Origin of the sequence: Streptomyces sp. NPDC058086 (assembly GCF_042885015.1) — a bacterium.
Classification (GTDB): domain Bacteria; phylum Actinomycetota; class Actinomycetes; order Streptomycetales; family Streptomycetaceae; genus Streptomyces.
In genome coordinates, this window is record NZ_JBHVST010000029.1 from 54,885 (window position 1) to 110,271 (window position 55,387).

At 70.0% G+C, this 55,387-nt stretch carries 51 protein-coding genes and 2 pseudogenes (2 of these 53 only partly in view); 29 read left to right on the forward strand and 24 right to left on the reverse strand.

Annotated features, from left to right (window positions below; translation table 11 throughout):
- Positions 1–324, forward strand: partial view of an alpha/beta hydrolase gene (locus ACFVWD_RS23380; protein WP_389598636.1) — the final stretch only. It extends 588 nt beyond the left edge of the window; only the last 324 of its 912 coding nucleotides appear in the window; the start codon falls outside the window, past its left edge; the stop codon is at positions 322–324.
- Between the two features lie 146 nt (positions 325–470).
- Here the strand turns inward: ACFVWD_RS23380 and ACFVWD_RS23385 are convergent, their stop codons facing one another.
- Positions 471–923, reverse strand: a complete 453-nt coding sequence (locus tag ACFVWD_RS23385) for an Lrp/AsnC family transcriptional regulator (RefSeq protein WP_101403125.1) — start codon at positions 921–923, stop codon at positions 471–473.
- 112 nt (positions 924–1,035) lie between these two features.
- Between ACFVWD_RS23385 and ACFVWD_RS23390 the strand changes: the two genes are divergently transcribed.
- From ACFVWD_RS23390 to ACFVWD_RS23400, 3 genes are read left to right on the forward strand one after another with little or no spacing between them, the layout of a single operon-like run.
- Positions 1,036–1,653 (forward strand): LysE family translocator, encoded by a 618-nt coding sequence (locus ACFVWD_RS23390; RefSeq protein ID WP_389598638.1) that lies wholly within the window; start codon positions 1,036–1,038, stop codon positions 1,651–1,653.
- Positions 1,654–1,704: 51 nt separating this feature from the next.
- Positions 1,705–2,160 carry a PaaI family thioesterase gene (locus tag ACFVWD_RS23395; protein ID WP_389598639.1) on the forward strand — a complete coding sequence of 152 codons (456 nt, stop codon included), beginning with the start codon at positions 1,705–1,707 and terminating at the stop codon, positions 2,158–2,160.
- Positions 2,157–3,131 carry an MBL fold metallo-hydrolase gene (locus ACFVWD_RS23400; RefSeq protein WP_389598641.1) on the forward strand — a complete coding sequence of 325 codons (975 nt, stop codon included), beginning with the start codon at positions 2,157–2,159 and terminating at the stop codon, positions 3,129–3,131. The genes ACFVWD_RS23395 and ACFVWD_RS23400 overlap by 4 nt, the downstream gene beginning before the upstream one ends.
- 62 nt (positions 3,132–3,193) lie before the next feature.
- Here the strand turns inward: ACFVWD_RS23400 and ACFVWD_RS23405 are convergent.
- From ACFVWD_RS23405 to ACFVWD_RS23415, 3 genes and pseudogenes are all read right to left on the reverse strand, one after another.
- Positions 3,194–3,247: pseudogene (locus tag ACFVWD_RS23405) on the reverse strand (hypothetical protein); the annotation flags it as partial.
- 89 nt (positions 3,248–3,336) lie between these two features.
- Positions 3,337–4,233 (reverse strand): polysaccharide deacetylase family protein, encoded by an 897-nt coding sequence (locus ACFVWD_RS23410; protein WP_389598643.1) that lies wholly within the window; start codon positions 4,231–4,233, stop codon positions 3,337–3,339.
- Positions 4,234–4,852: 619 nt separating this feature from the next.
- Positions 4,853–5,773, reverse strand: a pseudogene (locus tag ACFVWD_RS23415) (ADP-ribosylglycohydrolase family protein); the annotation flags it as partial.
- Between the two features lie 313 nt (positions 5,774–6,086).
- Here ACFVWD_RS23415 and ACFVWD_RS23420 point away from each other — a divergent pair.
- A complete protein-coding gene (locus ACFVWD_RS23420) occupies positions 6,087–6,551 on the forward strand; it encodes a DUF5709 domain-containing protein (protein ID WP_389598644.1) in 465 nt (154 codons plus the stop codon).
- Between the two features lie 242 nt (positions 6,552–6,793).
- On the opposite strand, the gene ACFVWD_RS23425 is transcribed toward ACFVWD_RS23420, so the two are convergent.
- Positions 6,794–8,176, reverse strand: a complete 1,383-nt coding sequence (locus ACFVWD_RS23425) for a hypothetical protein (protein ID WP_389598646.1) — start codon at positions 8,174–8,176, stop codon at positions 6,794–6,796.
- A gap of 349 nt (positions 8,177–8,525) precedes the next feature.
- Between ACFVWD_RS23425 and ACFVWD_RS23430 the strand changes: the two genes are divergently transcribed.
- Positions 8,526–10,235 carry a hypothetical protein gene (locus ACFVWD_RS23430; protein WP_389598647.1) on the forward strand — a complete coding sequence of 570 codons (1,710 nt, stop codon included), beginning with the start codon at positions 8,526–8,528 and terminating at the stop codon, positions 10,233–10,235.
- Positions 10,236–10,305: 70 nt separating this feature from the next.
- Here the strand turns inward: ACFVWD_RS23430 and ACFVWD_RS23435 are convergent, their stop codons facing one another.
- A complete protein-coding gene (locus ACFVWD_RS23435; RefSeq protein ID WP_389598649.1) occupies positions 10,306–10,917 on the reverse strand; it encodes a LysR family substrate-binding domain-containing protein in 612 nt (203 codons plus the stop codon).
- On the opposite strand from ACFVWD_RS23435, the gene ACFVWD_RS23440 reads away from it, so the two are divergent.
- From ACFVWD_RS23440 to ACFVWD_RS23450, 3 genes are all read left to right on the forward strand, one after another.
- The gene (locus ACFVWD_RS23440; RefSeq protein ID WP_389598651.1) at positions 10,887–11,285 is read left to right on the forward strand and encodes a maleylpyruvate isomerase N-terminal domain-containing protein; all 399 of its coding nucleotides are present in this window, start codon (positions 10,887–10,889) and stop codon (positions 11,283–11,285) included. The two genes, ACFVWD_RS23435 and ACFVWD_RS23440, sit on opposite strands and share 31 nt — an antisense overlap.
- Positions 11,286–11,321: 36 nt before the next feature.
- Positions 11,322–11,669, forward strand: a complete 348-nt coding sequence (locus ACFVWD_RS23445; RefSeq protein WP_389598653.1) for a hypothetical protein — start codon at positions 11,322–11,324, stop codon at positions 11,667–11,669.
- 156 nt (positions 11,670–11,825) lie between these two features.
- Positions 11,826–13,286, forward strand: a complete 1,461-nt coding sequence (locus ACFVWD_RS23450; protein WP_389598655.1) for a dihydrolipoyl dehydrogenase family protein — start codon at positions 11,826–11,828, stop codon at positions 13,284–13,286.
- 42 nt (positions 13,287–13,328) lie between these two features.
- Here ACFVWD_RS23450 and ACFVWD_RS23455 read toward each other — a convergent pair whose 3' ends face one another.
- A complete protein-coding gene (locus ACFVWD_RS23455) occupies positions 13,329–13,871 on the reverse strand; it encodes a hypothetical protein (RefSeq protein ID WP_389598657.1) in 543 nt (180 codons plus the stop codon).
- A 558-nt stretch (positions 13,872–14,429) separates the two neighbouring features.
- Between ACFVWD_RS23455 and ACFVWD_RS23460 the strand changes: the two genes are divergently transcribed.
- The 5 genes from ACFVWD_RS23460 to ACFVWD_RS23480 all read left to right on the forward strand — a co-directional run bounded on the left by ACFVWD_RS23460 (position 14,430) and on the right by ACFVWD_RS23480 (position 21,249).
- On the forward strand, positions 14,430–15,731 hold the full coding sequence (locus tag ACFVWD_RS23460; RefSeq protein WP_389598659.1) for an extracellular solute-binding protein: 1,302 nt from the start codon (positions 14,430–14,432) through the stop codon (positions 15,729–15,731).
- Between the two features lie 83 nt (positions 15,732–15,814).
- On the forward strand, positions 15,815–16,666 hold the full coding sequence (locus ACFVWD_RS23465; protein ID WP_389598717.1) for a carbohydrate ABC transporter permease: 852 nt from the start codon (positions 15,815–15,817) through the stop codon (positions 16,664–16,666).
- Positions 16,663–17,592, forward strand: coding sequence for a carbohydrate ABC transporter permease (locus tag ACFVWD_RS23470; RefSeq protein ID WP_389598661.1), 930 nt, complete (start codon positions 16,663–16,665; stop codon positions 17,590–17,592). Before ACFVWD_RS23465 ends, ACFVWD_RS23470 begins: the two co-directional genes overlap by 4 nt.
- Before the next feature lie 114 nt (positions 17,593–17,706).
- The gene (locus tag ACFVWD_RS23475; protein ID WP_389598663.1) at positions 17,707–20,073 is read left to right on the forward strand and encodes a glycoside hydrolase family 3 N-terminal domain-containing protein; all 2,367 of its coding nucleotides are present in this window, start codon (positions 17,707–17,709) and stop codon (positions 20,071–20,073) included.
- Positions 20,074–20,205: 132 nt separating this feature from the next.
- Positions 20,206–21,249, forward strand: a complete 1,044-nt coding sequence (locus ACFVWD_RS23480; RefSeq protein WP_385372699.1) for a LacI family DNA-binding transcriptional regulator — start codon at positions 20,206–20,208, stop codon at positions 21,247–21,249.
- 44 nt (positions 21,250–21,293) lie between these two features.
- Here ACFVWD_RS23480 and ACFVWD_RS23485 read toward each other — a convergent pair whose 3' ends face one another.
- From ACFVWD_RS23485 to ACFVWD_RS23495, 3 genes are all read right to left on the reverse strand, one after another.
- Positions 21,294–23,471, reverse strand: a complete 2,178-nt coding sequence (locus ACFVWD_RS23485) for an RICIN domain-containing protein (RefSeq protein ID WP_389598719.1) — start codon at positions 23,469–23,471, stop codon at positions 21,294–21,296.
- Between the two features lie 296 nt (positions 23,472–23,767).
- Entirely contained in the window at positions 23,768–24,484 is a 717-nt protein-coding gene (locus tag ACFVWD_RS23490; RefSeq protein WP_389598721.1) for an SDR family NAD(P)-dependent oxidoreductase, read from the reverse strand.
- A gap of 61 nt (positions 24,485–24,545) precedes the next feature.
- Positions 24,546–25,532, reverse strand: a complete 987-nt coding sequence (locus ACFVWD_RS23495; RefSeq protein WP_389598665.1) for an alpha/beta fold hydrolase — start codon at positions 25,530–25,532, stop codon at positions 24,546–24,548.
- A 385-nt stretch (positions 25,533–25,917) separates the two neighbouring features.
- Between ACFVWD_RS23495 and ACFVWD_RS23500 the strand changes: the two genes are divergently transcribed.
- The 4 genes from ACFVWD_RS23500 (at position 25,918) to ACFVWD_RS23515 (ending at position 32,871) form a co-directional block, all read left to right on the forward strand.
- Positions 25,918–28,755 (forward strand): SpoIIE family protein phosphatase, encoded by a 2,838-nt coding sequence (locus tag ACFVWD_RS23500; RefSeq protein WP_389598722.1) that lies wholly within the window; start codon positions 25,918–25,920, stop codon positions 28,753–28,755.
- Between the two features lie 192 nt (positions 28,756–28,947).
- The gene (locus tag ACFVWD_RS23505) at positions 28,948–30,501 is read left to right on the forward strand and encodes a sugar ABC transporter ATP-binding protein (protein ID WP_389598666.1); all 1,554 of its coding nucleotides are present in this window, start codon (positions 28,948–28,950) and stop codon (positions 30,499–30,501) included.
- Positions 30,498–31,637 carry an ABC transporter permease gene (locus ACFVWD_RS23510; protein WP_389598667.1) on the forward strand — a complete coding sequence of 380 codons (1,140 nt, stop codon included), beginning with the start codon at positions 30,498–30,500 and terminating at the stop codon, positions 31,635–31,637. Before ACFVWD_RS23505 ends, ACFVWD_RS23510 begins: the two co-directional genes overlap by 4 nt.
- Before the next feature lie 103 nt (positions 31,638–31,740).
- Positions 31,741–32,871: a substrate-binding domain-containing protein gene (locus ACFVWD_RS23515; protein ID WP_389598724.1), complete on the forward strand. Its 1,131-nt coding sequence runs from the start codon at positions 31,741–31,743 to the stop codon at positions 32,869–32,871.
- A 13-nt stretch (positions 32,872–32,884) separates the two neighbouring features.
- Here the strand turns inward: ACFVWD_RS23515 and ACFVWD_RS23520 are convergent, their stop codons facing one another.
- A complete protein-coding gene (locus ACFVWD_RS23520; protein ID WP_389598669.1) occupies positions 32,885–34,975 on the reverse strand; it encodes a SpoIIE family protein phosphatase in 2,091 nt (696 codons plus the stop codon).
- Positions 34,976–35,150: 175 nt separating this feature from the next.
- Positions 35,151–36,197, reverse strand: a complete 1,047-nt coding sequence (locus ACFVWD_RS23525) for an NAD(P)-dependent alcohol dehydrogenase (protein WP_389598670.1) — start codon at positions 36,195–36,197, stop codon at positions 35,151–35,153.
- Positions 36,198–36,293: 96 nt separating this feature from the next.
- On the opposite strand from ACFVWD_RS23525, the gene ACFVWD_RS23530 reads away from it, so the two are divergent.
- Positions 36,294–36,893 carry a TetR family transcriptional regulator gene (locus ACFVWD_RS23530; protein WP_389598672.1) on the forward strand — a complete coding sequence of 200 codons (600 nt, stop codon included), beginning with the start codon at positions 36,294–36,296 and terminating at the stop codon, positions 36,891–36,893.
- Positions 36,894–37,056: 163 nt separating this feature from the next.
- A complete protein-coding gene (locus ACFVWD_RS23535) occupies positions 37,057–38,262 on the forward strand; it encodes an FAD-dependent oxidoreductase (RefSeq protein WP_389598673.1) in 1,206 nt (401 codons plus the stop codon).
- Positions 38,263–38,350: 88 nt separating this feature from the next.
- On the opposite strand, the gene pgm is transcribed toward ACFVWD_RS23535, so the two are convergent.
- Positions 38,351–39,991, reverse strand: coding sequence for a phosphoglucomutase (alpha-D-glucose-1,6-bisphosphate-dependent) (pgm, locus tag ACFVWD_RS23540; protein ID WP_389598675.1), 1,641 nt, complete (start codon positions 39,989–39,991; stop codon positions 38,351–38,353).
- Positions 39,992–40,223: 232 nt separating this feature from the next.
- Here pgm and ACFVWD_RS23545 point away from each other — a divergent pair, with 232 nt between their 5' ends.
- Entirely contained in the window at positions 40,224–41,042 is an 819-nt protein-coding gene (locus tag ACFVWD_RS23545; protein ID WP_389598676.1) for an SAM-dependent methyltransferase, read from the forward strand.
- Between the two features lie 66 nt (positions 41,043–41,108).
- Here ACFVWD_RS23545 and ACFVWD_RS23550 read toward each other — a convergent pair whose 3' ends face one another.
- The gene (locus ACFVWD_RS23550; RefSeq protein WP_389598677.1) at positions 41,109–42,029 is read right to left on the reverse strand and encodes a helix-turn-helix domain-containing protein; all 921 of its coding nucleotides are present in this window, start codon (positions 42,027–42,029) and stop codon (positions 41,109–41,111) included.
- Between the two features lie 98 nt (positions 42,030–42,127).
- Complete coding sequence (locus tag ACFVWD_RS23555) at positions 42,128–42,337, reverse strand: DUF397 domain-containing protein (protein ID WP_054233872.1); 210 nt, start codon at positions 42,335–42,337, stop codon at positions 42,128–42,130.
- Between the two features lie 309 nt (positions 42,338–42,646).
- Here ACFVWD_RS23555 and ACFVWD_RS23560 point away from each other — a divergent pair, with 309 nt between their 5' ends.
- The 5 genes from ACFVWD_RS23560 (at position 42,647) to ACFVWD_RS23580 (ending at position 45,195) form a co-directional block, all read left to right on the forward strand.
- Complete coding sequence (locus ACFVWD_RS23560) at positions 42,647–43,150, forward strand: ATP-binding protein (RefSeq protein WP_389598679.1); 504 nt, start codon at positions 42,647–42,649, stop codon at positions 43,148–43,150.
- Complete coding sequence (locus ACFVWD_RS23565) at positions 43,147–43,689, forward strand: hypothetical protein (protein ID WP_389598681.1); 543 nt, start codon at positions 43,147–43,149, stop codon at positions 43,687–43,689. Before ACFVWD_RS23560 ends, ACFVWD_RS23565 begins: the two co-directional genes overlap by 4 nt.
- Positions 43,690–43,809: 120 nt before the next feature.
- Positions 43,810–44,445, forward strand: coding sequence for an AAA family ATPase (locus tag ACFVWD_RS23570; protein ID WP_389598682.1), 636 nt, complete (start codon positions 43,810–43,812; stop codon positions 44,443–44,445).
- Positions 44,442–44,666 (forward strand): hypothetical protein, encoded by a 225-nt coding sequence (locus ACFVWD_RS23575; protein WP_389598684.1) that lies wholly within the window; start codon positions 44,442–44,444, stop codon positions 44,664–44,666. Before ACFVWD_RS23570 ends, ACFVWD_RS23575 begins: the two co-directional genes overlap by 4 nt.
- An 88-nt stretch (positions 44,667–44,754) precedes the next feature.
- Positions 44,755–45,195, forward strand: a complete 441-nt coding sequence (locus ACFVWD_RS23580; RefSeq protein ID WP_389598686.1) for an OsmC family protein — start codon at positions 44,755–44,757, stop codon at positions 45,193–45,195.
- Positions 45,196–45,225: 30 nt separating this feature from the next.
- Here ACFVWD_RS23580 and ACFVWD_RS23585 read toward each other — a convergent pair whose 3' ends face one another.
- From ACFVWD_RS23585 to ACFVWD_RS23610, 6 genes are all read right to left on the reverse strand, one after another.
- A complete protein-coding gene (locus ACFVWD_RS23585; RefSeq protein ID WP_389598688.1) occupies positions 45,226–45,714 on the reverse strand; it encodes a (2Fe-2S)-binding protein in 489 nt (162 codons plus the stop codon).
- Positions 45,715–45,735: 21 nt separating this feature from the next.
- Complete coding sequence (locus ACFVWD_RS23590; RefSeq protein WP_389598725.1) at positions 45,736–47,859, reverse strand: molybdopterin cofactor-binding domain-containing protein; 2,124 nt, start codon at positions 47,857–47,859, stop codon at positions 45,736–45,738.
- A gap of 116 nt (positions 47,860–47,975) precedes the next feature.
- Entirely contained in the window at positions 47,976–48,953 is a 978-nt protein-coding gene (locus tag ACFVWD_RS23595) for a LysR family transcriptional regulator (RefSeq protein WP_389598690.1), read from the reverse strand.
- Complete coding sequence (locus ACFVWD_RS23600) at positions 48,946–49,875, reverse strand: DMT family transporter (protein ID WP_389598692.1); 930 nt, start codon at positions 49,873–49,875, stop codon at positions 48,946–48,948. The genes ACFVWD_RS23595 and ACFVWD_RS23600 overlap by 8 nt, the downstream gene beginning before the upstream one ends.
- Before the next feature lie 122 nt (positions 49,876–49,997).
- Positions 49,998–50,486, reverse strand: coding sequence for a hypothetical protein (locus tag ACFVWD_RS23605; protein ID WP_389598693.1), 489 nt, complete (start codon positions 50,484–50,486; stop codon positions 49,998–50,000).
- Between the two features lie 117 nt (positions 50,487–50,603).
- The gene (locus ACFVWD_RS23610; protein ID WP_389598694.1) at positions 50,604–51,392 is read right to left on the reverse strand and encodes an ArsR/SmtB family transcription factor; all 789 of its coding nucleotides are present in this window, start codon (positions 51,390–51,392) and stop codon (positions 50,604–50,606) included.
- 269 nt (positions 51,393–51,661) lie between these two features.
- Here ACFVWD_RS23610 and ACFVWD_RS23615 point away from each other — a divergent pair, with 269 nt between their 5' ends.
- The 3 genes from ACFVWD_RS23615 (at position 51,662) to ACFVWD_RS23625 (ending at position 52,775) form a co-directional block, all read left to right on the forward strand.
- Positions 51,662–52,147: a VOC family protein gene (locus ACFVWD_RS23615; protein ID WP_389598695.1), complete on the forward strand. Its 486-nt coding sequence runs from the start codon at positions 51,662–51,664 to the stop codon at positions 52,145–52,147.
- Between the two features lie 25 nt (positions 52,148–52,172).
- Positions 52,173–52,361 (forward strand): bleomycin resistance protein, encoded by a 189-nt coding sequence (locus tag ACFVWD_RS23620; protein ID WP_385372643.1) that lies wholly within the window; start codon positions 52,173–52,175, stop codon positions 52,359–52,361.
- Positions 52,362–52,427: 66 nt separating this feature from the next.
- Positions 52,428–52,775, forward strand: coding sequence for a VOC family protein (locus ACFVWD_RS23625; RefSeq protein WP_389598697.1), 348 nt, complete (start codon positions 52,428–52,430; stop codon positions 52,773–52,775).
- Between the two features lie 11 nt (positions 52,776–52,786).
- Here ACFVWD_RS23625 and ACFVWD_RS23630 read toward each other — a convergent pair whose 3' ends face one another.
- The 3 genes in view from ACFVWD_RS23630 to ACFVWD_RS23640 are tightly spaced (each overlapping or abutting the next) and all read right to left on the reverse strand, a layout consistent with a single transcriptional unit that may run on beyond the window.
- Positions 52,787–53,305 carry a hypothetical protein gene (locus ACFVWD_RS23630; protein WP_389598699.1) on the reverse strand — a complete coding sequence of 173 codons (519 nt, stop codon included), beginning with the start codon at positions 53,303–53,305 and terminating at the stop codon, positions 52,787–52,789.
- Positions 53,302–54,843, reverse strand: a complete 1,542-nt coding sequence (locus tag ACFVWD_RS23635) for a sensor histidine kinase (protein WP_389598700.1) — start codon at positions 54,841–54,843, stop codon at positions 53,302–53,304. The genes ACFVWD_RS23630 and ACFVWD_RS23635 overlap by 4 nt, the downstream gene beginning before the upstream one ends.
- A protein-coding gene (locus ACFVWD_RS23640) for a response regulator (protein ID WP_389598701.1) crosses the window boundary here: on the reverse strand, positions 54,840–55,387 show its 3' portion. 151 nt of this gene lie beyond the right edge of the window; the window shows 548 of its 699 coding nt (coding positions 152–699); its start codon lies beyond the right edge, outside the window; it ends in the stop codon at positions 54,840–54,842. Before ACFVWD_RS23640 ends, ACFVWD_RS23635 begins: the two co-directional genes overlap by 4 nt.

Here is a 55,387-nt window from a genome sequence, read left to right on the forward strand (position 1 = left end):
CAGTCGCTGCAGCGTCTGGGCGCCCACTACCTGGCGGGCCAGGACCCGCGGCAGCCGCTGCTGAGCCCCGCGGTGCACGCCGACCTCGCCGGGCTGCCGCCACTGCTGCTGCAGGCCGGGTCGAACGAGGTGCTGCTCGACGACTCGACCCGACTGGCGACGCGGGCGGCCGCAGCCGGTGTCGATGTGATCCTCGACGTCACCGCCGACGTGCCACACGTCTTCCAGTCGTTCACCGGATCGCTCGACGAAGCGGACGCGGCACTGGACCGGGCCGGCCGCTTCATACTCGACCGGCTGGCGACCACCCCAGCCGCGCTCTGACGGCCGCACTCCCGGACACCGGGCCGAGTCGGGTCGAATCGGGTGGGGTCGGGTCGGGTGGGGTCGGGTCGGGTCGGACAGCACGGCGGCGGCGATGGGCCGCCACAGCCGGTCGACCTCAAAGAAATGGCCTACGAAGAAATGGCCTACTCGGGCAGTGGGCGGTCGTCAACGACGTGCTTCATGACAAGGGTGGAGGTCAGTCGTTGGACGCCCGGCAGGGTGGCCAGTCGCTGGTCGTACAGCTGCTGGAAGGCCGCCAGGTCGGCGGTTGCGACGCGCAGAAGGTAGTCGGGCTCACCGAACAGGCGCTGTGCCTGGATTACGTGCGGGACGGCGGCCACGGCCTCCTCGAACGCGGAGACGGTGTCACGGTCCTCCCAGCGCAGGGTGGCGAAGACCAGGGCTTCGAAGTGGAGACCGACGGCGGCCGGGTCGACGACCGCGCGGTAGCCGCGAATCGCGCCCTCCCGTTCGAGGTCACGCAGGCGGCGGTGGCAGGGCGAGACGCTCAGCTTCACACGGGCGGCCAGCTCGGTCACCGTCAGACGGCCATCGAGCTGTAGCTCGGTAAGAATCTTCCGGTCCAGGGCATCCATGAGACAGATTCTCCCCCATCTGGTGCGATCAAGGAGAAAAGACGGAAACTCCTTCGGGCAAATCGCGCCTAATCTTCCCTCTCAGGACAAGGAACGTGAGAGGGAACGATCGATGGACACGATGACGGTGGCGGCTTTCCTGGCAGTGGATCTGCTGCTGGTGTTCACCCCGGGCGCGGACTGGGCCTACGCGATCACGGCGGGGCTGCGAGACCGGTCGGTCGTGCCGGCGGTCGCCGGCCTGATAGCCGGATACGCGGGATACACGGTGCTCGCCGTAGCCGGCCTGGTGGTGATCGTGGCGAACTCAGCCACCGTTCTCACCGCGCTGACCGTCGCAGGGGCCGTCTACCTGATGTGGCTCGGCTGGGGTGTCCTGTCGCGGCCGACGGTCCTGGGTGTGTCCACGGAGGCCATGCCCTCCTCGCGCCGGCAGATCATGCTCAAGGGAGCCGGGATCAGCGGCCTGAACCCGAAGGCGCTGCTTCTGTACTTCTCGCTGTTCCCCCAGTTCATCGACCCCGGGGCGGGCTGGCCGGTCGCCGCGCAGACCGGGCTGCTCGGCACGCTCCACATGACCGCCTGTGCCGTGGTCTACGTTGCCGTCGGCGTGCTGGCCCGCACCGTGCTGAGGACCCGGCCTTCGGCGGCCCGGGCAGTCACCCGCGCCTCCGGTGCCATGATGATCGGCATCGGCGGGTTCCTGCTGGTGGAACGCCTGGCCGGCTGACGGATCCGCCCGACCCCGTTCAACACCGTGATGTCCGCCGAAGGAGAGCACATGGATGAGCAGGCGCAGCAGGAACAGGCGAGCCCCGAGGTGCAGGCGCGCATCCGGACGAGTTTCGACCGTCAGGGGCTGATGGGCCTCCTCGGTGCACGGATCACGCAGATCGCGCCGGGCCGGGTGCACATCGTCCTCCCGAGCCGGCCCGAAGTGACGCAGCAGCACGGCTACTTCCATGCCGGCGCCACCAGCGCGATCGCGGACACCTCAGGCGGCTACGCGGCGTTCACGCTGTTCCCGGAGAACACCGACGTGCTCACGGTCGAGTACAAGATCAATCTCCTGGCGCCCGCCGTCGGCGACCACATCGAGGCAGTCGGAACGGTCTTGAAGTCCGGGCGCACCCTGACCGTCTGCCAGTTGGAGGTGTTCGGCGTCCAGAACGGCCGGCGGTCGCTCGTCGCCAACGGCCAGCAGACACTGATCCGCGTGAACGGGCCCGAGCGGTGAGCCCGCAGCCGCTGCCGTCCTGGGTGACCTGGCGGCAAAGGCCGTTTCCCGACGCCAACCTGCTCCTGCTCCACGGACGCCAACCGGCCCTGGTCGACAGCGGATTCGTGGGCCACGCCGAGGACACGGCCGCCTGGGCCCGCGCCCACGCCGGTGACGTCGACCTGGTCGTGAACACCCATTGGCACTCCGATCATGTCGGTGGCAACGCCCTCCTGCAGGCGGGTGGCACCGGCATCGCCGCAGGCGCCCCGGAGGCGGACGCCGTCGCCCGCAGGGACCCGGGCTGCTGCGCTGCGGAATACCTCGACCAGCCCGTAGGCCCGTACACCGTCGACATGGCGCTCGACGACGGTCAGGTCCTCCGTCTCGGTGATGCCGACTGGGAAGTGGTCCGCACCCCCGGGCACACGCCCGGACACCTCGCGCTGTGGCAGCCGGAGGAGCGGCTCCTCGTGGTCGGGGACGCGCTGTCGGACTACGACGTCGGCTGGGTGAACCTCGCCCTCGACGGGCTCGACGCGACCGCCACCGCTCTCGCCTCTCTGAAGCGGATGGCCGACCTCGCCCCGCGCGTGCTGCTCCCCTCACACGGGCCGATCCCCGCCGACCCCGGTGCGGCCTTCGTCACCGCGCTGCGTCGCGCACGGCGTCTCGTCGACGACCCCGACGGCGCCATCTGGTACGGCGCCCGGCGGATCTTCGCCTTCGCCCTCATGATCCGCGGCGGGATCCGCACCGACGAGGTCGAGCCGTACCTGCACGCGCGGGCCTGGCTGACCGACGCCGCGCGCCTTCTGGGCCTCACGCCCGAGGCACTCGCCGCCGAGCTCATCGCCATGATGTTCCGCAGCGGCGCCGTCGTCCTTCGCGACGGGCGCCTGTACGCCGCCGCCGAGCACACCCCTGTCGAGGCGGAGACGCTGCGCGTGCCGTACCCGCGTGCGTGGCCGAAGACGGCGCCGCGCTGACTCGCGGCGGCGATCTCGCCGGGCACCATCTCGATCAGCACGGCGAACGCGCCTGCCGCCTCAGGTGCCCTCGCGGCGGAGACCAACCGCTGCGCGTCCTCACCGCGCCCCTGCACCCGGTAGCCACCGAGATCGGTGCTCCGCCTGCGGGGTGAATGCGATGTGCGCCAACACCCGGATTCGCCGCCCCAGCCCGCACGCGCCGTCAGCGGAGAGCGTCCGAAAGGCGGGTGAAGCTGTGGCCGGTGGCCAGGAGCTGGGGGACGGCGGCGGTGATGCCTCGGGCAGTGCCGCCCCGGGGGTGGTTCATGTGGCAGATGACGATGGATCCGCCGGGGGCGGCGGCGACGGTGGTGCGGACCTGCTCGGGGGTGAAGGTGGCGCCGCCGTCACCGTTGACCGAGAAGCTGACGAAGCGTTCTCCCAGGGCGGTGACGATCCGTGCCGCGACGTCGTCGCAGTAGGCGGTGCCGGAGCGGAAGAAACGTGGTGGCGTGCCCAGCAGCCGGGTGAGCTTGGTCTGGTTGCCGGAGATCTCGTCGTACACCTCGGCGGCGCTGCGGGTGCCGGGGATGCCGTAGGCGGAGCGGCCCGTGACCGAAAGCGGGCGGTGGCGGGTGCCGTGGTTGGCGATCTCGAACAGCGGCTCGGCGGCGAGCCGGCGGAAGACGGCGGGGTTGGCGTCGATCCAGCGGGAGTTGATGAACAAGGTCGCCGGTATCTCCCGTCTACGCAGGAAGTCGATCAACGCACGGTCGTAGCCGCTGCCGCCCGGGCCGCCGCAGGCGTCGAAGGTCAGCGCGATCACGCGTTCGGCGGTGGGCAGCGCGTGGACCACGGAGGGTGCGTCGAAGCCCCAGGTATGCGGCACCGCGTGCCCGTAGCGGGCCACGATGTCGGCGCGGGTGACGGCGCGTGACGCGCTGGGCGCGCCGGCCGACGGGCTGGGGCCCGGGGTGCTCGTGCTGGTTGCGATCGCCGCGGATGTGGAGGGCGAACCGGTGACGGAAGCGCTGCGGTCGACCGTGCTCCGGGGGCCCGCGCAGCCGGCGACCGCGCCGCCCGCCATGGCAGCCAGCACTGCCCGGCGACTGGGTGTCATCCGTTCCCCTTGTTCGAAGATCCTTGACGGGACACCCCGCTACGGGAACCGTACGCGGCGAAAGAGACATGATCAGTAAGAGGGCGGCAAGGGTTCGCCAACAATCCCTTGTGGATCATTTGCCGCCGTGCTGGTCCTTCTCCTTGGCCGCTGCGCGGGTCTCCTTGGCCGCTGCGCGGGTCTCCTCGGCCGCTGCCTCCTCGGCGCGGCGCAACTCCTGGTATCGATCCCACAGTTCGGGCCGGGAATCGTCCATGTACCAGGCACGCAGGAAGAGTTCGAGGAAGGCGCTCTCCGACTCGTCACCGCCGCGGCGGTACAGTTCCGGGTCCGACTCGACCAGCGCGGCCACCGGCCGCCAGCCGTCCGGGTTCTCGGCCACGGTCACCCGGAAGATGCCACGACCGGTCCAACTGCGATGCAGCGTCAGCTGGTCGCCCTCCACGTACGCGTCCCACTTCTCGTCCATGCTCAGCGCCCGCACACCGTGCCGGACACGCTGCCACTGCCCCGGGGTCCACACCAGCTCCGGCACCGGGACCGGCTCGGGGCGGCGCAGCGGCGTCACGTCGCGGCCCAGCCCGGCGCGGCTGAGGTCCTCACCCGGTTCGCCCTCGCGCACCCACTCCGGCAGCGCCTCCGACGCAGCCCGCCACGTGGCAGGTATCCCCGCCGTGCCCACCCGAGCGGCGACAATTCCGCCGACGATCGCACAGGTGGTGTCGACGTCCCCGCCCACCGACGCGCACGCCCACAACGCCTCCTCGAAGTCCTCCAGGTGCCGGGCCGCGCACCACAGGGCGAAGGGCACCGTGTCCGCCGCGCTCACCCGCCGCCCGTTGCCCAACCGGTGCGCCGCGTACTCGGCGTGCGGCTGGCCCAGCAGCTCCCGCGCCTCGGCCACCCCCGAACGGACCCGCCCCTCCGGTGTCAGCTCCTCCACCGCCGCCAGCAACTGTGCTCCGGTCACCGGCCGAGCGCGCCCGCGGGCGGCGCACGCGGCTCCCACCGCCACGGCGACCGCCCCGGCCACCGCCTCCGCATGGGTGTGCGTCACCCGCGCCGACCGCCCGGCCTGCGCGGCTGCCTCGGCCAGATCCACGGCGAACCAAGCGCCCAGAGGCGCCACCCGCATCGCGGCCCCATTGCCCCACGACCCCTGGCCGTCGAAGAGTTCCGCGGCCAGCTCCTGCCACCTGCCGCCCTCGCGTACCAGGCGCAGCAGCCGGTTCATCGCCGGACCGTAGCCGCGGTCGAAGTCGTGCCTGCGGGCGAAACCGTGCGCCAGTTCAGGCTGGTCCACGCTGCCGCGCCGGCGCAGCACGTCGAAGACCGAGCAGGCCATTTCCGTGTCGTCCGTCCATGGCCACTCCGCGGCAGGCAATCGCCGCTCCCGCAGGCCGGGGAGATTGTCCGGTACGAAGAACTGGGCGCCGAAGGCGTCACCCACCGCCAAGCCGCGCAGGGCGTCGCGGGCGGCACAGCGGTGATCGAAGGAAGGGTTGACGGAAGGATCGAGGAAGGGGAACTCAGCAGGCATCTCCCACATCCTGCCAAGCCCGCCTGCCGCGGCGCCACGACAATTGCCGGGCGGTGACTGCCTCGCGGGCCTGAGCAACTGCCGACCGGGCGCCCTCCCGGCGAGCGGCCGGGAGCGTGACGGATGGGAGTTCTGGGCATGGTGCGTTGGGGGAACAGACCCGGTGCGCGGAGAGTCAGACTTGCCTCGGCCTCTGGTCCTAAGGTGGCTTTCCCACTCCGCCCAGGAGAGTTCCCTCCGGTCCGGACAACCGGTCCGGACAACCGTGTTCCCGTCAGATCCCTGACAGGGAGCGCCGAACAACGGAGCGCGCATGGCCTACGAGGCAATGGGAGATGACGTCTACCAGCCGGACGGTTCGGAGGTACAGGACGACGCCGGATTGCTGGACGTCTCGGACACCCTCGACGACCGCGGCATCGACGAGGCTCTCGACGAGGGCTACTCACCCCCGGAGAAGCCTTGGGGCGTGGAGCACACCGGCGTCACGGCGGCGGAGCGGCAACGAGGGGAGAGCTTGGACGAGCGGCTTGCCGAGGAGGTGCCGGATATCGCCGGCCAGATCGGCGACGGCATCGGTGACCTTTGGGAGGGTGACGGGGAACTCATCGACGACGAGGTCGGAGACCTGCGGGCCGGCCGCCTCATCGCCCCGGACGAGGGCGCTCACGAGGACACCGAGAAGGACCTGATTGCTTACGACGTCGGCGTCGACGGGGCGGGCGCATCGGCTGAGGAAGCCGCGATGCACGTGATCCCCGACTCCGAGTCTTTCTAGCTTGCCTGGTTCGCCCCCACCGGCGCGAAGAGACTGGTCAACCAGGCCCGGTCCCCCGGCCGGACGATCTCACCGACGCGCCGAGCCTGTTGGTGGACGCGAAGCTACTCCGGCCTGTGGTCCGCTACACGCGGGCGGCGCCCGGACCGTCCCTCTGTATCGGCCGGCAGGGAGCCTGCCCGAGAACGGGCAGGTTCCCTGCCGGGGTGAACCCTCTGCATTCCGCCGACGCGCAGCGGCCCTCAGCGGTGGAAGGCGCCGCCGAAGCGTGCGCCGGAGACGGGCGCGGCCAGGGTGCGCGGTCCGAAGCTCAGCGACCTGGTCGCGGTGACACCGGATGCGGTGCCGGGGAAGACCCATACGGCTCCCGAGCCGCTGTTCTCCTCCGGTGCCGAGACGGCGACGTGCCCTCCGACGACGGCGGTGCGGCTGCCGAACCGGTCACCGTTCTCGGCCGTACCGGGCACCCCGGCCGTGTTCTGGCTGAAGACCTGGACCCTGGTGCCGGAAAGACCCGTCGCGCTGCCCCTGAGGACGGCGAAGGTGCCCGCGTCGGTCCGGCCGGCCAGGTCCTCGCCGGGGACACCGGTGACAACGTCGGCGTAACCGTCGCCGGTGATGTCGCCGACGGAGACGTCGGTGCCGAAGCGGTCGCCGCTCTCCCCCGCCCCGGGGACTCCTGGGGTGTTCTGGCCGATCAGTGTGGCCCGCGCCGCGAACCCGTTCGCCGTGCCGCGCACCACGCCCACGAGACCGCCCCCTGCCGCCGTGCTGCGGCCGAAGACGACGTCTGACCGGCCGTCGGCGTCGATGTCACCGATGGCGATGCTGTCCGCGGACACGGAGTCGGGGTAGGCGATGAACGGCCCTGCCACCAGACCGTTCTCAGTCCCCTTCAGCAGTTGCAGACGGGGCGGCGGGATCGTCCCCCCGTCGTCCGAGTCCCACGAACCGCTGCTGACCACCAGGTCGGTGGTGCCGTCGCCGTCCACATCGCCCGCTTCCATGGCGTAGACACGGACGTCCAGGTCGACGAGGGGGCCGGTGCGGGCCGCCACACCGCTCCGGCTGATGGGCCCGTACCGCATCTGATAGGCCGTCGCCAGGTCCAGGTGCCCGTCCCCGTCGAAGTCACCGGCCCGGGTCTCCGCCCGACCCTGTCCGACCGTGGTGGCGGTGGCGAGCCCGCCTGCCCCTCCCCACACGACGGTCTGCAGCCCGACGTCACGCGCGCTGCCTATGTCCTCGCCCGGGGCTCCGACCACCAGGTCGGTGAATCCGTCACCGTCCAGGTCGGCCGCCGTGAGCTGGCCGCCGAAGTGGTCACCCGCCTCCGCCGTGCCGGGTATGCCGTAGCGGTCCTGGCTGATCACCTGGCGCTTGACACCGTTGGGGCCCTCGGCCATGCCGTAGACGACTGCGAAATATCCGGCGCCCGCCCTGCCGTTGACAGTGCCGCCGGGGGCGGCGATCGCGACATCGGTGTATCCGTCACCGTCGAAGTCGGCACGCACGGACGCGGCGGCATCTGTGGTGAGGGCACCCGCAGAAGCGTCTTCGGCAGAGGACACCGCAGGGGCCGCCCCCGTCACGGCCATGACGGCGGCGACAGCGACGGCGGACACGTGGAATCTCCGGGAGGACATGGCAAACCCCTAGGATGGAGGGCAGTTGGCCGCGCTGCTCACGCGCACGGCAACCACCAAGACCCGCGTAGGGCGCCAACGGTTGTACGCCGTCCCTTCACCTGGGGTTCACCCCGAACAGTCCGCGAATATCCCGGGCCCCACCGCCTCCAGGGTCTCCATCGGATGCGTCAGGCTCCGCGGTGCCTACCAGGCAGGACACAGCGAGGCCACATGGGGTACTGAGGCGGCAAGGAGCGCAGAAATAGACTGCAGGTGACTGTCTGCGCCCGCTGTACGCAGCAAGAAGCCGGTGTCGTCGAGCCGTATCCCTCTGCAGGAGATCCTCATGGACTACTTCGACCTCGGGACCTTGACCCGGCCCGTGTCGACCCGCTCGCCCGAAGCACAGTGCTGGTTCGACCGCGGGCTGGTGTGGAGTTACTCGTTCAACCACGAAGAGGCGGTCACCTGCTTCGAATCGGCGGCGGCCGCGGATCCCGACTGCGCCATGGCGTACTGGGGTGTCGCATACGCCCTGGGCCCCAACTACAACAAGCCTTGGGAGTTCTTCGACGACGTCGATCTGCGGCACACGGTGGAACGGACGCACGCCGCCGTCGAACGGGCTCACGCGCTGTGCGGCAGGGCCACGCCGATCGAGCGCGCGCTCATCGAGGCCCTGCGCGAGCGCTATCCCGCCTCGCGCGCCGTCAAGGACTGCTCCGTCTGGAACGAGCCGTACGCCGAGGCCATGCGTGGCGTGTACGAACTCGCGCCCGACGACCCAGATGTCGCCACGCTCTACGCGGACGCGCTGATGAACCTCACCCCGTGGCAGCTGTGGGACCTGCGCACGGGCGAGCCCGCCCCCGGTGCGCGCACGCTGGAGGCGAAGGCCGTCCTCGACCGCGCGTTGCTGACCGAGACCGGCGCCGGTCACCCGGGCATCCTGCACATGTACATCCATCTGATGGAGATGTCGCCGACGCCGGAGGAAGCCCTCACCGTGGCCGACCGGCTGCCGGGGCTGGTACCGGACGCGGGGCACCTGGAGCACATGCCCTCCCACCTCGACGTGCTGTGCGGGGACTACCGGCGGGTCGTGTCGGCCAACAGTGCCGCGATCAAGGCCGACGAGAAGTACCTGCGACGGGCCGGCGCGATGAACTTCTACACGCTGTACCGCTCGCACAACTATCACTTCAGGATCTACGGCGCGATGTTCCTCGGCCAGTCCAGGACGGCGCTGGAGACTGCCGCGCAGCTCGAGGCGTCCATCCCCGAGGATCTACGTGTGGAGAGCCCGCCCATGGCCGACTGGCTGGAGGGGTTCCTCGCCATGCGGGTGCACGTACTGATCCGGTTCGGCCGGTGGGAGGAGATCCTCACACTGCCGATGCCCTCCGACCCGCAGTTGTACTGCGTCACCACGGCGATGCTGCACTACGCGCGCGGCGTGGCGTACTCCGCGACCGGGGCGACCACCGAGGCCGAGACCGAACGAGAGCTGTTCCGCCGCGCGGTCGCACGGGTTCCCGAGACGCGGACGCTGTTCAACAACACCTGCCGGGACGTCCTGGTCATCGCCGCCGCCATGCTCGACGGCGAACTCGAGTACCGCAGGGGCGAGTACGACCTCGCGTTCGCCTCCCTGCAGCGCTCCATCGAACTCGACGACCATCTGCCCTATGACGAACCGTGGGGCTGGATGCAGCCGACCCGTCACGCCTACGGGGCGCTCCTGCTCGAACAGGGCCGAGTCGAGGAGGCCGAGGCCGTCTACCGGGCCGACCTCGGACTCGACGACACCCTGCCCAGGTCCTCACAACATCCCGGAAACGTCTGGGCACTCCACGGCTTCCACGAATGCCTCGTACGGCTCGGCAAGACGGGGGAAGCCCGCATCATCGCCCAGCAACTCACCATGACCACCGCGCTCGCGGACGTTCCCATCGAGGCGTCGTGCTTCTGCCGACTCGACACCGCGGGCCCGACGAGCCGCTGCTGCTCCGAACGTCAAGGTGGCAATGGCTCGGCGACAAGCCTCTTTCGGTGAGAGAGGGCCACGCTCCGACCGACCCGATGCGCGCCCGTCGGGCGGCAGTGTCACCGGACGCGGCAGCCCGTCAGTCGCCCGTGTCGTTCCCCAGCGCCACCACGAAATGCCCGAGGTCCTGACGGTGCGAACTGGCCTGCCACACCGCCCAGGTCCGACGCACCAGAGGGCTGCCTGCCAGGGGCTGCCACACGACGTTCTCGGGCAAGGGGTGGAACCAGTGCGGCGGGGCCAGGGCGAAGGCTGTCCCGTCGCTCACCGCCGCCAGCTTCACTTCGGCGAGCAGCGTCTGCCCTCCCACGGCGGAGGCCTCGATGTCGATGCCGTGTCCGCGCAGTACGGCGGTGACCTCGTCGTACCAGACGGGGCTTCCCAAGCGGGGGAAGCCGACCCAGTGGAGCCCGGCGAGGGATTCGAGCCGTACACCTTCCGGGCCGGACAGTTCGGCGGCCCGCTCGGCAGCGAGCAGCACGCCCAGCCGCTCCTCCATGACCCTGATCGCGTCCAGGTCACCCCCGGACGGGCGCTCGCGCAGCAGGCCGATGTCGAGTTCCCCGGTGCGCAGGGCCACCACCTGGTCCGCGGTGGACTGGGCATGGCGCTCGAGGGCCTCACCGCGGCCGACCTCGCGTACGGAAGCGGGGACGGGGCGTGACCGCCGCCGACCGCTGGATCGGTGCACTGCGCGATTCGTCCAAGCGGCTGGGGCACGCTGTCGCGGACCTGCCGCCCGACCGTCTCGGCGAGGCCTCGTTCGCCGAGGGCTGGACCATCGGCCAGGTGCTGTCCCACCTGGGCAGCGGCGCGGAGATCTCCACCGCGCTCGTGCGACGGGGCCTCAAGGGCGACGAACGGGGCCCAATCCGCGAGGAGCTGCTGCCGGTGTGGGAGCGCTGGGACGCGATGTCCCCCGTCGAACAGCGCGCCGCGTGGCGGGAGGCCGACGAACGCCATCTGGCGCTTCTGGACTCGGTCGACCCCGGGCAGCACACATCCCTGCGCGTCCCGTACTTCGCCGGCCTGCTCGATCTGGCGTCATACGCCGGCTAACGGCTGTCCGAGCAGGCCGTACATGCCTGGGACGTCATGGTCGCGCTGGACGAGCGGGCGGTGCTCGCCACAGCCGACGTGGCGCTGCTCTGGGAGCGGATCGATCTGGTGGCCACCCGCTTCCGCAACGCCGACGCCCTGGCCCGCCTCGCACCGCAGCGCGTCCAGGTGCAGCTCACCGACCCCCGGCAAACGCTGCTCCTCGGCATCGACACCGAAGTCCACCTCTACCCGACCCCTCCCACCGACCCCACCGCCCTCCTGACCGGCCCCGCGGAGTCGGCACTGCGGCTCGTCCACGGCCGCAACCGCCCTCAGGACCCCCTGACCGCCACCGGCTCGATCACCCGCGGCGACCTGCGGACGCTCTTCCCCGGTTTCTGACCGGCCTCCGACGCCTCCGATCTGCCGCAGCCGTCACCGCCCACAGCGGAGCTTGCGATCCGCCACGCCCCGCCGGCCGTGAGCCGAGCGGATCGTCACGTCCCGAGGAACGATGGCATCATGAACACTTCACCCGAAATCACCCCAGAAGCCACCGTGAGAGACACCGCAGAAGACACCGCGGAAGACACCTACGACGTGATCGTGCTCGGGGCCGGCCCGGTCGGCCAGAACGCCGCCGACCATGCCCGCGCGGCCGGGCTGACCGTCGCCGTGGTCGAGCGTGAACTGGTCGGCGGGGAATGCTCGTACTGGGCCTGCGTGCCCAGCAAGGCACTGCTGCGGCCGGTCATCGCCGTCTCGGACGCGCGCCGGGTCGACGGTGCCCGCCAGGCGGTCACCGGACGGCTCGACACGGCCAGGGTCTTCGCCCGACGCGATCACTACGTCACCGACTGGGACGATTCCGGGCAGGCCGACTGGGTCAAGTCCATCGGCGCCGACCTGTTCCGCGGGCAGGGCCGGATCGACGGACCGCGCCGGGTGACCGTCACCTCCTCCGACGGCGGGCGCCGCACCCTCGACGCCCGGCACGCGGTCGCCATCGCCACCGGCAGCCGCCCCGTACTTCCCGACGTACCAGGCATCGAGGAAGCCCGCCCCTGGACCAACCGCGAGGGCACCGACTCCAGCCATGTGCCCGGCCGGCTCGCCATCGTCGGCGGCGGCGGAGTGGGCGTGGAAATGGCCACCCTGTGGCAGGGCCTCGGCGCCCAGGTCACCCTGCTGGCCCGCCGCGCGCTGCTGCCCCGGATGGAGCCCTTCGTCGGCGACGTGGTCACCCAGGGGCTCACCGAGGCAGGCGCGGACGTGCGCATCGGCGTCTCGGTGACCGGGCTGAGCCGCCCCGACCCGGCGGGCCCCGTCACTCTGAGCCTCGACGACGGGAGCCGGATGGACGCCGATGAGGTCATGTTCGCCACCGGTCGGGCGCCGCGCACCGACGACATCGGCCTGGAGACCGTGGGCCTGACCCCCGGATCCTGGCTCGATGTCGACGAGACCTGTCTGGTCCGAGGAATGGAGGGCACCTGGCTCTACGCCCTCGGTGACGTCAACCACCGCGCTCTGCTCACCCACCAGGGCAAGTACCAGGCGCGGACGGCGGGCGACGCGATCGGCGCCCGCGCCAAGGGGCTGCCGCTCGACAACGGACCCTGGGGCGACCACGCCACCACCGCCGACCAGCACGCCGTGCCACAGGTCTTCTTCTCCGACCCCGAGGCCGCTGCCGTGGGCCTGTCCGCCGAACAGGCCACCAGGGCCGGCCACCGCATCTCCGTGGTCGACGTGGACTTCGCCCAGGTCCAGGGGGCGAACCTGTACGCCGACGGCTACCAGGGCCAGGCCCGCATGGTCGTCGACCTCGACCGCCAGATCCTCCTCGGGGTGACCTTCGCCGGCCCCGGCGTCAGCGAACTGCTGCACTCCGCGACCGTGGCCGTCGCGGGCGAGATCCCCCTCAAGCGACTGCGGCACGCCGTCGCCTGCTTCCCCACCGTCAGCGAAATCTGGTTGTTCATGCTCAAGGCGTACAAGAGCCGGCCAGGGCGCTGACCGGGATCGTTCGAAGGGCAGGCGACGTGCTCAGCCGGTGACTCATGGAGTGTCCAGGGATCGGGCGAAGTCGGCGAGCGTGCGGAAGTCGTCCTCGCGCAGACCGATTCGCGGGTTGACGTGGTACAGAAGTCCAGGCCCGCGGTGGTGGGCGGTCACGTATGCCTGGTCCAGATCGCTCTGTTCGTCGTCCACCCAGGCGAAGGGACGGCCGTCGGCGTAGTCCACCAGGGGACCGGTCTTCCAGTGGACCCCGTCGGGCCGGTACTGGAACAGTGCGTCGCCGAAGTCGACGAAGGGGAGTTCGGGAAGGCCGAGCACCGGAGCGATCCACCGGTTGGCGTCGTCCATCCATGTGGTGGCCCAGCACAGCTCGTAGCCGAGTTGGAGCAGGGATCGCCCGTGCTCTGGGTTGAGCCAGACCCGCAGGGATCGCCGCCGGGCCGAGAGTCCTCTGTGTTCGTCAGGAGTTCCGCTGTCCAGGGGAACTCTGAGTGTGGTGTAGCCGTCGGGGCGCTTCTGCGCCTTGGCCGCATAGGGGTTGAGCGGCCCGTCCACGTCGAGGAACAGCAGTGGTCGGTTCACGATCTCCCCCGTCTTGCTCGACGTCGGCTGTGCCGTGGAAGCGTAGCCGCAGCGATCGTCTCGGCGTCGGGCTGGTCCGATGTGATGATCAGGGCGTGGTGGGCAGGTGCTGCTGGTCACGGCGTACTGGCGCATGAACCTGACGCTGCGCCGGCTTGCCCCGCTGAGCATGCCGCAGACACGGGGCTCGGCGCGGACGGTCACGGCCCCGTCGGGCTCGGTCCGGATCGGCCGGCGCCAACGGCCTGTCGTCGATGTCGACCCCGCTGCGCTCGATCCCGGGTGGTGGCTCGGGGTGAACGGCAGCCCGCCACCGCAGCATCTCTCCCCCGCTCGCTCGCCATGCGAATGCCGAAGGCCGCTCGTGTCCACGGGCGGGGTCCGGGTCACGAAAGTCTTTCGTAACCGAGGCATTTCCCCTCCTTGTCCCGGGCGTGAAGGACATGTCAGTGTCCCGATCCAGCAGGCAGGCCGCCCAGGCGGGAAACCCGAAAGCCTTTCGTAATGCTTTCCGATCTGCCTGACGCACCCACGGCGTGCAGAGAGATGAGGCAGAACATGCGCGGATTCCGGAACATCAGAGCCAGGCGCGTCGTCGCGACCGCCGTCACCGTCGCGGTGGCCATAGGCCTCGCCGCGTGCGGGACTTCGGGGCCGTCCACGACGACGTCGGCGAAGGGTCTGACGATGTGGGCGCTGAACGACCAGACGATCCTGAAGGAGTCCGTCGACGCCTACAACAAGGACCATCCCGACGAGAAGATCACGCTGCGGCTGTACGCGAACGACGACTACAAGCAGAAGCTGCGGGTGGCCTTCGGCGCGAACCAGGCGCCGGACCTCTTCTTCAACTGGGGCGGCGGCGCGCTGGACGACTACGTCAAGGCGGGCAAGGTCGACGCGCTGACGGCGGCGCAGGTGAAGACGGACCGGTTCACGCCGAGCGTGATGCAGAGCGCCACGTTCGACGGCAAGGTCTACGGCGTACCCGCCAACGGCCTCGCCCCGGTCGTCCTCTACTACAACAAGAAGGTGCTCAAAAGCGCGGGCGTGGAGCCGCCGAAGACGTACGACGAGCTGATGACGGCCGTGGGGAAGCTGAAGGTCGACGGAGTGATTCCACTGTCCCTCGCGGCGAACTCCAAGTGGCCCACGCTGATGTACCTGGAGTACCTGCTCGACCGCACGGGCGGGGCCCGGGCGTTCTCGAAGATCGCTTCCGGTGACGCCACGGCGTGGACGGATCCGACGGTCACCAAGGCCAATCAGTACCTCCAGGACCTGGCCAAGGCCGGCGCGTTCGGGAACAACGCCTCCTCCGTGAACTACGACCAGGGCGCCTCCACGGCCCTGCTCTACACCGGCAAGGCCGGCATGGAGGTGATGGGCACCTGGGAGTACGCCAACCTCGTCAAGGCCGCACCTGACTTCGTCAAGAAGGACCTGGGCTATGTCGCCTTCCCGGCGCTGACCGGCGGCGCGGGCAACGCGAAGAGCATCGTCGGCAACCCCTCGAACTTCCTGTCGCTGAACGCGTCGAGCGGGCACAAGTCCGCGGCCATCACGTACCTGAAGAAGTACGTCCTCGACGACTCCCAGGTCGACGCCTACCTCGCGGCGGGCAGCGTGCCGCCGGTCAACGGCCTGGAGTCGAAGCTGGCGGCGACGAAGTCGCCCGACAAGGCGTGGCTGACGTTCGTCTACGACCTGGTGCAGAACGCCCCGAGCTTCCAGCTCTCCTGGGACCAGGCCCTGCCCTCGGACCAGGCCGACCCGCTCCTGACCAACGTCGACAAATCGTTCCTGCGGCAGATCGAGCCCGAGCAGTTCGGCGCGAACATGAGCAAGGCGGGCTCGTAGTGGCCACCACGCTCCGCACCCCTCGTACGACCCGTACGACCCGTACGACCGGCCGTGACGGGCGCCGCTTCAGTGGCGCTCTGATGGCGGCCCCCGCCCTGCTCCTCTTCGGTCTGTTCGGTCTGGTCCCCCTCGTGGGCGTGGTGGCGCTCGGCTTCGCCCGCTGGGACGGCCTGGGCTCCATCGGCTGGGCCGGCGCCGCCAACTGGAGTTCCGTCCTGACCGACGGCGCAACCTGGCAGGCTCTGTGGCTCACCGTCAAGGTGATGGTGATCAGCTGGCTGGTCCAGACGCCCCTCGCGCTCGCGCTCGGTGTCTTCCAGTCCCCGAACGGACGCCTGCGCTCGCTGTTCGCGGTGCTCTGGTTCCTGCCCCTGCTGCTGTCGGCAGTGGCGATCGGACTGACCTGGCAGGCCCTGCTCGACCCGTCGTTCGGCATCGGTGCCACGCCCGGGCTGCACTGGCTGGCGAGGCCGCTGCTCGGCTCGCCGGACCTCGCGCTGTATACGGTGATCTTCGTGATCGCCTGGCAGTTCGTGCCGTTCCACGCACTGCTCTACCAGGCCGGGACACGCCAGATCCCGACCGCGCTGTACGAGGCCGCCGCGATCGACGGCGCCGGTCCCGCGACCCGGTTCCTGCGCATCACGCTGCCGCAGCTGAAGTACACGATGGTCACCTCCAGCACGCTGATGCTGGTGGGCTCGCTGACGTACTTCGACCTGATCTTCGTGCTGTCCGGCGGCACCGGCGGTCCCGGCACCGCTACCCGCGTGCTGCCGCTGGCCATGTACATCACGGGTTTCCAGGCGCACGACATGGGCCGGGCCAGCGCGGTCGCCACCCTCCTGGTGGCGTTCGGCCTCGGTCTGTCGCTGCTGACCACACGCCTGTCCGGGTTCACCCGGATGGACAGCCAACAGGAGGGCCTGTGAGCACCACCCTGACACCGACCGAGACAGGTGTCGGCAAGGACAACAGGGCAGACACCGCCGGGCGTTCGGCCCCGGCGCGACGGGCTCCTCGGCCGCACCTGGTGGCCAAGACCCTGCGCCGTGCGCTGACCGGCGGCGCCGCGCTGCTGTGGACGGCGCTGGTCGTCGTGCCGATCTACTGGCTCGTCGTGACCAGTCTGCGCAGCGGTACGGACTTCACCACCGCGAGTCCGCTGGCCCCACCCGGCCACCCCACCCTGGCGAACTACCGAACCGTCCTGCACGGCGACTTCGCGACCTATCTGCTCAACAGCGCCGTCGTCACCGTGGCGACGGTCGTGTTCACCGTGGTCGCCGCCCTGATGGCCGCGTTCGCGATCGTCCGCAACTCCGGCAGCCGCTGGTCGCGTATGACGTTCCGGCTGTTTCTGCTGGGCCTGGCGATCCCGTTGCAGGCGGTCATCATCCCGGTGTACCTGCTGATCATCCGGATGCAGCTGTACGACAGCCTGGCGGCGATCGTGCTGCCGTCGGTGGCGTTCGCGCTGCCCATCACCGTGATGATCCTGGTGAGCTTCCTGCGGGACGTGCCCCGTTCTCTGTTCGAGGCGATGGTCGTCGACGGCGCGGGCGACTGGCGGATGCTGGTGTCGCTCGCGGCACCGCTGGCCCGCCCGGCGCTGGTGACGGTCGCCGTGTACGACGGCCTCCAGGTCTGGAACGGTTTCCTCTTCCCGCTGATCCTCACCCAGAGCGGCGACAAGGCGGTGCTGCCGCTCGCCCTGACGCTCTACCGGGGCCAGTTCGGCATCGACGTTCCGGCGACCATGGCCGCGGTGGTGCTCTCCACGCTGCCCATGCTGGTGGTGTTCGTGCTCGCCCGGCGCCGGCTCGTCGCCGGCCTCACCGCCGGATTCTCCAAGTAGCGGGCCCTCGCCCGCCTCCCCACCATCGTCTCAGCAACGCGTCCCGCGACGGCGGCCGGGTTGGCATGCCCGGCCGCCGCGACGCGTTCCCCGTACCACCCCGAGGAGTCGTGAATGACGACCACCATGCCGGACCACGGCGGCCTCCCGCACCCGGGAGACAGCAGCGGGCCCGACCGCCCCTGGACCGACCCCGCACTGCCGGTCGACGAGCGCGTCGAGACCCTGCTCACCCGGCTCACCCTGCCCGAGAAGGTCGCGCAGCTGAGCAGCACCTGGGAGGACATCGAGGCGGACGGTCCCGAAGTCGCTCCGGGCAGCAACCACTTCGGTCGGGTCGGCGACCTCGACGAGACCGCCCGGCACGGCCTGGGCCAGCTCACTCGCCCCTACGGCACACTCCCCCGGCCCGCCCTGGAACACGCCCGACTGCTGGCCGGGCGCCAGCGGCAGGTCATGGCGCAGAGCCGGTTCGGTATCCCGGCCATGGCCCACGACGAGTGCCTGACCGGCTTCACCGCCTACGGCGCCACGATCTACCCCACCTCTCTGGGCATGGCGGCCACCTTCGCCCCCGCGCTGATCCGCCGGGTCGGCGAGGCCATCGGCTCCGACATGGCGGAGGCCGGTGTCCACCAGGGGTTGGCCCCCGTCGTCGACGTGATCCGCGACTACCGCTGGGGCCGCTGCGAGGAGACCTTCGGCGAAGACCCGTATCTCGTCGGCGAGTTGGCCGAGGCGTATGTCCTGGGCGTGCAGAGCGCGGGGGTGGTCGCCACCCTCAAACACTTCGCCGGGTACTCGGCCTCCATGGGCGGCCGCAACCACGCGCCCGCGCAGCTCGGCCGCCGGGAGCTGTTCGACGTCATCCTGCCGCCCTTCGAACGGCTCGTCGCCGCGGGTGTGGGGTCGGTCATGAACTCGTACGCCGAGATCGACGGCGAGGCCCCCGCCGCGAGCGAGTGGCTGCTGACGTCCGTGCTCCGTGACCAGTGGGGTTTCGAGGGCACCGTCGTCTCCGACTACTGGTCGCTGCCGTTCCTGGTGAACGCGCACCGGGTGGCGGCCGACCTGCCCGCGGCCGGGGCGCTCGCCCTGCGGGCCGGGATGGACGTCGAACTGCCCGACCAGCGCGGCTTCGGCGAGGCACTGGTGAGCGCCGTGGAGAAGGGGCAGGTGGCCGAGAGCGCGGTCGACCGTGCGGTACGCCGGGTGCTGCGGCAGAAGATCGAGCTGGGGCTGCTCGACCCCGGCTGGGACCCGCGCCCGCCCGCCCTGCGCTACGGCGCACTCGACCTGGACAAGCCGGGACACCGTCAACTCGCCCACACGGTCGCCCAGTCGAGCGCCGTGCTGCTGACGAACGACGGAATCCTGCCTCTCCCCTCGGCCGGCCGGATCGCCCTGATCGGCCCGTGCGCCGACGACGTCCGCACCATGTTCGGCTGCTACAGCTTCCCCAACCACGTCCTCGCCGACCGCGACGATCTCGGCAACGGGGTGGAGGCGGTGTCCCTGCGGACCGCGCTGACCGCCGAACTACCGGATGTGGAATGGCAGTTCATCCAGGGCTGCCCGGTCCGTGACGAGGACCGGACCGGCATCCCGGCCGCCGTGGAGGCCTGCTCCAGCGCCGACGTGACCGTCCTGGTCGTCGGGGACAAGGCCGGCATGTTCGGCGTCGGCACCTCCGGCGAAGGCTGCGACGTCGAGGATCTGCGACTGCCCGGCGTACAGGAGGAGTTGGTGGAGGCGGTCCTCGCGACCAACAGGCCGGTCGTCCTGGTGGTCAGCAGTGGACGCCCCTACGCCGTCGGCCGGTTCATCGCCGACGCCGCGGCGATGGTGCAGGTCTTCCTGCCCGGCGAGGAGGGCGGCCGGGCGGTGGCCGAACTCCTCGCCGGCACGGCGAACTTCAGCGGAAAGCTGCCGGTACAGCTCCCCATGTCCCCCGGCGGCCAGCCCTACACCTACCTCCACCCGCCGCTGGGTGACCGGCAGAGCTGGCTGTCCAACCTCGATCCGACCCCCGCGTTCCCCTTCGGGCACGGGCTGTCGTACACCACCTTCGAGATCGACAGGTTGGCCGTCGACCGCGAACAGGTGCCCACGGACGGGCAGTTCACCGTCTCCGCGCGGGTACGGAACACAGGTGCCCTGCCCGGCGCCGAGACGGTCCAGCTGTACGCCGTCGACCCGGTCGCCCAGGTCACCCGGCCGGTACGCGCGCTGCTGGCCTTCGCCAAGATCCACCTCGACCCCGGCGAGCAGACCACCGTCCGCTTCTCCGTCCACACCGACAGGCTGGCCTTCACCGGCCTGGAAGGACACCGTGTCGTCGAGCCCGGTGAGATCCTGCTGTACGCGGGATCATCGAGCCTGGACACACCGGTGCGGGGAACGGTCCTCCTCGTCGGCGAGGAACGGGACGCGACGGTCGTACGCCACCACACCGTGCAGGTGACCGTCGAGCGGACGTAGCCGGACAGGCACGGCAGCGGCGGCACCGGTCTTGCCCCTGGGCATGCGGTCCCGTTAGCTTGCGGCGGAGGTTCTGACCAGGGATTCGATGCGTTTTCGGCGCATCGGTGTCGGCAATGGGGCGGGCATCGGGTGGCAGCTCAGGGCAAGGCTCATCTGGAGGCGCAGTACGGGCTGCTGACGGGCATCGCCGTCGAGGCGGGGGTGTCTCTCAGCACCGTGTCCAAGGTCGTACACCGGCGCCGTGACGTCGGTGCGGCGACCCGGGCCCGCGTGGAGGAGCTGCTGGCGCGCAACGGGTATGTCCGCCCGTGGGAGCGAGAGCCCGCCCGACCCCGGCAGATCATCGCGGTGTTCCGGGACATGTCCGGGCCCTACACACTGGAAGTCGCCCGCGGAATCGTGGACGCGGCCGGCGAACTCGGCATCAACGTGGTGACCGGGACGACGAGTCGGCGGCCCATCTCACGGTGGCTGGAGGAGTGCGTGGCGCTCGGTGCCGCCGGGCTGATCATCGTGATCTCGATGCTGGCCGAGGACGACCAGCGCCGTATCGTCGAGCAGCGCCTCCCGGTGGTGCTGATCGACCCGCTCAGCGCGCCGTCCCTGGACATCCCGAGCATCGGGGTGACCAACTGGAACGGGGCCAGGGACGCGATGCAGCACCTCCTCGGGCTCGGGCACACCCGGATCGGCATGGTCGCGGGCCGCTCGCACTCCCTGGCCGGGGCGGCTCGCCTGCACGGATACCGGGCGGCCCTGGAGGAAGCCGGGATCGTCTACGACCCCTCGATCGTCCGCTCCACCGACTTCGACTACGACGAGGCGCTGACGGCCAGCCTCCAGATCCTCCGCTCCGACGAGCCGCCCACGGCCGTCTTCGCGGCCAGCGACGCGCAGGCCCTCGGCGTGCTGGAGGCCGCCCGCCAAGAGGGGTTCGGCGTACCGGACGATCTGGCCGTCATGTCCTTCGACGACACCTTGGTCGCGGCCATGGCCTGTCCGCCCCTGAGCGCGGTGCGCCAGCCGTTCGAGGAACTGGGACATGAGGCGACTCGGGTCCTCATGCAGCTCGCCGAGGGCCGGCCGCCCGTGTCCCCGCGGATCGAGCTGGCGACGGAGCTGGTGCTGCGGACGTCGACGTCCGTTCCCCGGCACGCGGACAGGTCCCGCTGACAGCCGGTTCGGGCGAGGTGCGGCACGCACCCCGCCCGAACCGGCTATCCCCGGCTCCACCTCTGGGTGGCGTTGCCGAGGGCCGTCCAGAGTTCCACGGGCGACCCGTTGGCCGTCGCCCAGTTGGTGACGTCTATCGCGAGACCGTTGGAGCGGTTGACGACGGAACCGTCCAGACGCAGCCACCACTTCTGACCGGACTTCCCGTTGCAAGCCCAGAGGATGAGCTTCGTGCCCGCGGTGGTGCCGTCACCGTTCGCGGCGAGGCACTTGCCGGAGACGCGGAGTTCGCCGGCCGCGGTCTGGGTGATGGTCTGGTTGGCGTTGCCCGAGCAGTCGTAGATCTGGACCTGGACGCCCGTCTGGCCGTTCGGGACATCGAGGCAGCGGCCGGAGTAGCTGCCCTTCAGTGTGAAGGACGCATCGGTCGGCAGGGGATCCTGGACCAGCTGCCAGTCCTGTGAGCCGTCGTCGGTCGACGCCGCCACGGTGACGGAACCGCCCGCGGTCGCTCCGCTCATGTACAGGCTGGTGTTCTTGACCGAGCGGAGCCTGTAGTACCCGCTGGTCGACGAGGAGACCAGGGTCCACTGCTTGTCGGTGGCTCCGTCGTCGACCCACTGGGCCAGCCTCTGCCCGGCCGTCGCGCTGCCGGTCCAGATGGCGACCGAGCGGCCGCCGGTCTTGTTGAGCAGGGTCACGTCGGCGCCCTTGGCCGTGAGATGCCAGCGCTGCGAGTCGTCCGTGGCACTCCGGGCCTTGAGGACCAGGTCGGGGACGTTTCCGGTGAGGTTCGCGTCCTGCGTCTTCCCGGTGTCGGGGCTGAGGACTTGACCGGTCAGGCGGTTGACGAGGGTGTCGTAGGTACCGTCGGACCGGCCGAGGTCGACCTCGGCATAGCGCACGGGCCCGACGCTTCCGCCGCTCCAGGACGCCTGGAGGATCAGGACGCGTCCCGTGCCCTGGACGTACTGGAGATCGCGGCTGTACCCGGCGGCGATCGGTGTCTGGTACTCCTTCCAGGTCCCGTTGCTGAGACCGGACTCGTTCACCCAGACGTTGCCGCTGCCCGACGCGTTGTAGACGATCCGTCCGTCCGGCATCGGGAGGAGCACCGGGCTGCCGCCCGTGGACAGCGCGTGCCCGCCGGTGGGCACGGGCAGGTTGGTGATCGGAGCGTCGGCGGCTGCGTAGAACTTCAGGGGATCGTCCGCGAGCCTGTATCGGACGTTCGTTCCGCCGCCCCAGTACTCGTAGGTGAGGAGCCATTTGCCGTCGGTGGTGGGGGCGATCGTCGTCATGCCCGGACGGCCGCCGCCGATCTCCGTCTTGCCGTTGCCCCGGTCCACGGTGGAACCCGGGACGTCGACAACCGGTCCGCTCCAGGATGTGCTGCTGCCGTCCCAGGTTCTGTGCACGAGGACCTGGCCGCCCGAATCCGGCGCGGTGTCGTTGTCCGGGTCGAGGACCGGCACGCCCGTGCCGGCGTCGTAGCCGAGGTAGTCGTTCTCGTCCGAGTAGTAGGCGACGAGTTGGCCGTTCCGGGCGACGAGGTGCGGCTCCCAGACCGGGTCGACCTGCGCATGGGTGTTGGCGGTCGAGACGCGCCCGAGGCTCCCCGCGCTGCCGCCCTGCCAGCCGCCGGTGGCGATGATGTTGACGATGTTCCAGGTCGCGCCGTCGTCGGTGCTGGAGTACAGCGCGAGCGCCACGTCCTTCCGGTCGCCGTCACTGGACGGCGTCCAACCGGAATTGGCGGCCTTCTGCTCCTCGTAGTAATAGTCGTCGCCCGAGACCACGCTCGCGAGAAGCAGTGTGCCGGCGCTCAGGTTCCCGACATTCTGCGGGAGCACATAAAGATACGGGTTCGTCCAATTGCTCGTGTACTTCGTGTACTTGGCGTCACTCGACAGGTAGGCCGGTGCTTTGACATCGGCCAGCTTCTGCCACGTCGTCCCTTCGTCGTCACTCTTGTAGACCGGCATCGTCTGTCCCACCGGGGCGGTCTGATCGTTCTCGAACGCCGCCACGATCCGGCCGCTCGGAAGCTGGGCCGACTTCGGGTACAGAACGCAGGGGTTCTTGTTGCACGCGGCGGGGTTGTCCGCCACATACAAGTTCGACGGGCTCGGCTGATATGCCGACGCACTCACGGCGGAAGCGATGACGAACGCCAGGCCGACGCCGACGGCTGTCGCTGACGCGAGAGCCTTCCGTACCACATTCTGTATCAATGAAATTCCCCTGGAAGGATCGCCACGAAGTCCGCATCGGGAACTGCCAATTGACGGAGTGTGAGGCCGACAGCCCCGATTTCTCACGGATGCACATTCCGCTCAACGAGACGTGAGCCGGATGGAGACAGTATTGGGACACGACGCCGTCATGTCACCGGCACGTTTCCGAAAGTATTTCGCGAACCGACCGTCACCGGGTGTTGACGTGGCGGCAGCCGAAGGTCCGGGTCCGCGACACGGCTCCGTCCGACATGTGCCGGCGGGGCCTGGCGCACCGCCGCTCAGCGCCCCGCGCTCTGGCCCCCGTCGACGTGCAGGATCTCTCCGGTGACGAACGAGGCGCTCTCGAGGTACAGGATCGCGTCGACCACGTCGTCGATCTCGCCCACCCGGCCGAGCGGCTGCAACGCGGCGAGAGCCTCGTACTCCGCGGCCGGGTGCAGCGGGGTGCGGACGGTGCCGAGCGCGACGGTGTTGACCCGGATGCCGCGGGACGCGTACTCGATCGCCAGCGCCTTGGTGACCCCGTTCAGCCCGCCTTTGGTCAGCGAAGCGAGCGCTGCGGGCACCCGTGAGTCCGCGTGGTCGACCAAGGTGGTCGAGATGTTCACCAGGTGTCCCCCACCGGCCCCGGAGAGCATGGCGGCGACGGCGCTGCGGGAGACCTCGAAGAAGCCGCGCAGGTTCACCCCGGCCACGGCGTCGTAGTCCTCGTCGGTGTATTCGGTGAACGGCTTGGCGATGAAGATTCCGGCGTTGTTGATCAGCGTGTCGATCCGGCCGAACCGCTCCAGAGCGGCGTCGACGATGCGAGCGCCGACGCCCGGCTCGGCCACATCGGCCCGCACAGCAAGTGCCTCGGGGTCACTGAAGTCGCCGATGGAGCGGGAGACCGCCACGACCCCGTAGCCGAGTTCGCGGTAGGCGGTGACAAGGGCGGCGCCGATGCCCTGCGAAGCGCCGGTGACAAGGGCGACCTTCTGCACGTTGTTCACGATGCGAGGAGCACCTTCTTCCGTCTCGGCGGCGAGTCCTGCCGCGTCCGGGACGGCCGGTGCATCAGTGCATGCGGTTCGGCCGTTTGCGGCCGAGGGTGACAAGTCCCGCACCCGCGATGAGCATGCCACCGGCGGCGCCGGCGAGGCCGAGCGTGGGGAAGCCCGTTCTGGCCATGGACGGCGTGTCGGGGGCCTGTGCGCGGGCGGCGTCGAGGATGAGGTCGGTGATGGCGTCGGGGTGAGAGATCATCCCGACGTGCGAGGAGTCGATCTCGATGACGTGGGAAGCGGCTCGCCTGGCTTCGAAGCGCTCCACGTCGGGCGCTATGGCCTTGTCGTGGGTGGCGACGGTTGCCCAGGACGGGATGGTCCTCCACGCGGCGGAAGTCGCCTTCTCGTTGAAGGCCGAGGCAGCGATCGGACGTTGGGTCGCGGCCATCACCGAGGTCGCCTTCCGGGGCAGGTCCGCGGCGAAGACCGCGTGGAACTTGTCAGGAGCGACATAGAGATCCGTGCCGGTGGTGCCGTCCGTGTTCCGGAAGGGCACCTTCTTGAGGGCGGGGTTGAGCTCGCTGCCGGGGAACCTGGCGGCCAGTTGGCCGAGGACTTCTCCCTTGTCGGGCATGAGGGCGGAGACGTAGACGAGCGCTTTGACGTTGGGGTTGCCCGTCGCTGCCTGGCTGATCACCGCGCCGCCGTAGGAATGGCCGACGAGGACGATGGGGCCTTGGATGCTGCGCAGGACGCCGGCGACGGACGCGGAGTCGGTGGCCAGACCGCGCAGCGGATTGGCGGCGGCGACCACACGGTAGCCGTCCTTCTGCAGACGCTCGACGACCGCGTTCCAACTGGAGGCGTCGGCGAACGCGCCATGCACCAGCACCACGGTCGGTTTGCCGTCGGCAGAGCGGACGTCGCTGCTGGAGCCTGCGGGCCGGCCGACCGCGACAGCGGCCGGGGAGGCGGCTAACGTCGCCGCGCTCAGCAGCACGGCGGCGGTTCCGCGTATTCGACGTCGAGGCCGCGACGCAGGGAGGGACGACGTCATAGCTGCTCTCCTTCGCAGGACGGCGGGATGTACGCCAGCCTGCCCCGGCTGCGCCGAACGCGCGTTCTTGGAAAAGCAGACGAGTGAATTGCCTGGCCCACTCGGGTGCCGTCGGTGACTCGGCGACTCGGCGTCGTACGGGCAGGCGCTGATCGTCGGCGTGTAGGACACGGCGTCCAGATCCTCGGTGTCCTGGTCCACGACGGACACCATCCCGTCCATGCCGTCGGTGACGACCCCGTACGGTCATGGCGCGTGCGAGCTCCCGTAAATCGTGACTCATATCACTAATAACCGTATTCTCGTGCATAACAGGTCATTTTCGACGAATGGACTGTCGAAGACGCGAGTGAGGCGAAGCGTGGTTCTGACCGGCGCGGAAACGATGCCGACGGGGCGCGCGACAGGCGGCACAGGGCCTGCCCGTTCCCGTGAGCGGTTTCTTCAGGGTGAGCCGGTCGAGGCAGGCGTGCGCACATCGATCATGAATTCGTGGCAGCGCAGCCGCTCCCTCGGCCTCTCGCCGGACCAGGCCGACCTCCCCTTCAGCGAGGATTTCGACCGGGACGCTCGAATCGTCCGCGCGGCCGTCCCCGTCCTCGACCGGCTGCAGGCCATGTTCGCCGGCAGCAAGATGAACATCTCCGTCGCCGATGCGAGCGGTACGGTCCTTCTGCGCCGTTTCGGAGAGGCGTCGCTGGCCAGGAGTCTTCCGGCGTTTCAGCGCGTTCCGGGATTCGTGTTCGCCGAGCGGGTCGCGGGTACCAACGGCATCGGTCTCGCACTGGCGGAGCGGCAACTCATCCGGGTTCACGGTGCCGAGCACTTCGCCGAGCGCTCCCAGCGAAGCGCCTGCCGCGCGCTTCCCGTCCGCGATCCGCTCAGCGGTCGTATCGAGGGCGTCCTGTGCTTCGGCTATCCGAGCAGCACCGAAGACTCCGCGTTGGCGACCACGATACGCAAGGCGGCCCAGGCCATCGAGCGGCGGCTGCTGGGGCAGAGCTCCGCGCGTGAGCGCGCTCTGTTGCGGGCGTACCTGGACACCGGAGCCGAAGCCTCCGTCGCCCTGCACCACACCATCGGCGTCGACGAACTGGCCCTCGAGCTGCACCCCCGCGACCGGGCCGTCCTCACGGAGAAAGCCGCCGAGCTGATCTCGCGCGGGCAGCGGGCCGCCTTCGTCGTGTCCCTGCTCGACGGCCGTCGGGTCACTCTCGTGAGCCGTCCGATGAGGAGTGGCTCAGGGGTGGAGGGCGTTGCCATCGAGGCCGTCCTCCCCGGCCCCTCACCGCGAGAGCCCCTCGCCGTTGCGACCCGGGTCGACGTACCGCCGGGCTTCTCCGGCCGGCTCGCCGTGGCCACTGCCGTCCGGCCCCGGTTCGTTCCGGCCACGGCGGCCCCCGGGCGTCTGTCCGTCGCCGCGTTGTCCAGGCACCTTCCCGACACCGCCTACGGCCCGTTCGGCACCGTCGGCAGGGGTGGCGCGGCGGACGATCACCCCGACTCCCCGCCCCAGTCAAGGGGGCTCGTGATGGTGGGGGAACCGCGCGTGGGGACGTACGCCCTGGCCGCGCGCCGCCGCCTCGAACTGCTGTCCGAGGCCAGCGCCCGGATCGGCACCACCCTGGACGTGCGCCGTACCGCCCAGGAACTCGCCGAGACGGCGGTGCCACGACTGGCCGACTTCGTCACCATCGACCTGCCCGAGGCAGTACTGCGCGGCGAGGAGTCCGCCGACCCCCGCACCGACCTGCACCGCACGGTGGTGCACGGCATCCGCGACGACCTTCCCTTCAGCCCGGTCGGCAAGCAGGTCGACTTCGGTCCGACCACGCCCCAGATGCGCTGTCTGACCAGCGGGAAGGCAGTGCTGGAACCGGATCTGAAGGCCGCTGCGGGCTGGCTCGCCCAGGACCCCGAACACACCGAACGGCTGCTCACCCAGGTCCACTCGCTCATCGCGGTCCCCCTGGTCGCCCGCGGCGTGATCCTGGGCATCGCCAGCTTCTACCGTGCGCAGGACCCCGCCCCCTTCAGTGACGACGACCGCTCGATGGGCCTGGAGCTCGCCAACCGCGCCGCCCTGTCCATCGACAACGCCCGGCGCTACACGCGCGAGCGCACCATGGTCCTGACCCTCCAGCGCAGCCTGCTGCCGCACGATCTGCCCGACCAGGACGCCGTCGAGATCGCTCATCGCTATCTGCCCGCCGAATCCGACGTGGGCGGAGACTGGTACGACGTCATCCCCCTCTCCGGCACCCGTATCGGCCTCTTCGTCGGGGACGTCGTCGGCCACGGCATGCTCTCCGCCGCCACCATGGGCCAGCTGCGCACCGCCGCGCGCAGCTTCGCCGAACTCGACTTCCCCCCGGACGAAGTCCTCACCCACCTCGACAACCTCGTGGGACGCCTGGACCGGGAGGAACCCGCCGCCGCCGGTGTCGGTGTCATCGGTGCGACCTGCCTGTACGCCATCTACGACCCGACCTCGCAGCAGTGCACCATGGCCCGGGCCGGCCACCCTCCACCCGCGCTGGTGCGACCCGACGGCACGGTGTCGTTCCCCGACCTGCCCGCCGGGCCCCCTCTCGGCCTCGGAGGCCTGCCCTTCGAAGCCGCCGAGATCCACCTCCCCGAGGGCAGCCGACTGCTCCTCTACACGGACGGACTCATCGAGGACCGGCACCGGGACGTCGACGTGGTCCTCGATCAGCTGCGCGGCGCCCTCGCCCACCCCGAGCACACACCGGAGCAGACCTGTCAGGCGGTCCTGGAAACCGTCGCGCCCGCCCACCCCTGCGACGACATCGCGCTGCTCGTCGCCCGGACCCACGCCCTGGACCCGCACCGGATCGCCGCCTGGGACCTGCCCGCCGATCCGGCCCGGGTCAGTGAAGTCCGCGCCGCCGCCCTGCGGCAATTGGCCGACTGGGGACTCGACGAGGCCGCGTTCGCCGCCGAGCTGATGCTCAGCGAGCTGGTGACCAATGCCATCCGGCACGGTGCCGGGCCCATCCGGGTACGGCTGCTCCACGGCCGCACCCTGATCTGCGAGGTTTCCGACGCCAGCAACACCGCCCCGCACCTGCGCCGGGCGGCCAGCACCGACGAGGGCGGCCGTGGCCTGTTCCTCGTGGCCCAACTGGCACAGAGCTGGGGTACGCGCTATCTGCCCGAGGGCAAGGTCATCTGGGCCGAATGCGGGCTCGACGGCGCCTGAAGGAGTGCCTGCGCAGTCCAGCGGACACGCCCGTCGAACAGGGGAGAGGCGAGCATGGGACACGCGGATCGCCCGGGCGGCCCGCTGACCCGCTGGAGTCGCAGCAGCGGGCAAGATGTCTGAAATACTCGAATTCACCCCACTGATTGCAGCGATGAAGGTCGGAAGAACTCGCCGGCCGACCCCTCGGAGATGTCCGTGCATGACGCTCCCGACACTGCCCCGAAGGACGTCCCGCCCTCGGGAGCGACGCCTCTGGTCCGCATCCGCGGGCTCGGCAAGCGGTTCGGCGGGACACTCGCCCTGTCCGGGGTCGACCTCGACGTCCACGCCGGCAGCGTCCTGGCCCTCCTGGGGCCCAACGGTGCCGGAAAGTCCACGCTCATCAAGGTGCTCGCCGGCGTCCACCACGCCGATGCGGGACAGATCACGGTGGACGGGCACCCGCTCGGAAGTCATGCCGCCTCCCGCAGCATGTCCTTCATCCACCAGGACCTCGGTCTCGTGGAGTGGATGACGGTCGCCGAGAGCGTCGCTCTGAGCATCGGATATCCCCGGCGCGCCGGCCTGATTTCCTGGAGGCGGACCCGGGAGCGCTGCGCCGACGCCCTGAGGATCGTCGCCGGACATCTCGACCCCGACGCGCCGATCGCCCGGCTCTCCCCCGCCGAGCGCTCGCTGGTCGCCATCGCCCGTGCCCTGGCGGCACACGCGAAGCTCATCGTCCTGGACGAGGCGACCGCCCGACTGCCCGCCGCGGACTGCGACCGGCTCTTCCGCGCCCTCCACGCCCTGCGCGACCAGGGGCACGGCGTCCTCTACGTCAGCCACCGGCTGGACGAGGTGTACAAGGTCGCCGACGCCTTCGCCGTCCTGCGCGACGGCCGGCTCGTCAGCCACGGCCGGCTGGCGGGCCGCAGCCCCGCCCGTCTGGTGCACGACATCGTCGGCGAGGAACCGGCCGACTACCGGCCCGACACGATCCCGGCCGACGGCCCGGCCGTCCTGACCCTCGACGGCGTACGAACCGCAGGCGCGGGACCCGTCAGCCTGGACCTCAGAGCCGGGGAAGTCCTGGGCCTGGTCGGACTCTCGGGCGCAGGACACATGGACCTGGGCCGAGCCCTCGCCGGCTCCCGGGCCGTCCTCGACGGGCGCGTCCTGCTCGGCGGTCGGCCGTACAGCCCGCGTACGGTAGCCGACGCCGTCGGCCTCGGGGTGGGCTTCGTGAGCGGCGACAGGCAGCGGGAGGGCTGCGCCGCCGAGCTGACGGTACGTGAGAACCTCCTGGCCAACCCCGGCGCGGGCGGCCTGTCGGCGCTGAGCTGGATCAGTCCCCGCCGCGAACGCGCCGTGGCAGCCGGCTTGATCGAACGGCTCTCGGTGCGGCCCCCCGACAGCGAGGCTCCCCTCGCCACCCTGTCCGGCGGAAACCAGCAGAAGGTCGTGATCGGCCGGTGGCTCCGGGTCGGCCTGCGCCTGCTGATCCTCGAGGAGCCGACCGCGAGCGTGGACATCGGCGCCAAGGCCGCGGTCTACCGCCTGCTCGACGACGGGCTGGCCGCCGGCCTCGCGGTCCTGCTGATCTCCACCGACTTCGAGGAGGTCGCGGGGGTGTGCCGACGCGCCCTGGTCTTCGTCCGCGGGTCGGTGACGACCGAGCTGAGCGGTCCGGACCTCACCGTCGCCGGGCTCACCCGGGCGGCGTCGGCCATGCCCCTCTCCGGAACCGCGACCCACCCATGACGGACTCCCCCTCCCCTCCCCGCCCCCGGCCACAGCGGACGGGGCCGCTGCGGCACCTCGGCCGACCGGGCGGGCCCCGGCGACCGCGCGGACCGGGCGGGCACCTCATCGGCAGGTACGGCCTCCTGGTGCTCACCGCCCTGCTCTTCCTGATCTTCTCCCTCGCTCTGCCGCGTACCTTCCCCACGCTGGACACCGTCGACGCGATCCTGTCCACCCAGTCGATCCCGGCCGTCCTCGCACTCGCCGCCATGGTCCCCATCGTGACGGGCAGCTTCGACCTCTCCCTCGGCTACGGCCTCGGCCTGGCGCACGTCATGGTGCTGCAACTCGTCGTCAACAACGGCTGGCCCTGGCCACTCGCCTGCCTCGCGGTGCTCTTCGGCGGGGCGGTCGTGGGCGTCCTCAACGGTGTCATCGTCGAGTTCGGCCGGATCAACTCCTTCATCGCCACTCTCGGAACCGGCAGCATGCTGTACGCCGTGACCGGCTGGATCACGGACGGTGGTCGGATCGTCCCCGGCCCGCAGGGCCTCCCCGCCGCCTTCGCCGACCTCTACGACTCCACGTTCCTCGGCCTTCCCGTCCCCGCCTTCTACGTGCTCGGTCTCGCCGTCGCGCTCTGGCTGGTGCTGGAACGGCTGCCGCTCGGCCGGTACCTGTACGTCATCGGTGCGAACCGGCGCGCCGCCGAGCTCATCGGCATTCCGACGCGCAGGTACTCCGTCTACGCGTTCACCGCGTCGGGACTGATCGTCGGCTTCGCCGGCGTCCTGCTCGCGGCCCAGCAGCAGATCGGCAACCCCAGCGTCGGCCTCGACTACCTGCTGCCCGCCTTTGCCGCCGCTCTCCTCGGCTCCACGGCGATCAGACCCGGCCGCCTCAACGCCATGGGCACCCTCGTCGCCGTCGCCGTCCTGGCCGTCGGCCTCACGGGGATCGGTCAGATGGGCGCGGGCTTCTGGACAATTCCACTGTTCTACGGCGGCACCCTGCTCGTGGCTGTCGGTCTGTCCGGCTACTCCGCCCGCCGCCTTCGCACCGGCGCCGTGGCGGCCCGCGACTCGCCCGACGCGCCGCCTCCGCCGCCCTCCTCCCCGACTCGGGACGGTGGCGCGGCGGGCACTACTCCATGATCCGCGCCACGGCTACCGCCTGTGTGCCCTCGGCCGCGTCGTTCCGCCCCTTCCTCCGCGAGGAGCTCCCGTGCACGGCACCCGCAAGGCCACTCCCGGCGTCATGAAGGCGCGGTCCGTCGCCACCACCCTGCTCATCGCGGCAACGGTCCTTGCGGGCTGCGAACGCGGCTCGTCGAGCGGCCCGGGGAACTCCCCCACGGGCCCTGGTGGCTGCCCCGCGATCCAGGACCGCGCCGAGACCGCCGTCAGACAGGCGGAAAAGACCGACGTCCCCTGGAGCGGGCCGACCAGCGGCCCCACGGCAGTCTCCGCCAAGACCATCGTCTACGTCGCCCAGGCCATGACCAATCCCGGCGTCGCGGGGGCCGCGAACGGCGTGCGGGAAGCCGCACGGGTCATCGGATGGAGCGTCAGGGTGCTCGACGGCGGGGGCACGCCCGCAGGCGTCCAGGGGGCGATGAGCACGGCCTTGGCCCTCAAACCCTCGGGCATCGTCATCGGCGGCTTCGACCCCAACTCGACGTCCGGGCAGGTCTCGCAGGCGGGCAAGGCAGGCATCCCGCTCATCGGCTGGCACGCGGTCGCCGCCCCCGGACCCAGCCGAAGACCCCGGCTCTTCACCAACGTCACCACCCTGGTCGAGGACGTGGCCGGAATCAGCGCCCAGTGGATCATTGAGCACTCCGACGGCCACGCCGGGGTCGTGCTCATCACCGATGCCTCGATCCCCTTCGCCAGGAACAAGTCCGAGCTGATCAGAAGGGACCTTTCCGCCTGCTCGGGCGTGCAGCTCCTGTCGTACGAGAACATCCCGATCTCGGACGCGAGCAGCCGTATCCCCCGGGAGATCCCCTCTCTCCTCTCCCGCTTCGGGAGCACGTGGACCCACTCCGTCGCCATCAACGATCTGTACTTCGCCGACGCCGCCCCCGCCTTCCGTGCCGCCGGGAAGAACGGCGCCGGCCCGCCCTTCAACATCGGCGCCGGTGACGGCGACCCCTCGGCCTTCCAGCGCATCAACAGCGAGCAGTACCAGGCAGCCACCGTCCCCGAGCCGCTGTCTCTTCAGGGCTGGCAGATCGTCGACGAGTTCAACCGCGCCTTCTCGGCTCGGCCCGCCAGCGGATATGTGGCCCCCGTCCACATCACCACGGCCGACAACAGCCACGGGGCCACGACCTGGGACCCGTCGGGCTATCGGGAGGCGTACCGGAAGATCTGGGGCAAGTAACCCCGCGTCCTCGTCACGGGGAACGTACCGCGCGGGCGATCAGCAGGGCGACGTCGTCACGGTCGCGCGGATGTCGCAGACCCTCCAGAAGGCGGTCGCACGTTTCCTCCAACGGGCAGTCGGCCACATCCAGGGCGTGGACCAGGACCGCGAGGCGTTCGTCGATGGAGTCATGGCGGGTCTCGACCAGACCGTCCGTGTACAGGACCAGCTTGTCGCCCAGGCCGAATTCGACGGCGGTCGCTTCGAACGGGACACCACCGACCCCGAGCGGGATACCGGCGGGCAGGTCGAGCAGGCGGGGGCGCTCGCCACTGCGCACGAGAACAGGAGGCAGGTGGCCGGCGTTGGCGATGCGGCACTCGCCGCGGTGGGGATCGTAGGCGGCGTAGAGGCAGGTGGCGATGTACTGCTCCAGCCCGGAGGTGATCGAGTCGAGCTGCTCGAGAACCCGGGCGGGCTCCAGGTCGAGGCTGGCGAAGGCGGCCGTGGCGGTGCGCAGGCGTCCCATGGCCGCGGCGGCGTCGATGCCGCTGCCCATGACGTCGCCGACGACGAGGGCCGTCTTGTCGCCGGCGAGCGGGAGGACGTCGTACCAGTCGCCGCCGATCTCGTAGGCGGCCTGTGCCGGGACGTAGCGGGAAGAGACCTGCAGGCCGGGAAGGCGGGACGGATGGTCGGGGAGCAGGCTGCGCTGGAGGGTCTCCGCGGCGGTGCGCACGCTCTGGTGCGTGCGCGCGTTGTCGATGCACACCGCGGCGCGGAATGCGAGCTCGGTGGCGATGGCGAGGTCGTCCTCGTCGAAGGGCCGCGGATCCCTGGCGCGGGAAAGCCCCAGGAAACCCAGGACGGCGCCGCGTGCGGTCAGCGGGACGGCCATGTAGGAGTGCACCCCGGCCCGGGCCAGCAGCGTGGCGGCGCGGTCGTCGCGCGCGATGCGACTCAGGTCGTTCCCATCGGCGTGGGTGATCAGGACGGGCCGGCCGGTGCGCACGCATTGGGTGGCCACGCGATCGGCGTCGTAGGAGGTGATGTTGCCCGGCGGATCGGCGGCCCGGACGGCTTCGGTGGGGTAGGCGGTCTTCACGGCGAGGGCGCGGAAGAGCGCGGGGCCGTAGTCGGAGGCGGAGCGGTGCTCGTCGAGGACGGAGTCGAGCACGTCGACGGCGACCATGTCTGCGAACTCGGGAACGGTCACTTCGGCCAGCTCCCGGGCCGTCTCTTCGACCTCCAGAGTGGTGCCGATACGAGCGGAGCCGTCGGCGATCAGGGCCAGGCGCCGCCGGGTCTCGGTGGCCTCCATGGCCGACCGGTACCGCTCGCTGACGTCCACGACGAGTTCGGCCACCCCGAGAACACGGCCCTGGGTGTCCTCCAGCCGGTACACCGAGATCGACCACGCGTGCCGTTGTTCCGGGTCGGCCGGGGTGAAGCCGACGACGGTGGACTCGTCGACCAGGGGGGTACCGCTCTCAAGGACCCTCCTCATCGCGACCTCGATCACCTCGAACTTGTCGGGGCTCATGATCTCTCGATAGGTGCGGCCGAGATGCTCTTTCGCGGGGAGACCGTGCATCCGCTCCAGCGCGGGGTTGACGGCCAGGTACCTGAGGTCGGTGTCGAGGATCGCCAGCCCGAAGGGGGACTGGGAGATCAGCCGGGTGGACAGAGCGACATCCCGCTCCACCTCGCGAAGCGTGGGTGAGTCGGTGCCGAGCCCGAGGGCGTAGAAGTCGCCGCGGGAGTCCATCAACCGAGTGTTGCGCAGCTCCACCAGCCGGGTGCTCCCGTCCTTGCACCGGATGGGAAAGGTGCCGCCCCAGCCCTGGCCGGTCTCCATGACCAGGGCGAACTTCTTGATCACCCAGTCCCAGTCCTCTTCACGGACAAGAAGCAGTGCGGCGTACTGCCCGAGCGCCTCCTCCGCGGTGAACCCGTACAGTTCCTCCGCCTGGGGACTCCACAGGACGATCCGTCCGTCCGCGTCCAGCAGCGTCGCCGCGACGCCGAGAAGGTCCATCAGCCCGCTCGGCTGCAACGGCTCGCTGTCCCGGCGGGGGCGAGCCCAGTCGATGCCGGAGGCATGCCACTCGGCTTCGCTCATCACAGGCACTCCTTCCGCGGCGGGCGGCATGCGAGGCATCCGCCGGCCTGGAGCGCGGCCTGCCTGTCTCCACAGGCGCGTCGCCTTCCATGGTCCCCCACGACTGCCGGACTACACACCCCGACCGTTCTGGCCGACGGACACCGATCAGGAATTCAGCCGTTCGGCACCTCCTTCAGGCTGCCAGGTCGGACATGTCGAGGACGAAGCGGTAGCGGACGTCGTTGCGGCCGAGGCGTTCGAGGGCCTCGTTCACGCGCGCTGAGGGGAGGAGCTCGATGTCGGCGGTGATGCCGTGTTCGGCGCAGAAATCGAGCATGGCGGTGGTCGCGGGCCTGCCGCCGCTGCCTGCGGAGCTGAGCTTCTTGCGTCCCACGAGGAGGTCGATGGTCTCCACGGTGACGGGTCCGAGGTGCCCGAGGTGGCTGAGCGTCCCGTCCATGGCGACCATGCGCAGGTAGGGGCCCAGGTCGTGCGGGGCCGAGATGGTGTCGATGACGACGTCGAACCGGTCACGGGCGTCGGCCATCTGTTCCGGGTCCGTCGAGACGATGAGGCCGTGGGCGCCGAGACGACGAGCGTCGTCCGCCTTGTCGGGTGAGCGGCTGATGACCGAGGTGTCAGCCCCGAGGGCCACGGCCATCTTGACCGCGAGATGGCCCAGGCCGCCCAGTCCCGCCACGGCGACGCGACTGTGAGTGCCCACGCCCAAGCTGTGCAGCGGTTCCCAGACGGTGATCCCGGCGCAGAGCAGCGGGGCGGCAGCGGCCGGATCCAGACCGGCGGGAAGAGGGTGGGCGAACCGGTCGCGGACGACGTACTCGCGGGAGTAGCCCCCCAGGGTGGTGGATCCGTCGTGCCGGTCGACGCCGCCGTAGGTCAGGGTCGGGAAGGCGTGGCAGAAGTTCTCCTGCCCGGCCCGGCACATCGAGCACTCCCCGCAGGAATCGACGATGTTGCCGACCGCGACAGGGTCGCCGACGGAGAAGCGGGTGACGGCAGGCCCGGTTTCGGCCACCACGCCCGTGAACTCGTGCCCCGGCACCAGGGGATGGCCCCCTTCGCCGTCGTGACTGCGGACGGCGTGCAGATCGGTGTGGCAGACACCGCAGTAGTCCACTCGGATCGCGAGGTCGTCCGGGCGCAGGTCGCGCCGCTTCAGCGACATCCGTCGCAGCGTCGCCGTCGGGCCGTCCGCCTGCCAGCCAGTTGTTGTCCGCATCGTGCATCTCCTTAAACAGACTGTTCGGTTTATCTCAGCGTAGACACACCTGACGCGCCAGGCAAACCAACTGTTCTGTTTGGTAGCCTGACGGGCATGACAGACCGGCCCCTGACCTCGCGCGGAGCGGCGACGTACGAGCGCATCCTCGATGTGGCGACCCGCGAGTTCGCCGAGCACGGGATCGCCGGCGCGCGCATTGAGCGGATCGTGGCCGCCGCGCGCACGAACAAGGCGCAGCTCTACGCCTACTTCGGAAACAAGGAAGGGCTCTTCGACGCCATCTTCTTCGGCTCGCTGGAGCGGATCGTGAATGTCGTCCCGATCGACGCCACCGACCTCGCGGACTGGGCCGTACGGCTCTACGACGAGTACCTCCGCCGCCCCGACCTCATCCGGCTGGCCACCTGGGCACGCCTGGAGCGCCGCCCGACCGGGCACCTTGTGGACGATCCCGACCGCCTCGACGACCGCAAGTTGCGGGCCATCGCCGAAGCCCAGGCCGCCGGGCTGGTGCGCCAGGGAGACCCGTTCGATGTGATGGCCATGGTCATCGCCATGTCCATGGCCTGGTCACCGGTCAGCAACGTCTACGCGGCAACCGCCCAGGAGCCCCGCGAAGTTCACGAACAGCGTCGCTCCCTGCTCCGCGAGAGCGTCCACCGCGCCGTGACAGCCGACCGCAAGGGGAGCTAGGACATCGCCGCGGCCATGCGACCACCTGAGAAGGCGGCCGACTCACGTCTGTTTCCGATCGGGAAGTTCCAGGGGCGGGACGGGAACCCCTCGTAGTCGCCCGCGCGTTGGGCACTGCGCAGGTACATCGCGCGAGAGCCCACCGGGTGCCAGGGGATGCGACATGACGGAGATTCTTGTCATCGGAGGCGGTATCGCCGGTACGGCGACGGCCTTGGCCCTGCACAAGGCAGGGTTCGACGTCACCGTGTACGAGGCGCACCCCGAATCGGCCGAGGACATCGGTGCCTTCCTCACACTCGCGAGCAACGGCATGCGCGCCCTCGCCCAGATCGACGCCTCCGCCGCGGTCACCGAGGCCGGCTTCCCGCTTCGTTCCATGAGCGTGCTCGACGCAGCGGGCACCGAGGTGGCACAGATGCCGCTCGGAGAGGCCCACGACCCGCTTCTCGCGTACCGATGCCTGCGCCGTGGCGAGTTCAACGCCGCCTTGCAGGCGGAGGCCACACGCCGGGGCATCGGCCTGCGGCGCGGCACCCGGCTCGCCTCCGTCGAGGACGGTCCGGACGGCGTCACCGCACGTTTCACCGACGGCTCCACCGCGACCGGTGACCTACTGATCGGCGCCGACGGGCTGAACTCCACCGTCCGGGAGTCGATCGCCCCTGAGACACAGTCCTGTTTCGCGGGTGAGAGCGTCTTCTACGGCTACGCCAGTGAGGCGCCCCTGGTCGCGGAGACCGGGCGTTTCACCATGGTGAGGGGCGGCGCGGCCGCCTTCGGCTGCGCGGTGTCACCCGGCGGAGAGACGTACTGGTTCGCTCGTGTGGCCGGTGCGCCACTGTCCGCCGACGACATCGCGCACGGCACGCCCGGCCACTGGCGTGGGCTGCTCGTGCCGTTGCTGCGCGGGGACGCCACTCCCGCCGCGGACGTGGTCGCGGCCACCACCGACCGCATCATGGTCACCAACGCGACCGAGATTCCGGCCGGCACACCATGGCGCCACGGACGGACGCTGATCATCGGCGACGCTGCCCACGCGGCCTCCCCCGCGACCGGCCAAGGAGCGTCGATGGCGCTCGAGGACGCTGTCGTACTCGCGAAGTCACTGCGGGACGCGCCCGACACCGAGTCCGCGCTCTCCCTTTACGAGGCTCTCCGCCGCCCTCGCGTGGAGCACAACATCACGATCAGCGGCAAGATCTCCCGCGGCTTCCACACACCGTCACGCACCGCTCGGACAGCTCCCGCTCCCCGCCCCGGAGACGGCGATCTCCTCCGGCACCTGGAGTGGGACATCGACATCTCGACCGTGGCCGAAGGCAGTTCGGCAGCAGCAGATGCCGGTGGTCGGGACGCCGGTTGACGGGCTGAAGGACCGTTGCGGACAAGGGCCGTCGCGGGAACAGCCCTTGTCCGGACCCGCTCACCATCTCCGGGTCACACGCGTGGTGTCAGCCGCTCAAGGCCGCCGAGACCACGGCCTTGGCCTCCTCCTGCACCTGGCGCAGGTGATCGGCTCCGAGGAACGACTCGGCGTAGATCTTGTAGACGTCCTCGGTGCCCGACGGACGGGCCGCGAACCAGGCGTTTGCGGTGGTCACCTTGATGCCTCCGATGGGTGCGTCGTTGCCCGGAGCATGGGTGAGCACCGCGGTGACCGCTTCTCCGGCAAGGGTGTCCGTGCTGACCTGGGCGGGTGAGAGCTTCGCGAGGAGGGCCTTCTCTTCGCGGGAAGCCGGGGCGTCGATGCGCTCGTACGCGGGGGCGCCGAAGCGTGCGGTCAGTGCGGTGTAGTGCTCCGAGGGGGTCTTCCCGGTCACCGCCGTGATCTCGGAGGCGAGTAGGGCCAGGATGATGCCGTCCTTGTCGGTGGTCCACACCGAACCGTCGCGGCGCAGGAAGGACGCGCCGGCCGACTCCTCCCCGCCGATCCCGAGTGAGCCGCTGACCAGCCCGTCCACGAACCACTTGAATCCCACGGGCACTTCGACCAGTTGACGGCCCAGGTCGGCGGCGACCCTGTCGATCATGCCGGACGAGACCAGCGTCTTGCCGATCCCCGTGCCCGCGGGCCACTGGTCCCGGTGGGAGTACAGGTAGGAGATGGCGGCGCTGAGGTAGTGGTTGGGGTTCATGAGCCCGGCGTCCGGTGTGACGATCCCGTGGCGGTCGGCGTCGGCGTCGTTTCCCGTGGCGATCCGGAAGCGGTCGCGCTGCTCGATGAGCGAGGCCATGGCGTAGGGCGACGAACAGTCCATACGGATCTTGCCGTCCCAGTCCAGCGTCATGAATCGCCAGGTCGGGTCGGTGAGCGGGTTGACCACCGTCAGGTCGAGCGCGTGCTGTTCCGCGATGCGTCCCCAATAGGCGACCGATGCCCCGCCCAGGGGATCCGCGCCGATCTGCACACCGGCCGCGCGGATCGCCTCCAGGTCCAGCACGTTCGGCAGGTCGGCCACGTAGGTGCCGAGGAAGTCGTAGCGGCCGGTGCCGGGGGCAGCCAGCGCCCTTGTGTAGGGAATGCGCCGTACGCCCTTGAGGCCGCCCTCGATGAGTTCGTTGGCCCGGTCCTGGATCCAGGACGTCGCCTCGGAGCCCGCCGGGCCGCCGTTCGGCGGGTTGTACTTGAAGCCACCGTCGGCGGGCGGGTTGTGGGAGGGGGTGACGACGACCCCGTCCGCGAGGCCCGAGGACCGTCCGCGGTTGTGGGTGAGAATGGCGTGCGAGACCGCCGGAGTGGGCGTGTAGCCCTCCGCGCTGTCAAGGAGCACCGACACTCCGTTGGCCGCGAAGACCTCCAGTGCGGTGACCTTCGCGGGCTCCGACAGGGCATGGGTGTCGGCCCCCAGGAAGAGGGGACCGTCGATGCCCTGACCCTCGCGGTACTCGCAGATGGCCTGACTCGTCGCGGCGATGTGGTCCTCGTTGAACGCGGTCGCCAGTGACGACCCACGATGTCCGGACGTACCGAAGGCCACGCGCTGGCCGGGTTCCGCCGGGTCGGGGTGCAGCGCGTAATACGCCGTGACCAGCCGGGCTACGTCGACGAGGTCCTCGGGACCGGCCGGAGTGCCCGCTCGTTCGTGCTGCATGTACCCGCACCTCCACCTCGGTTTTTCATCGCTTGCGGTCCCATGTTTCCTCACCGGGCGGCACGGCCGCACGGTGCCACGGCCGTGACTGGAGACGCGCCGGGCCAGAGGGTCCCGCGGGTGCTGTCCCGGAGATCCTCGGTCAACAGGCTGGTATCCCCAATTGCCCATTGCCTAGGATGTATTGTCTGTCAAGCCAAGCCACCAGAAGCAGCTTGGAGCTGGGGGAACGATGCAGGCTGGAAAGCAGTTGTCCACGAAGATCGACGCCACCGTACCCACGGCCGCTCGTATGTACGACCACTACCTGGGCGGCAAGGACAACTACGCAGCCGATCGGGCAGCCTGCGCCGAACTGGACAAGGTCGTGCCCAGCACACGTGCCTTGGCGCTGAACAACCGGCGCTTCCTGCAGCGGGTCGTCGGGACGCTCGCGGCCGAGCACGGAATCAGGCAGTTCCTCGACCACGGGTCCGGCCTGCCCACCCAGGAGAACGTCCACCAGGTCTCGCAACGCGTCGATCCCTCGTCGCGTGTGGTGTACGTCGACAACGATCCGATGGTGCTGGTGCACGGACGGGCGCTGCTGGACCAGAATGACCGCACCACGGTCATACACGCCGATCTGCGTGACACGGAGAAGATCTTCTCCCACCCGGACACTCAGCGCCTGCTCGACTTCTCGCAGCCGGTGGCCGTGCTGTTCAACTCGGTCTTCCACTGCATTCCTGACGGGGAGACCGACGGTCCGCTCGCCGTGGCCCACCGGGTGGCCGAACGGCTCGCGCCCGGCAGCTTCATGGTGATGTGCCAGCTGGTCAGCGAGGACGCGAAGGTCCGGGAGTTCGTCACCGACTTCATGGATCAGGCGACCCAGGGGCATTGGGGCAGGGTCCGCCAGGAGAAGGACGTGGCGGAGTGGTTCGAGGACCTCGACGTCCTGGAGCCTGGTCTGGTGGAGGTGTCCACCTGGCGGCCCGACAACGAGGTCGCACCCCGTCAGCTCACCCAGGAATGGGTCGAGTTCGGCGGCGTAGGCCGGATCCGGTAGGACCGTAGGACCACGGGACTGCTCCCGTCAGCTCCACCGGGATCCGGCCGGTGGAGCCGGAGGCAGTCACGAGGTCGAATAGCGCCCCGCGGTCGTGTCCCGCAACAGCGTCAGCGAATCCCGCGGGGTGAGGGCTTCGTCTCCCAGACGGTCCAGAGCCAGCCGGTACTCTTCGGTCTCGTCCCGGTCCTCCAGGAAGTTCGCACTCCTGATGTGCTCCAGGTAGACGATGTCGGGTAGATCGAGGCCGCCGAAGCGCAGGTAGGTGATGGGGATGGCGGGCGCGGACGCGTTCGTCACGTCCAGGGGCACGATCTGCAACGTCACCTGGGGACGCTGAGCCATTTCCACGAGGTACTCGAGCTGCTCGCGCATCACCTCGCGGCTGCCCAGTACGCGCAACAGGACCGACTCGTCGATGATCGCCCACAGTTGAGGGCCGTCCTCGCGACGCAGCAGTTCACGTCGGCGCATCCGCAGATCGACACGGCGCTGCACCTCACCGGCCGGTGCCGTGGGCAGGCCGCGCTCCACGACCGCCCTGGTGTAGGCCGGAGTCTGCAACAGACCGGGGACGTACTGGATCTCGAAGGTGCGGATGGCGGCAGCGGCCTCCTGCAGCCCTACCAGCCGATCGAACCACTCCGGCATCAGCCGCTTGTCGTAGCGCTGCCACCACCCCGGCTCACCGGCACGCCGCAGCAACTGGAGCAGAACCGACGCCTCGTGGTCGTCGCTCTTGTAGAGCTCCAACAGCGCGCGGACGTCCCCTTCCGTGGGCGGCCGACGGCCCTTGCCGGCTTCGATGCGCGACAGCTTCGCCGGACTGAACCCGATGGCGCGAGCGGCCTGTTCCTGCGCGAGGCCGGCGTCTTCGCGGATACCGGCAAGCTGGACACCGACCAGCATCTTCAGCAAGGTCGGAGCGGGCTCGGTCCGCGTCAGATACGGTTCGAGACGGGAGACACGAGGTGACTCGGCGGACATCCTGACTCCCTGTAGAACGGCAGACGACGGGGTCCATCCTCGCATCACCGGGCCTTCTGTCGCACGCGTCGGCAGAAGTGGAATTGTTCGACTCCGCTTCAAACCAGGTGGTCGAACTCCCCGTCCTTCGCCCCGGCCAGGAAAGCGGCCACTTCAGCCGCTGTGTAGATGAGGGCCGGCCCGTCGGGGTCGCGCGAGTTGCGGAGCGCTACACCCCCCTCGGCCAGGGATGCCACCTCGACGCAGTTGCCCTCGGCGTTGCTGTGCCGACTCTTCACCCAGCGAACGCCCAGCGAACTGGCCCGCATTCCGTTTCGCACTGACGGCACCGCACTCTCCTTGCTCACGTTCCACCACGGTGTACAGGTCGGCCGCCCACTGGGGCGGACCGAACCCGTGCGGCCTGCCCCAGCCACCACTCGTGCAATTTCCCGTGAAATTGCACGACGGGCGCTGTCAGGATGGATAATAGCTCGGGCGTCAACCGCACTGTTGCCGCACCGCACCTGACGTCGCATCAGGGAGATGTCGTGTCTTTACCTGCACGCCAAGCACCGGGCCTTGCAAACGGCAAGGCTGCGCCATCGTCGGGTCGAGCCGCTCCGACCGGCTCACTCATGGAAGAAGCGCGCTCCTCCATCGCGGGGCAAGGGCGCGCCGGGGAGAGCGAACCCGCGTGCAACTCACCCAGATTCGCCAGCCTGCGCATCACCGACACCCGCCAGGGGCTCGCCCAGGCGCGCGCCTTCACCCGCAGCACCCTTGGCCAGTGGGCGTTGGACCACCGCAGTGACGACGCCGTCCTCATCGTCAACGAACTGGCCACGAACGCGGTGCTTCACGCGGCACCGCACTCCCCCGCCGGGCAGAACGGCGTGCGGCTGGATCTGACCCTTCGCCGCGCCCATCTCGTGTGTGCCGTCACCGATCAGTTCGACAGCCCGCCCGTGTGCCCACGCACGGACGCCCCACTGGAAGTCCACGGCCGCGGCCTGCGCATCGTGGAAGAACTGTCCGAGCACTGGGGCTGGACTCGCTCTCGTGCGGGCAAGACCGTCTGGGCGATGCTGCCCACTCCCCCGTCTCGGCCGACATCACCGCCCTGGCAGGGTCCGACATGACAGGCGCCGCATCGGCGGAGCCTCCCGGCGCACGGCATCACACAACGCCTCTCGTGGGAGCGGACATGGAGACGACCCTGAAGAACCTGAGAGACGTCCCGTGGCGCGAACTCCAGGATTCCACCGGGTCCGCCACTGGCATCCCCCTCCTGCTCGCGGCCATCACCACGGGTGACGAAGCCACCGCCGTCGCCGCGCTCGCACGCCTACGCCAACGCATCTGCCAGTACGGCTTCGTCGTGGACCAGGCCACCGCCGCCACGGTCCCCTTCCTGTGGGAACTCGCCCAGCTTCCTCAAGTCCCCTGCCGCGTACAGGTCCTTCAGCTGCTGAAGAGCATCGCCGACGCCCGGCAGTGGGAGAGCACGGCCGTCGCCTACCCCAAACTGCTCAATCGCCGCGAGAACTACGTGGGATGGGAACGCGAAGCACGCCGAGCCGTGCGCGCCCACCGCGAGACGATCCAGCACCTGCTCGACGAACCGGACCAGGAACTCGTACAAGCCGCGCAGGAACTGGCCTCCGCACTGGCGGACTGACCCACCGTTGACCTTCCGCGTTAGCCCCTACGAATGATTCACGGCGCCGCAGGGTGAAAAGGGAGAGCGTGTGCCGCGCCGACGGCAGTCGGTCGCTCGCGACCGTTAGCGTTGCGTCTCGTGTCGCTGAGCTATGCCTTTGTGAATCTGAAACCCGGAGTGGGAAAGACGACCAGCGCGGTTTGGTTGGCCCACGCCCTGCACGAGTCGGGCCTCTCACCCCTGCTGGTGGACAGTGACCCCGCCTCCTCCGCCTTGCGCTGGAGCGAACTGGCGGGAGGCTTCCCGTTTCCGGTGATCGCCTTTCCGGTGGGCGACGTGCACCGGCGCGTGAACGACTTTCTCGGCAACCGACAGGCCGTGGTGTTCGACGCCCCGCAGCTGGAGGACCATGCCCACATCGCGCGGAGCATCATGAGATACGCGAGCGAGTGGATCGTGCCGCTGACCCCGGCCCCCATCGAGCTGGATCGCATGGCACCCATCGGCAGCGAAATGAGCGACGTGCAGTCGCTGCGGGCCCAGCCGGCCCGCGCCGCTGTCCTGCTGAACCGCACCAATCGTCCCGATGCCACGCGCACCGGCCCCGACGCCGACGCTCGCGAGGCCCTCACCGAGCGGGGCTTCGACGTGTTGTCCACCCACATTCCCCGACTCGACCTGTACGCCCAGTCGTTCGGCAGCCGGGTCGAGGTCAAGGGCTCGGCGTACATGGACCTCGCAGACGAACTCATCAAACGTCAGGACAAAGCGTGAACCAGCGCAAGGACACCTACCGAGCGGCACTGCAGCGCGAACCGGACGTCGCCGCACCCCGCGCCGTCAAGGTCACTCACCTGCACACCCGGTACGTCCGGGTGACCATCGAGCTCGACCCCGCCCTGCAGCGTGAACTGACCCGATGGGTCGAGCCACCCCTTTCCGCGCTCCTGCGGGTCGGCGCCGCTGTACTGCAGCCCCTGAGAAGCACCCCGTAGGCCGGGACGGGGATGCGCAGGCGCCGTTTCTTCGCGTTGCACCGTCGGCAGAGCCAGGTCTCGCGACCTGCGCGTTAGTGTCGTCTGCATGACCGAAAAGAACCTGCGCTCCGTCGCCATCGAGCGGACCGGCACCGGCCACTTCACCGCGACGAACCCTCGCGGCGGCACGATCAGCTTCGGCACCAGCTCCGATCCCCACGGCGGCACCGACTTCACCCCGGTCGAGCTGTTGCTCGCCGCGATCGGGGGCTGCACCGCGGCCGACGTCGATGTCGCCACCGCCCGCCACGCGGAGCCCACCGGCTTCGCCGTCTCCGTCACCGGCGACAGGATCAGTGACGAGTTCGGAAACCGGATGACCGACCTCGTGGTCACCTTCTCCGTCACCTTCCCGGACGGCGACCTCGGCGACCGCGCCCGCGCGATCCTCCCCCGGGCGGTGAAGACCTCCCACGACCGGCTCTGCACGGTCAGCCGTACGGTCGAGATCGGCACGCCCGTCACGGCGACGGTCGCGGACGCCTGACCCTGCCGGGACCGAACGCCACCCCGTGCCTCAAGGATGGCTCTGACCAGGACGGTTGACATGGTCGTCGGCGGCGGAGGCCTTCTTGATCGCCTCGCGGATCCGGGAGTACGTGCCGCAGCGGCAGACGTTCTCGATACGGTCGATGTCGTCGTCGGTGGGCCGGGGCGTCCTCTTGAGCAGGGCCACGGCGGCCATGATCTGGCCGGGCTGACAGAAGCCGCACTGTGCGACGTCGCAGTCGAGCCAAGCCTGTTGTACGGGGTGCAGGGTGTCGCCGTCGGCCAGGCCCTCAATGGTGGTGACCCCGCGGTCCGCGCAGTCGGCGACCGGGACGACGCAGGGCTGGATCTCCGCCCCGTCCAGGTGGCTGGTGCAGGCACGGCAAACGCCCACGCCACAGCCGTACTTGGGCCCGGTGACGTGCAGCAGGTCGCGCAGTACCCACAGGAGCGGCATGTCGGCGGGGGCCTCGACGGTGACCGGCTTTCCGTTGAGGACGAAGGAATAGGAGGGCATCAGCACCTTCTCGGACAGCGATCAGAAGTTGATCGGGAAGCGGCGGGGCTTGGTACGGGTCGCACGGGCGTAGGCGTTCGCCACGGCACCGGCCGCCGCCGGCACGCCGAGTTCGCCGGCCCCGCCGGGCTCGCGCCGTGACGGCATGATGTGCGCCTCGAAGCGCAACGGGGAGTGCTGCTGGCGGGCGTAGTGGAAGTCGGCGAAGCTGCCCTCGCGCACCGCACCCCGGTCGATGTGCAGTCCGGCCCGCAGCACGGTGGAGATGCCGTCGACGGCGGTGCCCATGAGCTGGGCCTCCAGTCCGCGCGGGTTGACGGCCGTTCCGACGTCGGCCGCCATCACCACCTTGGTCACCCTGGGGTTCTTCGGGTCGGTGGCGTCGATCTCGACCAGGCAGGCCACGCAGGAGCCGTATTCCTCGTGGACGGCCACACCCTGCGCCTGGCCGGACGGCAGGGGCCGACCCCAGTTTCCGGCGGCCGCGACCTTGTCGAGTACGGCTTTGACGGCCTTGTTCCTGAGCGTGCCGCGCCGGAAGGCCACCGGGTCCTTGCCCAGCGTGGCGGCGATCTCGTCGACGACGATCTCCTCCGCGGTGCGCATGGTCCCGGAGTCCACCGACCGCCAGGCTCCGAGCGGCATCGCCAGCTCGACCGAGCCCGAACTCCCCGAAACGTGCCCGAAGTTGTAGAGACCGCTGTCGCTGGGCAGCGGGCCCGCGGCCACCGTGGTCACACCGCCCTGAACGGCCACACCGCCTTGAACGGCCACGTCGCCCTGAGCGGCCAGTCCCTGCCGCTCGTACGACTCGCTCACCGAGGCCATCGCATGGCTGAAGGCCACCACCCTGCCGTGCGCATGGCCGGCCCGGATCCGGTGGTGGGAGGCCGCGCGCATCCGGCCGTGCCGGATGTCGTCCCCGCGGCTCCACATCAGCTTCACCGGTCGCCGTGCCGCCTTCGAGATCAGGGCGGCCTCGATCGCGGCGTCGTAGTTCAGCCGCCGTCCGAACGAGCCGCCGCCGCGCACGACATGGACCCGGACCTTCGACTTCGGCAGTCCGATCGCCGAGGCGATGCTTTCCCGCGCGTCCATCGGTGTCTGGGAGGAGAACCAGATCTCGGCACGGTCGGCACGTACGTCCGCCACCGCGGTCAGCACTTCCATCGGGGCATGGCTGACGAAGGCGAACTCGAACTCGCCCTCGACCTGCGCCGATCCGCGCGGCGGCGCGCCGGCCAAGGGAACGGCGGCCCGTAGCCGGGACCGGATGGCGGCGTCGGACAACGGCGCCAGCGGCCCCGGCCTCCAGGTGATCCGCAGGGCGTCGCGGGCTTTGAATGCGTGGTGGAAGGACTCCGCGACCACGGCTACACCGCCGGCGACCTTGACCACCGCGTGGACGCCGGGCATCGCGCGGGCCGCACGGTCGTCGACCGAGACGAGGCGCCCACCGAGCGTCGGCGGCCGGGCCACCACGGTCGGCTTGGCCCCTGCGACCTCCAGGTCCCCGGCGTACTTCGCCCTGCCCGTGACGATGTCCCGCGCGTCGATCCGGCCCGTCGGCCGTCCGATCACCTTGTGCTGGGACGCGGGCTTGGGCTTGCTCGACACGTCGGGGCGGTGGATCCGGGCGGCGGCCGCCGTCAGCGATCCGAAGGTGGCCGTACGGCCGTCCGGGGCGACCACCATCGTGTCCCGCGTACGCAGGCTCCGGGCGGGCAGGTGCCAGCGCCGGGCGGCCGCGGTCACCAGCCGGGCCCTGGCGGTGGCGGCGAGCGCGCGGGCGGGGCCGTACAGGGAACTGACGGAACTGGAGCCGCCGGTGTACTGGTTCCCCTTGGTGCGGGCCTCGGCGAGCGGGATGTCGACGTCGGCGAGCCGGGCGTCCAGTTCCTCGGCGATCATCATGGCGACCGCGGTAGTGATGCCCTGTCCGACCTCGACGCGCGGCAGTCGTACGACCACCTTGTTGGCCGCGGTGACCTCCAGGACCAGCATCTCCTCGTCCGCGCCGGTCACCAGGACGCGGGACGGCCCACGCACCTCCGCCGCGGTGGGCTCGACGTCCTCCACCGACGACGTGTCACAGCCGATGGGCGCCGCGACGGTCAGTGTGGACGCCGCGAGCGAGTAGACCATGAACTTCCGGCGGGACAGCTGACGGGCCAACAGGCGCTCCTCTCCGAGTACCCGGGTGGGTTCCCCTGGTATGAGGGGGCAGCGCTCTTCGAGGTTGCGTGGGGCGGTCGTCGCGATTACCCGGGCCGGTCGGGCCGGTTGCCGCCCCTGTCGTCGAGCGCCGTGGCCGTCTCGTGCAGCAGGTCCAGTACGGCCCGCAGGTCGGGGTGCTTGCCGGTGCCCGCGCGGCTGACCGCGAAGACGGTTCGGGACACGGGACGGACCAGGGGGTGGAGGCTGAGGGGCGCGGTGTGGTCCGGCAGGGCCATGCGGGGCACCAGGACGGCACCGGCGTCTGCGGCGGCCAGAGCCGTCAGCACGGAGAAATCGCTGCTGGAGGCCCGAATGTCCGGGACGAAGCCGGCCGCGCCGCAGGCCCGCTGGATCATCTCGTAGCAGGAGGTCTCTGGGCCGGGGGTCAGCCACGGCAGATGCGCCAGACGGGACAGGTCCGCGGGCTGCCCTGCGGCGAGGCCTTCCAGACCGGCCCGGTCGGGGTGCAGGGCGAGGAGGACTGGTTCTTCCATCAGGACCGTCTGCTCCCACGCCGCGGGGACACTGCGTGGCAGCACGGTGTAGCTGTGCACCAGGGCGAGGTCGGTCGAGCGTTTGTGGAGTTCGTCGAGGGCATCGTCGGGCTCCTGGACGGAGAGCCGCAGCGAGAGGTCCCGGGCGGCACCGGTGCCGTTGCCGGGGGCGAGATCGGGGCCGGCTAGACGTTCGAACAAGGGCGGGACGAGGGTGCGCGCGGCGGAGGCGAAGGCGCTGATCCGTACCGTGCCGCGACGGCCTCCCTTCATCGCGGCCAGGCCCGACTCGGCTGCCGCGAGCTCGGCCAGGATGACCTCGGTGTGGGCCACCAGCAGTTCCCCGGCCGCGGTCAGGCGCAGCGTGCGCCCGTGTTTCTCGACGACGGGCGTGCCGGCCTCCTTCTGCAGGGCGGCGAGGTGCTGGGAGACGGCCGGTGCGGTCAGGTGCAGCGCATCCGCCGTGGCCGCGACGGTTCCGTAGACGGCCAGGTGCTGGAGGATGCGCAGGCGGCGTACGTCAAGCACAAGCGGCTCCTTGCGGCTCGGACCCGGCCACGGCGGGGGCGTTGGCGGGGTTGTGGTTCTGCTTGTGCCGGCTGATCAGGATCACTCCCGCGACACTGATCGCTCCACCGGCCAGTGCGCTGGGGCGGGGCACCTCCCCCAGCCAGATGAAGGAGGCGATCAGCGCCACCGGCGGCACCAGGTACAGGGCCGCGGTGGAGACGGCGAGCGGCAGCCGGGCAACCGCGTAGGCCCAGATGACGAAGCCGAGGGCGGAGGGCAGGAGGCCCAGGTAGGCGGCGGAGGCGAGTGCGCCGGGCGGGGCGTGGAGGGTCGCGTGCCAGGTGGCGGGGGTCAGGGGCAGCGCGAAGAGCGTACCCGCGACCATCGCGTAGGTGGCGACCTCCAGACCGGTGTAGTGGCGCAGCAGGGGCTTGCTCGCGAAGTGGTAGACCCCTTGGACCACGGCGGCCGCCAGGATGACGAGGGCCGAGACGGAGAACCCGCCGGTGCCCTCGGCCAGGCTGACGACGGCCGCGCCCGCGAGCGCGACGACGCTGCCGACGACGATGTTGTGGGTGAGCCTCTCGCCGAGGAACAGACTTCCCAGCAGCACACTGAAGACGGGGGCGATCGCGATGAGCAGGCTCGCGGTCCCGGCCTCCACGTGCACTTCGCCCCAGTTGAGCAGGACCTGGTACGCGGTCATGCCCGTGGCCCCGCACAGGGTGATCAGCGTCAGGCCGCCGCGTCGCGGCAGCCGTACCTTCGCGAAGGGTGCCACGGCCAGCAGCGCGACGGCGGCGACCAGGAGCCGCAGGAACGACAGCGCCGCCACTCCCAGGCCGTCGATGCCGACCCGGATGGCGGGAAAGGCCGACGCCCACAGCACGACGGTGCCGACCAGGGCGAGGAAGCGGGGAGAGGCGATGCGTGCGGACATGGCTCCACCATCGCTGACCAGAACGAGAAGTTCCAGTTAGCTTTTGTTTCAGAAAGCTTCAGTCCTACTTACGTGATGGCTTTCATCGACTACGGAGGCGCTCCGCCCGCCGGTGACGAGTTTCAGCAGCTCAGAAGGGCCAGGAGCTGTTTGGTGTGGCCGGGCAGCTCCACTTCCGCGAGGCCGGTGATGAGGTCTCTCAGAGGCATCGGCTGATCGGCCAGGACGGTGGCCTTGGACAGGAGACGGGTCGGCACCGGTGTGTCGAGTTCGGCGTCGCTCAGCATCGGTCCGCCGAGTGCGCAGAGGGCGTCCCCTTGGAGACGGATGCGGTCTCGAAGCCCTGTGCTGCCGCCGGCGAGCGCGATGAGGCGCTCGATGGTCCAGGTGTCGAGCGCCACGCGGTTGTCGTACGTCGTGTTTGATCCCGCGGCGACGCAGGAGACCGCGGCGATGGTGGCGGCGTTGACGAGGGCGACGTGCGCCAGGATCTGCTCGGCGTTCCATTCGCCGTTCGGCGGGACGGGGCTCGTGTCGCTGGAGTCAGCCACGGCGACAGCAGCGTCCAGCAGCGCGCGGTAGGCGTTCCGCAGCGGGGTGGTGTCCATCATGTCGACTTCTTTCTGCGGTCGTGCGCGGGTTTCTGCGGACGTGTTTCTGCGGTCGTGATCGGGTTTCTGCGGACGTGCGCGAGTGCGAGCACGGGAAGGGCTGTGGCGAATGCCGTCTCAGGCGTGCCCGGGAGACATCTCCCATGGCGCCTGCGGGAGGACATCGCCGGTCTCGAGCAGCGACTTGAGGTTCGCCAACACGGCCGGCCATCCGCGCGAGATGCCATTGAGCATCTCCTGGTTGGGGAGGTTCTCGTGGGTCACGGTGAGGCGGACGATGTCCTCGTGTGGTTCGACGAAAAAGGTGACAACCGAAGGTTCCCTCGGCGTTTCGGCGTCGGGGGCGTCCTCGAAGGTGATGACCAAGCGCGTCGGAGGCTCGGCCTTGATCACTTGACCGACGACATCGACGGCGCCTGAGCCGTCGACGCGTCGATGCTCCCAGGCCGAACCCGGTTGCCAGTCCGAGACGTTGGCGTGTCCCCAGTAGCGCGCCGTCAGGTCCGCGTCCGTCAGGGCTTGCCACACCTGCTCCGCGCTTGCGTGGATGTAGGTGACATAGACGTAGGTCGGCACGGACGTGGGTCCGTCGGTCATGGCGTACTCCTCTGCCTGGTTCTTGATGGCACTGATCGCCTGCAGACGGGGCTTGTCGAACCCCGAAATCCAGCGCTCCTCCATCTCGTGGATCGGTGTCGGGTTGAGGTAGTGAAGCCGCTCCCGTCCCCGTCGCACGACGGTCACGAGGTTGGCCTGCCCCAGGATGTCGAGATGCTGTGTCGCCGACTGGCGCGTCATGTCCAACCGCTCGCACAGCTCGCTCAGCGTCTGGCCGTTGTGCTCGCGCAGACGGTCGAGCAGGAGTCGCCGGGTGGGGTCGGCCAGCGCTTTGAAGACCAGGTCCATCGCTCTAGCTTCGAGGCTCACACTCCATTATGCAGGCACTTGCCTGCATAATGTCAATGGCGGACCCTCGTCGGCCTCCCTGCACGACTGACCGTGTGACGTGACCAGGTGCTCGGCGCGCCGTCAGGCGTCATCGCCAATATCATCAGTCGTACGACAACTACCGCGTAGTCGGTCCATGGGTGACCCGGAGCCGGTGCTCGGGTACCCGCCGGTGGCGGCCTATCAGGGGTCACAGCCGAACCGGGCGGCCGTCATGGGAGATCGCCATGAGCACCCAGCAGAGAGAGCAGGACGGCGCAACGGACGTCGTCAAGGAGCCGACCATGAGCATGAGGCTCGAGGTCGCCGTCATCCCGGTCACCGACGTCAGTCGCGCCCTGCACTTCTATCGCAGCCTGGGGTGGCGGCTCGATGCGGACTTCGAGGCCAGTCCGAGATTCCGGCTCGTGCAGTTCACGCCACCAGGGTCGGATTGCTCGATCCACTTCGGCCGCGGGATCACCCCCGCGGCGCCGGGCTCCGCCCACAACTACCTTGTGGTCACCGACTTGGAGCAGGCCTGTGCCGACCTGATCAGCAGAGGCGTCGAGGTGAGCGAGATCTACCACAACGTCTACGACGCGGGCGTGCAGGATCAGGCGGATGGCCCCGATCCAGAGGGCCGCAGCTACGCCTCATTCGCCTCGTTCAGCGATCCGGACGGCAATGGGTGGGTGCTGCAAGAGGTCCAGGTGCGACTACCGGGACGGTGACGAGTCCCGCCGAGGAGGCTTCGCCATGGATATCCCCACGCTGGCAGAACTCCTGCGTGAGACCGAGGAACACCACGGACCCTACGAGGCGAGCGCTCCGGAGCACCACTGGTCGGATTGGTACGCCGCGTACATCGTCGCCCGTGAGAACGGCCGGACTCCCGACGAGGCGGCCGACGACGCCGCGCTCCACATGGCGGCACTAGGGCGGTGAAGGCCGACCACGACGCCATCGTACGGTGAGACGTAGGGACAGATTCGCTCTCACTTGGAGTCGTCGATGGCCGTTCGCCGTGTCGTGCCCAATGTCCAGTCGGAAGTCGTGCGGGAGAGCCGGGAGTTCTACGGCCTGCTGGGCTTCGAAGAGGTCATGGACCACGGCTGGATCGTCACGCTGGCCTCGCCGTCCCACCCGGCGGCACAGGTCAGCTTGATGACCAGTGACAGGACAGCACCGGTCACGCCCGACATGAGCGTGGAGGTGGATGACGTGGACGCGGCCTATGAGGTCATGCGCGTGAGCGGCGCGGAGATCGTGCACCCCTTGCAGGACGAAGAGTGGGGGGTGCGCCGGTTCTTCGTTCGTGATCCCAACGGGCGGGTGGTCAACGTGCTGAGCCACCGATGAGCCTCACAGAATCAGTCGGCCCCCGTAATGGATGGGCACGTCTCGCTTGAGCCTTCGGTGTGCCAGGCGCCGCGGACCGTCACGGTCACGCTCGTCGGTGCGGTGTCGGCGTCCGGGGTCTCGACGAGGCGGGCGCCGACGGCTGTGCAGATCAGTTGGGCGCGCGCTGTCCCGGTCAGCGGCGCAGTCCCCCCTGGCAGTTCGATCGACAGCCGTCCGCCGTCCGTCCGGATCGTTGGGGCGGCCCGCATCGGCGGAAGCTCGGTGGTCATGCCCTGACGGCGTTCCTGGGCGTCCGGGCCCTGGAACAGCATCTCCACGGCCGTCTCGATGCCGCCCGGGCCGAAGACATGGCGGCGCACGGCAAGCAGGGTGCCCGCGCCGACGAAGTAGAGGACCTGGGCCGGCCGGATTCCGGTGGCGGGCTCTCCGGCCTCCACGACACCGGTCTCAGGGATGCCACAGGAGGAGAGCAGGAAGGCGGTCGCGAGCAGCAGCGCGGTCCGCGACGACCGGCGTCTGGGGCTCATGAACCATCCCGTTCCAGAGGCCGTTGCGGAGACGATGCCGCAGACCCTTCCGCAGGCTGTTCCAAAAGCTGGTTCCTGGGCCCTCGCGGGGGTCGTGTCAGGGGGATCTCGACCGTGAACACAGCGCCGCCCTCCGCGTGGTTCGCCGCCCGGACCGTACCGCCGTGCAGGTGGACGTTCTCGGCCGTGATCGAGAGTCCGAGTCCGCTGCCTTCCGTTCTGGTCCGGGCGCTGTCCGACTTGTAGAAGCGGTCGAAGACGTGCGGCAGGACGTCGGCGGGGATGCCCGGCCCGCTGTCCCGCACCTCGATGACCGCCCACCCCGTGTCGTCCACGTCCGGCGACTCTCGTGCGTACAGGAGCAGTTGTACGGGGCGTCCGCCGTGACGGAGCGCGTTGCCGACCAGGTTCGCGACGACCACGTCGAGGCGGCGTGGGTCGACCCGGCCCCGCAGTTCGCCGGGCTCGGGGAGCAGGGTGTCCACCGTGTCCGGCCAGGCGCGGGCGGCGAGGGTGCGGCGGAGGGACTCGGCGAGGTCTATGTCGTCCAGTTGCAGGGCCGCCGCGCCCGCGTCGAAGCGGGAGATCTCCATCAGGTCGTCCACCAGGCGAGCCAGCTTCACGGTTTCCTCGCTGATGAGCCGTACGGCCGTGGCGGTGTCCGGGGTCAGCCCGGCCGCGTCCTCGTCGAGGACGTCGGTGACCGCCGACATCGCGGCCAGCGGGGTGCGCAGCTCGTGCGACACGTCCGCGACGAAGCGGCGGGCGCGGGCCTCCATGCGGCGCAGTTCGGCCACGGACCCCTCCAACGCGGCCGCGGTCTCGTTGAAGGTGTGGGAAAGGTCGGCGAGTTCGTCGGAGCCGTTGATGGCGAGCCGGGTGTCCAAGTGGCCCTCGGCGATCCTGCGAGTGGCGCGGCGCAACTCCCGTACCGGACGCAGCACGCCCCGGGCGGCCAGCAGGGCGAGCAGGACGGCCAGGCCCAGGGCGGGCAGGACGGCGCGGCCGATGGCGGCGACCAGGGCGTCGACGTCGCCCTGTTCTCCGGTCTGCGGCACCGTCAGGAAGACCGCGACCCCGGAGGCCGGGTGTTCGCCGGGAGTCTCCAGGGTGACCGGCAGGCCGACGACGAGCGAGGAGCCGCCGTGCGTCGACACCCGCTGGAAGACGGCGGCCCGGCGGGAGCTCACGGCCGACCGCATGGCGGGCGTCAGCTCGGTGAACCTGTCCTGTGGTGTGGAAGTGGCGCGCAGTTCGCGATAGGTGGCCAGTACGCGCCAGTTCTGCGCCGGTTCCGCGCGGGCCACCTCAGCGGCGATCCACTCCAGGTCGCGCCGGGTCGGCGGGTAACTGACGCCTGCCGAAAGGGCGTTGACGTGATACCGCAGACGCTTGATCACGTTGTCCTGGCTCTGCTGGAGCACCCCGGTGCGAGCCTCCCGGAAGGTCAGGGCGCCTGTGGTCAGGGTGGCGACGGCGGCGACGAGCACGAACGCCACGAGCAGCCGGCCGCGCAGGCCGCGCAGCGGTGGTTTCACCGGGACTGGAACCGGTAGCCGAAGCCGCGCACGGTCTGGATGTAGCGCGGTCGCCCCGCCGGCTCGCCCATCTTGGTGCGCAGCCGCTTGACGCAGGCGTCCACCAGCCGCGAGTCGCCGTGATAGCTGTGTTCCCAGACCGCCTCCAGCAACTGCTGCCGGGAGAACACCTGGCCGGGCGAGGCCGAGAGGGTCAGCAGGAGCCGCAGTTCGGAAGGGGCGAGGGAGACCGGCGCACCCTGCCGGGTGACGGCCAACCCGGCCCGGTCGATGGCCAGTTCGCCGTTCTCGCCGTGGGCCTCGATCTTCGGTATGCCGCCGTCGGCGGGCGCTCCGCCGACCCGGCGCAGGACGGCACGTATACGGGCCTCCAGGACGCGTGCCTGCACCGGCTTCACGACGTAGTCGTCCGCCCCGGCTTCGAGGCCGACCACGATGTCCGTGTCGTCGCCCCGGGCGGTCGCCATGATGATCGGCACCTGGTCCTCGGTACGGATCCGGCGGCACACCTCGAGACCGCTCAGGCCGGGCAGCATGAGATCGA

What these genes read in the sequence shown, in the direction of transcription:
- ACFVWD_RS23420 (WP_389598644.1), top strand. Translation starts at nt 6,087, where the DNA reads ATGGCCTACGAGGCAATGGGAGATGACGTCTACCAGCCGGACGGTTCG.
- ACFVWD_RS23495 (WP_389598665.1), bottom strand. Translation starts at nt 25,532, where the DNA reads ATGACGTCGTCCCTCCCTGCGTCGCGGCCTCGACGTCGAATACGCGGA.
- ACFVWD_RS23410 (WP_389598643.1), bottom strand. Translation starts at nt 4,233, where the DNA reads ATGACACCCAGTCGCCGGGCAGTGCTGGCTGCCATGGCGGGCGGCGCG.
- ACFVWD_RS23555 (WP_054233872.1), bottom strand. Translation starts at nt 42,337, where the DNA reads ATGCGGGCCAGTTCGCTGGGCGTTCGCTGGGTGAAGAGTCGGCACAGC.
- ACFVWD_RS23520 (WP_389598669.1), bottom strand. Translation starts at nt 34,975, where the DNA reads ATGAGCGAAGCCGAGTGGCATGCCTCCGGCATCGACTGGGCTCGCCCC.
- ACFVWD_RS23525 (WP_389598670.1), bottom strand. Translation starts at nt 36,197, where the DNA reads ATGCGGACAACAACTGGCTGGCAGGCGGACGGCCCGACGGCGACGCTG.
- ACFVWD_RS23625 (WP_389598697.1), top strand. Translation starts at nt 52,428, where the DNA reads ATGGCCGTTCGCCGTGTCGTGCCCAATGTCCAGTCGGAAGTCGTGCGG.
- ACFVWD_RS23545 (WP_389598676.1), top strand. Translation starts at nt 40,224, where the DNA reads ATGCAGGCTGGAAAGCAGTTGTCCACGAAGATCGACGCCACCGTACCC.
- ACFVWD_RS23615 (WP_389598695.1), top strand. Translation starts at nt 51,662, where the DNA reads ATGAGCACCCAGCAGAGAGAGCAGGACGGCGCAACGGACGTCGTCAAG.
- ACFVWD_RS23630 (WP_389598699.1), bottom strand. Translation starts at nt 53,305, where the DNA reads ATGAGCCCCAGACGCCGGTCGTCGCGGACCGCGCTGCTGCTCGCGACC.
- ACFVWD_RS23560 (WP_389598679.1), top strand. Translation starts at nt 42,647, where the DNA reads ATGGAAGAAGCGCGCTCCTCCATCGCGGGGCAAGGGCGCGCCGGGGAG.
- ACFVWD_RS23605 (WP_389598693.1), bottom strand. Translation starts at nt 50,486, where the DNA reads ATGATGGACACCACCCCGCTGCGGAACGCCTACCGCGCGCTGCTGGAC.
- ACFVWD_RS23565 (WP_389598681.1), top strand. Translation starts at nt 43,147, where the DNA reads ATGACAGGCGCCGCATCGGCGGAGCCTCCCGGCGCACGGCATCACACA.
- pgm (WP_389598675.1), bottom strand. Translation starts at nt 39,991, where the DNA reads ATGCAGCACGAACGAGCGGGCACTCCGGCCGGTCCCGAGGACCTCGTC.
- ACFVWD_RS23460 (WP_389598659.1), top strand. Translation starts at nt 14,430, where the DNA reads ATGCGCGGATTCCGGAACATCAGAGCCAGGCGCGTCGTCGCGACCGCC.
- ACFVWD_RS23580 (WP_389598686.1), top strand. Translation starts at nt 44,755, where the DNA reads ATGACCGAAAAGAACCTGCGCTCCGTCGCCATCGAGCGGACCGGCACC.
- ACFVWD_RS23475 (WP_389598663.1), top strand. Translation starts at nt 17,707, where the DNA reads ATGACGACCACCATGCCGGACCACGGCGGCCTCCCGCACCCGGGAGAC.
- ACFVWD_RS23535 (WP_389598673.1), top strand. Translation starts at nt 37,057, where the DNA reads ATGACGGAGATTCTTGTCATCGGAGGCGGTATCGCCGGTACGGCGACG.
- ACFVWD_RS23530 (WP_389598672.1), top strand. Translation starts at nt 36,294, where the DNA reads ATGACAGACCGGCCCCTGACCTCGCGCGGAGCGGCGACGTACGAGCGC.
- ACFVWD_RS23600 (WP_389598692.1), bottom strand. Translation starts at nt 49,875, where the DNA reads ATGTCCGCACGCATCGCCTCTCCCCGCTTCCTCGCCCTGGTCGGCACC.
- ACFVWD_RS23610 (WP_389598694.1), bottom strand. Translation starts at nt 51,392, where the DNA reads ATGGACCTGGTCTTCAAAGCGCTGGCCGACCCCACCCGGCGACTCCTG.
- ACFVWD_RS23505 (WP_389598666.1), top strand. Translation starts at nt 28,948, where the DNA reads ATGTCCGTGCATGACGCTCCCGACACTGCCCCGAAGGACGTCCCGCCC.
- ACFVWD_RS23445 (WP_389598653.1), top strand. Translation starts at nt 11,322, where the DNA reads ATGGTCGCGCTGGACGAGCGGGCGGTGCTCGCCACAGCCGACGTGGCG.
- ACFVWD_RS23500 (WP_389598722.1), top strand. Translation starts at nt 25,918, where the DNA reads ATGCCGACGGGGCGCGCGACAGGCGGCACAGGGCCTGCCCGTTCCCGT.
- ACFVWD_RS23515 (WP_389598724.1), top strand. Translation starts at nt 31,741, where the DNA reads ATGAAGGCGCGGTCCGTCGCCACCACCCTGCTCATCGCGGCAACGGTC.
- ACFVWD_RS23395 (WP_389598639.1), top strand. Translation starts at nt 1,705, where the DNA reads ATGGATGAGCAGGCGCAGCAGGAACAGGCGAGCCCCGAGGTGCAGGCG.
- ACFVWD_RS23465 (WP_389598717.1), top strand. Translation starts at nt 15,815, where the DNA reads ATGGCGGCCCCCGCCCTGCTCCTCTTCGGTCTGTTCGGTCTGGTCCCC.
- ACFVWD_RS23390 (WP_389598638.1), top strand. Translation starts at nt 1,036, where the DNA reads ATGGACACGATGACGGTGGCGGCTTTCCTGGCAGTGGATCTGCTGCTG.
- ACFVWD_RS23385 (WP_101403125.1), bottom strand. Translation starts at nt 923, where the DNA reads ATGGATGCCCTGGACCGGAAGATTCTTACCGAGCTACAGCTCGATGGC.
- ACFVWD_RS23620 (WP_385372643.1), top strand. Translation starts at nt 52,173, where the DNA reads ATGGATATCCCCACGCTGGCAGAACTCCTGCGTGAGACCGAGGAACAC.
- ACFVWD_RS23510 (WP_389598667.1), top strand. Translation starts at nt 30,498, where the DNA reads ATGACGGACTCCCCCTCCCCTCCCCGCCCCCGGCCACAGCGGACGGGG.
- ACFVWD_RS23550 (WP_389598677.1), bottom strand. Translation starts at nt 42,029, where the DNA reads ATGTCCGCCGAGTCACCTCGTGTCTCCCGTCTCGAACCGTATCTGACG.
- ACFVWD_RS23430 (WP_389598647.1), top strand. Translation starts at nt 8,526, where the DNA reads ATGGACTACTTCGACCTCGGGACCTTGACCCGGCCCGTGTCGACCCGC.
- ACFVWD_RS23590 (WP_389598725.1), bottom strand. Translation starts at nt 47,859, where the DNA reads ATGGTCTACTCGCTCGCGGCGTCCACACTGACCGTCGCGGCGCCCATC.
- ACFVWD_RS23585 (WP_389598688.1), bottom strand. Translation starts at nt 45,714, where the DNA reads ATGCCCTCCTATTCCTTCGTCCTCAACGGAAAGCCGGTCACCGTCGAG.